Below are 56484 nucleotides of genomic sequence, written 5' to 3'. Positions count from 1 at the left end.
TCGCCTCGATCATGTTCACCTCGGCGTTCTGCGCCTTCCAGTCCTTGGTGTCGAAGGACTGGGCGATCGTCACTTTGCCGTTCAGCTGGGACAGCGCCCCCGCCTTGAACTGCTTGGCGTTCGGGTCAGTGGGCGAGCCGTTCATCATGACGATCTTGGCGGAGCTGTCCGCGTCGTTGCCGAGCGCCTCGATGAGCGAGCGCCCCTGGACCTCGCCGACCAGCTCGTTGTCGAAGGAGATGTAGGCGTCGATCGGGCCCTCCGCCAGCCGGTCGTAGGCGATGACCGGGATACCGGCGTCCTTGGCCTTCTGCACGCTGTCCCCGACGGACTTCGCGTCGACCGCGTCGAGGACGATCACGTCGACCTTGTCGTCGATCATCTGCTGCATCTGGGCGGCCTGCTTCGAGGGGCTCGCCTCGGCGTTGGCGTACTTGACGTTGCCCTCGTCACGCGTGAGCTCGGCGATCTTCGCCTTGAAGAAGGGGTAGTCGAACTGCTCGTAGCGCGTGTTCTCCGTCTCCGGAAGCAGCAGTCCCACAGTGATGTCGTTGCCCTTGGCCGGGCTCGCCTCGTCACTGCTCTCCGACGCGCCCAGCACACCGCAGGCGGCCAGCGAAATGGTCATCATGGACGCGGCCACGGATATGGCGACACGACGGGCACGGCTGTTCACTGCGCTTACCTTCCGACACACGGGTGTTGTGGTGACCCAGGTGAGGGAAGCCAACGCTGTCTTCACGAAATCGTCAAGAAGTACTAGACCAATGAGACAGCACCGTTGTGAACAGGCCCGGAGGTTCGGTCGAACCTCCGGGCCTGCTGTCGCCCTTCTGCCTTGTGCGGCCGGTCAGTCCGGGGACTGACCGCGCCGCTTCGGGCGCCACACCACCAGAGCGCTGGTCTGCTGTACCTCTTGGTACGGGACCAGGTCCCGGCGGTACGAGGCGTGCACCGCCGCTTCGCGCTGGCGCATCGCCGTCGCCGCGCCGTCGAGGGCGTCCTGCAGCTCCGCCATTCGGGCCTGGAGCGCGGCGACCTGGTTCTCCAGTTCGATGATGCGCTTGATTCCGGCCAGGTTGATTCCCTCGTCCTGCGACAACTGCTGCACCGTGCGGAGCAGTTCGATGTCGCGGGCCGAGTAGCGCCGGCCGCGGCCGGCCGTGCGGTCCGGGGAGACCAGGCCGAGGCGGTCGTACTGACGCAGGGTCTGCGGGTGCAGGCCGGAAAGCTGGGCCGCCACCGAGATGACGTAGACCGGGGTGTCCTCGGTCAGTTCATACGGATTGCGTCGACGACCGTCCATCTCCGTCAAGCTCCCTTCGCGGCCTGGAACAGCTCCGCCCGCGGATCCTCGTCCGCGGTCGCCTCGCGATACGCCTCCAGCGCATCACGAGCCTTCCCCGTCAGGTCCTTCGGAACACTCACCTCGACGGTGACCAGAAGGTCACCGCGGGTGCCGTCCTTGCGGACCGCGCCCTTGCCCCTCGCGCGCATGGTGCGTCCGCCCGGGGTGCCCGCCGGCAGCTTCAGCGTGACGGACGGGCCGCCCAGGGTCGGGACCCGGACCTCGCCGCCGAGCGCCGCCTCGGCGTAGGTGACCGGGACGGTGACGGTGAGGTTGTCGCCCTTGCGGCCGAAGACGGGGTGTTCCTTGACGTGCACGACCACGTACAGGTCGCCCGCCGGGCCGCCCCGCTCACCCGGTGTGCCCTTGCCGCGCAGCCGGATGCGCTGCCCGTCCGACACCCCGGCCGGGATGCGGACCTGCATCGTCCGGGAGGACTTGGCGCGTCCGGAGCCCTTGCATACGTCGCAGGGGTCCTCGGCGATCAGGCCGCGGCCCTTGCAGTCCGGGCACGGGTCGGTGAGCGAGAAGCCACCGCCCGAGCCCCGGGCGACCTGTCCGGTGCCGACACAGGTCGGGCACACGCGCGGCGTGCCGTTCTTGTCGCCGGTGCCCGAACAGGCCTTGCAGGGTGACTGCGAGGACATCCGCAGCGGGACCGTCGCGCCCTCGATGGCCTCCGTGAAGCTGAGGGTGACCTCGGACTCGATGTCCTGGCCGCGCCGCGGCTGGGTCCGCGTGCCGGTGCCGGGGCCGCCGGCACCGGTGCGGTTGAACAAGCCCCCGAAGACGTCGCCGAGCCCGCCGCCGAAGCCGCCGGCTCCGCCCTGGCCCCCCCCGCCCTGGGCGCCGCCTCCGAAGAGGTCGCCCAGGTCGAAGTTGAAGGTGCCGCCGCCGCCCGCGCCCGGCCCCGGACGGAAACCGCCGTTGCCGAAGAGGCTGCGGGCCTCGTCGTACTCCTTGCGCTTCTTGGGGTCACCGAGGATGTCGTTCGCCTCGGAGATCTCCTTGAAGCGCTCCTCCGCCCTGGCGTTTCCCTTGTTGGCGTCCGGGTGGTACTCGCGGGCGAGCTTCCGGTACGCCTTCTTGATCTCGGCCTCGGTGGCGTCCTTGGGGACGCCGAGGACCTTGTAGTAGTCCTTCTCGATGAAGTCCTTGGTGCTCATCCCCGACGTCCCTCCTCTCTCGTCACTTCAAGCTCAGCCCTCGTCCGGGCCACCGCTCTCCTTGTTCCCGGCGTCTGTGGCGTTCCCCGCGTTCTCCGCGGGGTCGGCCTGTGCCTCGGTGTTCTCCTCGGCCGGCTTGGCCGTCTGCGCGCCCGGCTGCGGCTCGGCCACGGCCACCCGCGCGGGGCGGATGGTGCGCTCGCCGATCCGGTACCCGGGCTGCAGAATCGCCACGCACGTCGTCTCGGTGACGTCCGGTGCGTAGGAGTGCATCAGGGCTTCGTGGATCGTCGGGTCGAAGGGCTCGCCCTCCTTGCCGAACTGCTGGAGGCCCATCTTGGCGATGACCGTCTCCAGCGACTCCGCCACGGACTTGAAGCCGCCGACGAGTTCGCCGTGCTCCCGGGCGCGGCCGATGTCGTCGAGTACGGGAAGCAGCTCGGACAGGAGGTTCGCGACGGCGACCTCCTTGACCGCAACACGGTCCCGCTCGACCCGGCGACGGTAGTTCTGGTATTCGGCCTGGAGTCGCTGGAGGTCCGCCGTGCGCTCGTTCAGCGCCGTGCGTACCTGGTCCAGCTGGGCCACCAGGCCCGCGTTCTCGCTCGCGTCCCCGGCCGGGGCCGCCCCCTCTTCGGAGGCGGCCTTCGGCTCGGCGTCGTCAGGGGTGGCGCCGGAGGGGACGTCGGGCTTCTCCTCGAAACCCGGGGTCTCCTCCGTCACGCGGCACCGTCCTTGCGCTCGTCGTCCACGATCTCGGCGTCGACGACGTCGTCGTCGCCGCCCTTGTCACCGGGGGCACCCGCGCCCGGGGCATCGCCGCCGGCGGCCTGCGCGCCCTGGGCGTCGGCGTACATGGCCTGGCCCAGCTTCTGCGAGACGGCGGCGACCTTCTCCGTGGCGGTGCGGATCTCGGCGCTGTCCTCGCCCTTGAGCTTCTCCTTCAGCTCGGCGACGGCGGACTCGACCTCGGTCTTCACGTCGCCCGGGACCTTGTCCTCGTTGTCCTTGAGGAACTTCTCCGTCTGGTAGACGAGCTGCTCGCCCTGGTTGCGGGACTCGGCGGCCTCGCGGCGGGCGTGGTCCTCCTCCGCGTACTTCTCGGCCTCCTGGCGCATCCGGTCGACCTCGTCCTTCGGCAGCGAGGAGCCGCCGGTGACGGTCATCTTCTGCTCCTTGCCGGTGCCGAGGTCCTTCGCCGTGACGTGCATGATGCCGTTGGCGTCGATGTCGAAGGCGACCTCGATCTGCGGGACGCCGCGGGGCGCCGGCGGCAGACCGGTCAGCTCGAACATGCCGAGCTTCTTGTTGTACGCAGCGATCTCGCGCTCGCCCTGGTAGACCTGGATCTGCACGGAGGGCTGGTTGTCCTCGGCGGTGGTGAAGATCTCCGAACGCTTCGTCGGGATCGTCGTGTTCCGCTCGATCAGCTTGGTCATGATGCCGCCCTTGGTCTCGATACCGAGGGACAGCGGGGTGACGTCGAGGAGCAGGACGTCCTTGACCTCGCCCTTGAGGACACCGGCCTGCAGGGCGGCGCCGATGGCGACGACCTCGTCCGGGTTGACGCCCTTGTTGGCGTCCTTGCCGCCGGTGAGCTCCTTGACGAGCTCGGCGACGGCGGGCATACGGGTGGAGCCACCGACGAGAACGACGTGGTCGATCTCGGACAGCTGGATGCCGGCGTCCTTGATGACGTTGTGGAACGGCGTCTTGCAGCGCTCCAGCAGGTCGGACGTCAGCTGCTGGAACTGGGCCCGGGTGAGCTTCTCGTCCAGGTGCAGCGGGCCCTCGGCGGACGCCGTGATGTAGGGCAGGTTGATCGAGGTCTCGGTGGACGAGGACAGCTCGATCTTGGCCTTCTCGGCGGCCTCGCGCAGGCGCTGGAGGGCCATCTTGTCCTTGCCCAGGTCCACGCCGTGGCCGGACTGGAACTGCTTGACCAGGTAGTCGACGACGCGCTGGTCCCAGTCGTCACCACCGAGGTTGTTGTCACCGTTGGTGGCCTTCACCTCGACGACGCCGTCGCCGATCTCCAGCAGCGAGACGTCGAACGTACCGCCACCGAGGTCGAAGACCAGGATGACCTGCTCGTCCTTGTCCAGGCCGTACGCCAGCGCGGCGGCGGTCGGCTCGTTGACGATGCGCAGGACGTTGAGGCCCGCGATCTCACCGGCCTCCTTGGTGGCCTGGCGCTCGGCGTCGTTGAAGTACGCCGGGACGGTGATGACCGCGTCGGTCACCTTCTCGCCCAGGTAGGACTCGGCGTCCCGCTTCAGCTTCTGCAGCACGAAGGCGCTGATCTGCTGCGGGTTGAAGTCCTTGCCGTCCAGGTTGACCTTCCAGTCGGTGCCCATGTGGCGCTTGACCGAGCGGATGGTCCTGTCGACGTTCGTGACCGCCTGGCGCTTGGCCACCTCGCCGACCAGCACCTCGCCGTTCTTGGCGAAGGCGACGACGGACGGCGTGGTCCTGGCGCCCTCGGCGTTGGTGATGACGGTGGGCTCGCCGCCCTCCAGAACGCTGACGACGGAGTTAGTCGTGCCCAGGTCGATGCCGACCGCACGTGCCATGGTGAATAACCTCCAGCTGACTTGAGTGGAACAGGCTCAAGTGTGCACGACACCCCTCGCCGGGTCAACAGAGGTGAGTCGAGGTCACTCAACTCTTATCCGTTCCTTACACGCAATGACGCTGTGACCTGCGCGTTCTCGGCGCGCCGTGCCTGACGAACCGGAAAAATCGCGCCCGGACCGCTGCCCGGGAGGACGCACGGGCCGGGGCGCCAGTTGCCTCGGGGAACTCCCGAGGCCGCGCCCGGCGCTCGGGCCGGACCTGCGCCCGGGCCCGCTCCTGCGGCTGCGGCTGCGGCTGCGGCTGCGACCGCGCCTGGTCCCGGGGCCGCTCCGGCGGCCGGGCTTGCACCTGCACCCGGGGCGGCTCCGGCGGCTGGGCCTGCACCTGCACCCGGGGCGGCTCCGGCGGCCGGGCTTGCACCTGCACCCGGGGCGGCTCCGGCGGCCGGGCTTGCACCTGCACCCGGGGCGGCTCCGGCGGCCGGGCTCGCTCCGGGGGGCTGCCCTTGCGTCTGGGCTTGTGCCCGGTTCTGGGGCTGCCCATGCGCCCGGTACTGCTCATGCGCCGAGCACTGCCCATGCGCCCGGTACGGCTCATGCGCCGAGCACTGCCCATGCGCCCGGTACGGCTCATGTGCCTGGTACTGCGCCCTGGCCGGCCCCCGCACCCGCGCCTCGTCTCGCGCCCGGGACCGCCCCCGCCCCCCGCGCCTCGTCTCCCGCCCGGGACTGGCCCCGCCCCCGCGCCTCGCCTCCCGCCCGGGACTGGCCCCGCCCCCGCGCCTCGCCTCCCGCCCGGGACTGCCCCCGCCCCCTCGCCTCGCCTCCCGCCGGGACCGGTCCCCGCCCCCGCGTCTCGTCCTGCGCCGGGGACTGCCCCCGCACCCGCGCCTGCTCCCGCATCTGCCCGTGAAGCTCCGCGCGAGGCCAGTGCGGCGACGTGCGGGCCCGGGTATCCGTCCCCGCCCGTCGCTTCGGCGGCTCGTACACCCGCACCCGCAGCAGCGCCGGCACCCCGGCGACCGCTCCACCCGCCACCCACAGAGCCGCCGCCTCCCCCGCCCAGCCGATGTGCACGAGCACGCCCACGAGCACCCCGCCGGACGCGACCGCTCCGAGGACCACCACCGCACCCTGCGGGGTGAGCCCGAGCCGCCGCAGCCGGTGCGCGAGATGGTCGGGCCCGCCACGCAGCAGGGGCCGCCCGGCCAGCCGGCGCGACAGGAGTACGAGGACGGCGTCGACGCTCGCCAGGGCGGTCAGCGCGAACAGCACCCCCGCGCCGGTCCCGGGCGCATGCCCCGCCCGGGTGAACACGGCCGCCCCGGCGAGCAGGAAGCCCGCGAACAGGGACCCGCACGCCCCGAGCGCGACCCGCGCGGGATGCCGGTTGTGCAGCAGGAACCCGGCCAGGGCGGCGGCCAGCGCGCTCAGCAGTACCGCCAGCCCGTCCATGAGCTCCACCGCGGCGCAGGCGCCGATACCGAAGGCGGTCACCACACCCACCGTGCCGGCCAGCCCGTCGGCGTGGTCGAGCCCCCGGAAAGCGGCGGCGACCAGGGTGATCCAGCCCACGGCGAGCACCCCCAGCGCCGGCCCGGTCTCGCCGTACGGCACCACGAACGCCGCCGCGACGGCCGTACCGGCGACCAGCCACCGCCCCCGCAGCCGCCAGACGTCGGCGGCCAGGCCGAGCGCGCCGACAGCGGTCCCGGCCACGAGCAGCCGGCCGACCCCGGTACCGAGCGGCACGACACCGGCCTGGTCCCCGGCCCACGCGACCAGCCCCGCGACGAGGACGACGGCCACCCCGCCCAGCAGGGGGACGGGCCGTTGCCGCCGCCGGTCGACGAGAGAGAGGCGCAGGGCCGGCCCCCTCAGCAGCGCGGTGAGCAGGGCGGCGAGGAGAAAGGAGGCGATGGCTGCAGCGATCCCGTAGAGCACGGGCACAACCTATGCCGGGAAGAGGCCGAATATCATGATTTGCTATGAATGGCGCGTCCGACTCAGCGAGACGCCGGGCCGGACGCCCGGGCCCCACGATCGGAGCTGCCGCCGGGTCCGCCGGCCGGAGCTGCCACCGGCCCACCGGTCGGAGCCGGCGTCGGCCCGCCGGTCCGCCGGTCTGCTGGTCTGCCGGTCCGCCGGTCCGCCGGTCCGCCGGTCAGGGTTGCCTCAGCGACGCAGATCACCGCACGTCCGGCTACAGTGCGGCGGAGGATGGGGGTAGTCTCAGACCAACTGAATAAGTTACCGCTTAGTAATACGACCCTCGCAACCTCGCAGGCCCGAGGAGCCCCCAAATGCAACTCGCCGCGATCATCGTGTCGCTGGTCCTGATCGTGGTCGGCGTCGCACTGTTCGGCCGCGCCGTCCTGCAGATCTACAACTCCATGCGGCTGGGCCAGCCGGTGCCGGCCGGCACGCGGACCGACGAACCCGTACAGCGCACCATCACCGTGGTCAGGGAGTTCCTCGGCCACACCCGGATGAACCGCTGGGGCGTCGTCGGGGTGGCGCACTGGTTCGTGGCGGTGGGCTTCTTCTCCCTGCTGCTGACGATCGTCAACGCGATCGGCCAGCTGTTCGAGGCCGACTGGATCCTGCCGGTCATCGGCGACTGGGCGCCGTACAACGTCTTCGTCGAGTTCATCGGCACCATGACGGTGCTCGGCATCCTGGTCCTGATCGGGATCCGCCAGCTGAGCAAGCCGAACAAGCCGGGCCGCAAGTCCCGCTTCGCCGGTTCCAACTTCGGCCAGGCGTACTTCGTCGAGGCCGTCATCCTCATCGTCGGCGTCTGCATCTTCATGCTGCACGCCCTGGAGGGCGCCCTCCACCACGTGGACGGCTACGAGGCCTCGTTCTTCATCTCGTACCCGGTCGTCTCCGCGCTCCAGGACCTGGACGTCTCCACGCTCCAGAACCTCGTCTACCTCTTCGCCGGCCTGAAGATCGCGACCTCCTTCATCTGGATGATCACGGTCGCGCTGAAGACCGACATGGGCGTGGCATGGCACCGCTTCCTGGCCTTCCCGAACATCTGGTTCAAGCGCGACGCGAAGGGCGGCACCGCGCTGGGCGAGCTGCTGCCGATGACGTCCGGCGGCAAGCAGATCGACTTCACCGACCCCGGCGACGACGACGTCTTCGGCGTCTCCCAGGTCGAGCACTTCTCCTGGAAGGGCCTGCTCGACTTCTCGACCTGCACCGAGTGCGGCCGCTGCCAGTCGCAGTGCCCCGCCTGGAACACGGGCAAGCCCCTCTCCCCCAAGCTCCTGATCATGTCCCTGCGCGACCACGCGCACGCCAAGGCCCCCTACCTGCTGGCCGGTGGCGGCAAGACGGCGGAGGGCGAGGAGAAGGCGTCCGAGGAGCAGCTGAAAGACGTGCCCGCGGCCGCCCTCGCCGAGGCCGAGCGCCCGCTGGTCGGCACCCTCGAGGAGAACGGCGTCATCGACCCGGACGTCCTGTGGTCCTGCACCACCTGCGGCGCCTGCGTCGAGCAGTGCCCGGTCGACATCGAGCACGTCGACCACATCGTCGACATGCGCCGCTACCAGGTGATGATCGAGTCGGCGTTCCCGTCCGAGGCGGGCACGATGCTCAAGAACCTGGAGAAGAAGGGCAACCCCTGGGGCCTGGCGAAGAAGCAGCGCCTGGAGTGGCTCAAGGAGCTGGACTTCGAGGTCCCGGTCGTCGGCAAGGACATCGAGGACCTCACCGAGGTCGAGTACCTGTACTGGGTCGGCTGCGCCGGTGCCCTGGAGGACCGCGCCAAGAAGACCACCAAGGCGTTCGCCGAGCTCCTCCACATCGCGGGCGTCAAGTTCGCCATCATGGGCGGCGACGAGAAGTGCACCGGCGACTCGGCACGGCGCCTGGGCAACGAGCCGTTGTTCCAGGAGCTGGGCATGGAGAACGTCATGTCCCTCAACGCCGCCTTCGGCGAGGAGATGGACGACGACGGCAAGGTCACCGAGGAGTCGCGCAAGCCCAAGTCGGCGAAGAAGATCGTCGCCACCTGCCCGCACTGCCTCAACACCCTCGGCAACGAGTACCCGCAGCTCGGCGGCGACTACGAGGTCATCCACCACACCCAGCTGCTCCAGCACCTCGTCGACGAGGGCAAGCTGCTCCCGGTGACCCCGGTCGAGGGCATCATCACGTACCACGACCCCTGCTACCTGGGCCGGCACAACAAGATCTACACGCCGCCGCGCGAGATCATCGCCGCCGTCCCGGGCGTCCGCAACGAGGAGATGCACCGCCACAAGGAACGCGGATTCTGCTGCGGCGCCGGCGGCGCGCGGATGTGGATGGAGGAGCGGATCGGCAAGCGCATCAACAACGAGCGCGTCGACGAGGCCCTGTCGGTCAACCCCGACATCGTCTCCACGGCCTGCCCGTTCTGCCTGGTGATGCTCACCGACTCGGTCAACGGCAAGAAGAACGACGGCAAGGCCAAGGAGTCCATCCAGGTCGTCGACGTCGCCCAGCTCCTGCTGGACTCCGTCAGGGCCCCGGCCGACCCGGCGGGCGAGCCGGAGCCGGAGAGCGAGCCGACACCGGAGCCGGTGAAGTAACCGGCCCGCGCCTCTCCCCCTCGCCGCCGCCCCCAGGTCCCGTCCGGACCTGGGGGCGGCGCCGTACGTCGGACACACGCGTCATCGCCCGCACGCGCCCGCCGCCGCCACGGCTCAGGGAGCACCCGGGCGGCTCTCGGGGAGTCCTCGGGAAGTCCTCGAGGACTCCCCGAGGAGTCCTGGGGGAATCCTCGGGGAACACCCGTAAGGGATGTCACAGCTCGGCCGCAAAGGCCGCCCGGAAAGGCCGGGCCCGGCACGTCACTCTCCGGGACCAGGTACGTTCGAAGGCGTGGCTGGATTCAGGATCGGACGCGGCCGGGACAACGGCGCTCCTCACGCGCGACCGCAGAACCCTCCGTACGGACAGCAGGCGCCCCAGGGACCGTCGTACGGCGGTCCCGCGACGCCTCGACAGCCGTACCCGCAGCAGCCGTACGGGGGTGGCGGCCCCGCCCCCGGCGGCTCACCGTGGCCACAGCCGCACGGCGGTGGCCACGGTGAGCCGGAGTACTTCGGCGACGGCGGCCCCCACCACCCGCAGGGCGGCCAGGCCCCGTACGACCCGTACGCGGCCAACAACCCGGGCCACACCCAGGCGTTCACGGTCGGCGACGACCCCTACAACCAGGGCGAGACCTACCGCGCCGGCTCCGCCCCGCCACCCGGCCCGGTCGGTCCCCGACTGCACTGGAAGGCCCTGCTGAGGGGTGTCGTCCTCGCCCCCGACCGGACCTTCCTCCAGATGCGGGACTACGCGATGTGGGTCCCGGCGCTCATCGTGACGTTCCTCTACGGCCTGCTGGCGGTCTTCGGCTTCGACGGCGCCCGCGAGGAGGCGATCAACGCCACCCTCTCGAACGCGATCCCGATCGTCCTGACCACGGCCGTGGCGATGGTGCTGAGCGCGTTCGTCCTGGGCGTGGTCACCCACACCCTGGCCCGCCAGCTGGGCGGCGACGGCGCGTGGCAGCCCACGGTCGGCCTCTCCATGCTGATCATGTCGCTCACGGACGCGCCGCGCCTGGTCGTCGCGATGTTCGCCGGCGGTGACGCGCCCTTCGTCCAGATCCTCGGCTGGGCCACCTGGGTCGCGGCCGGCGCCCTGCTGACCCTGATGGTGGGCCGCTCCCACGACCTGCCCTGGCCGAAGGCGCTCGGCGCGTCCGCGATCCAGCTGATCGCGCTGCTGTCGATCGTGAAGCTGGGCACGTTCTGACGCCTGGCACGTTCTGGCGTCTGACAGACACGTGAGGGGCCCCCGGCGCGCTGCCGGGGGCCCCTCCGCGCGCGTCCCTGACCTCGGGGGTCAGGCGTCGAGCACCTGCCCGGCCCGCCGCACGACGGGCTCCTGGACCGACCACGGGAAGTTGATCCAGTCGTCGGTCCGCTTCCACACGTACTCGCACTGGACGAGCGAGTGGGACTTCTCATAGATCACGGCGCTGCGGACCTCGGCGACGGTGTCCAGGCAGAAGTCCCGCACCAGCTTGAGCGTCTTGCCGGTGTCGGCGACGTCGTCGGTGATGAGGACCTTCTTCCGGGAGAAGTCGACGACGTTGGGCACGGGCGCGAGCATGACCGGCATCTCGAGCGTGGTGCCGACGCCGGTGTAGAACTCGACGTTCACGAGGTGGATGTTCTTGCAGTCGAGGGCGTAGGCCAGCCCACCCGCCACGAAGACCCCGCCACGCGCGATGGAGAGCACTATGTCGGGCTCGTACCCGTCGTCGGCGACGGCCTGCGCGAGCTCGCGCACGGCGACGCCGAACTGCTCGTAGGTCAGATTCTCCCGAACATCACTCATGCGCGCGTCCCGCCTGCGTTCTCGCTGCTCATACCTGGGTCCGATGGAAGTTGATGAAGGACCGCGAGGCCGTCGGCCCCCGCTGCCCCTGGTAACGGGACCCGTACCGCTCGCTCCCGTACGGGTGCTCGGCCGGCGACGTGAGCCGGAACATGCACAGCTGCCCGATCTTCATCCCCGGCCACAGCTTGATGGGCAGGGTCGCGAGATTGCTGAGCTCGAGCGTCACGTGTCCGGAGAACCCGGGGTCGATGAACCCGGCGGTGGAGTGCGTGACGAGCCCGAGCCGCCCGAGCGAGCTCTTTCCCTCCAGCCGGGAGGCGAGATCGTCGGGCAGTGAGACGACCTCGTACGTGCTGGCCAGCACGAACTCCCCGGGGTGCAGGATGAACGGCTCGTCCCCCTCCGGCTCCACGAGCCGGGTCAGATCCGCCTGCTCGACGGAGGGGTCGATGTGCGGGTACCGGTGATTCTCGAACACCCGGAAGTAGCGGTCTAGGCGCACGTCGATACTCGACGGCTGCACCATGGAGTCGTCGAAAGGATCGATGCGGACCCGCCCGGAATCGATCTCGGCCCGGATGTCCTTGTCTGAGAGAAGCACGCACCGAGGATACGCAAGGCGCGCGGAGCAGCGACAATCGCCGCCGCACCGCGCGCCCGGTCCTACTGGGTCCTGCTGGGGGTGGTCTCCCTGACGGGAGTCCGGCTACCGCTTCCCGGAACCCACCGGCACGGCACTCCGCAGCCGCGCACACCGCGGACATCGGACGAGCCGACCGGGGCCGAGTCGCTCGGCCTGCTGCATCGGGAACGAGGCGGCGGTGAACACGTGCCCATCGGCACAGCGGAGGACGGTGCGATCCATCAAGTCCTTCAAGTCCCTTCCCCAAGAGCCGCGTCTGGCTGACTACCCTGACGACAAAAGCCACAGTACGGGATCAAAGAGACGTCACTCCAGGCGGCACTCCGGCCCCTCCCGGCCCCACTCCCAGCCCCCCACCGTACGCCCCAACTCCGGTCCCCCGCAGCCGCATCACCCCGCCGAAACGCCCGCCGGCCCCACGGCGCGAACACCTGGGGCCGGCGATGAGGTAGAGTGAGCGAGCGTCCAGGCACCGACCACGGTCGGCGTCTTACGCGGGTGTAGTTTAGTGGTAGAACATCAGCTTCCCAAGCTGAGAGTGCGAGTTCGATTCTCGTCACCCGCTCCACGAAGAAGGCCCAGGTCATCGACCCGGGCCTTTCTGCTGTTCTCGGCGATCACCCGCCGCGTGCCAGATTCGTGCCAGAAGGCTTGTCCGACACCTTCCCGGCTGCGGCGGCGCGCGCCTTCCGCACGGTGGCGTCGAGGCCGGCCGCGACCTCCTGCTGTCGCTCGTCGTCGGAGTGCTGATGGATCAGCGCCGCCTTCTCCGAGGACTGGCCCGCGCGGACCATCGTGTCCTTGAGGGTGGCACCGGCGCCTGCACCCGGTGCTGCGCTGTGGGGGTCGTGGGCGGCGTATCGGGTCGTACCCGCGTGTCCACATCGAGGACGGCGGCCGGGCGGTGGTCTCGCAGGCCGGGGGCGTGCTGCTGGTCGAGACCGTCCGCAAGGCCGGTCTCGACACCGCGATATCCGCGGCGCTGACGCCGTGGCGGAAGCCGCGGGCTGTCCACGATCCGGGGAAGATCCTGCTGGACGTCGCACTGGCGGTGGCGCTGGGGGGAAGACTGCCTCGCCGATGTCGGCATGCCGCGGGCCGAGCCGGCCGTGTTCGGGGCGGTCGCCTCCGACCCGACGGTCTCCCGCCTGATCGACTCCCTCGCCTCTTCCGGCGACCGAGCTCTGCAGGTCATCCGTTCCGCGCGGGCCGAAGTCCGCGGAAACGCCAGGCGCTACTACCGGAGCCAGAAGACCGGACGGTAGCGCCGCAAGTCTCCGTTCGGCCGTCCGCGCCTGTAGAGGAGTCACAACTGCCGGCACGGGCAACAGAACGTTCGCATGGCTGATGAGAGGCAACCGCGAGCCGAGTTCTGCGCAGAACGCCGGACAAGCGAACGCAGTACGCTGAGTCGCGCGGGACCAGGCCCGCCGCACAGTGTCCGGGAGGCGTGTCATGACTGCCGAGATGGTGGCCCCGGCGTGGATGCACGAGCAGATCACGGCGGAGGAGTACGAGTCGTGGTCCGAGGAGCAGTGCGCCGGCATCGAGATCGTGGATGGAATGGTCGTCGTGAGTCCCAGCGCGTCCAAGCGGCACAATCGGCTGGCCCGGCTCCTGGCGAATGCCCTGGACGCCGCCGCAGGCCCGGACTGGAACGCCGACACTGATTTCGACGTCCGACTGCAGGACGTCCCGCTGACCAATCGCCGCCCCGACGTCATCGTCTACCGTGCGGACACTATCGACATCACACCCACCCGGCCCGAGCACGTACTGCTCGTGGCCGAGGTCGTGTCGCCGGGCTCGGAAACCACCGACCGGATCGTGAAGGTGGACCAGTACGCCAAGGCCGGGATCGGCTTCTACTGGCGTATCGAGCAAGCCGCGACGGGTGCACCGCTGGTGTATACGTACCTGCTCGACCCCGCGACGAGGACGTACCGCGAGGGGGACGTGTTCGCCGGCGTCTTGAAGGTCACCGCCCCCTTCGCGGCGGAGATCGACCTCGGCCAGATTTGAATGGGTCGCGGGCAGAGGGGATGCTCGGCCTGCGGCGTTGCGCCCCACAAATTCCTCCAGATCATGTGCGGAGGCAACCGAGGCCCCCTCGGCGGGCAGAACTCGGAGGCGTAGGTTCGACGCGTACGCATCTGCACCTCTGGTCGGGCCGCTTCACCGCGCCGTGCCCGCTGCGTGCCCTTCAGAGCGGACAACTACGGTCAACAGGAGCATGCGCCGAAGTAGCACACCCTCATCGTTGACCATGTACCCGCAGGTCAGAGCGGGGGCGATCGTCCACGCGCCGTCGCTTCCCAAGCTGAGAGTGCGAGTTCGATTCTCGTCACCCGCTCCACGAAGAAGGCCCAGGTCATCGACCCGGGCCTTTTTGCTGTTCTCGGCGATCACCCGCCGCGTGCCAGACTCGTGCCAGAAGGCCTACCGGGTTCCTTCCCCGTGGCAGCGGCCCGCGCCTTCCGCACGGTGGCGTCCAGCCCGGCGGCGACCTCTTCTTGCCTCTCGTCGTCGGAGTGCTGATAGATCAGCGCCGCCTTCTCCGAGGACTGTCCGGAACGGACCATGGTGTCCTTGAGCGTGGCCCCGGAGCGCGTGGACAGGGTGTGCCCCGTATGCCGGAGATCGTAGAAGCGGAAGCCCTCCGACATACCGACGGTCTCACGCGCCTTCCGCCACTTCCGCCCGAAGGTGCTGCGCCGGAAGGGAGCGCCCTCCTCCCCGACGAAGACCAACCCTTCCGGGCCGTGAGTTGTTCGACGAGCAGCGCTCGGGTTCGGGTGATGGCTGCTGCCAGTTCTCGGTGGGCGGTAGACCGCTCCCGCAGGAGCACCAGCGACTCGACGATCTCCTGCTGCACGTCGAAGGGCGGCAGCAGGACTTTCTGGCTCTCCAGTACGGCCTTGGTGATGAACGGGGCGGCGGTGGCGGCCGCGCGGTCCCTGCCCCAGTCGATGGCCTCCGGACGACTCAGAACATCGAGCGGATAGCCGGGGAGGACCTGGGCATCCTCTCGGCAGCGGAGCCTGATCACGTTCGAGCTCATGAGCCATCCCGTCTGGTCCCTCCGTACCAGGGCCGGCGGCCCCATGGCACCTGCGCGGACGCAAACGATGTCGCCCGCCTTGAGCCGGTAGCGCCCCAACCGGTCGGCGAGGTCGGACGAGACGCGCTCGTCGCCGCTGTCACTCACCTCCCCGACCCGCAGGTGCCTGGGAAAGACGACCGGCACCTCACCATGCGGAATCAGGTCCTTCGGCGCCAGCAGTGCATGAGACGGGCCGGTTTGGATGTCACACAGATCTGCGAGGACGGCTTCGCGGCGGGGCGCCTGACACACCCGGTCGGTCTCGAGTACGGCCCGCAGGTCGGCGGTGCGCTCGTCCAGGTGCCTGCATATTGAAGGGCGGGTTGGTGAGAACCAGGTCGACCGGCCCCTGAAGCCACGGCTGCTCCCACGGCCGCCCGCCGGTCTTCAACCGGAGGGCGGGTCTGACTCCGCGCAGCGCCAGATTCATGTTAGCCAGCGGCAAGGTGGTCCGCTTCGGCGTCTGCCCCAGCAGCCTGGGCAGCGGCGCATCCGTGAAACCCGGCCCCCCACATCGCGCCCGCATCGCCATGTCGGCTACCGCGCCGAGGAGTTCCCCACCGCGGAAGTACGGGTCGTACACACTGCCCGGGGCTGTCCCCCTGGCGGCAGGAGCGACATCCCTGTGTATGTACTTGATAGCACTCTATATATCTGCGGAGGTGCATCAATGACTCGCACCGTAATAGACCTCGATGATCAGCTGGTCGCCGACGTGGCCAAGGCCCTCGGCACCAGCACCAAGAAGGAGACGGTGAACACCGCCCTGCGCGAGGTGCTGGAGAACCGGCGGCGGGCTCTGGCCCTCACCCGCCTGCGGGCGGCGGCGGCGGGTGCCTTCGATCTCGATCTCCTTGAGGACAAGGGAAACTACCGTCGGTGAACGCCGCTCAGTTCCTGATCGACACCAGCGCACTCGCCCGGCTGTTGCGCGGCGACGCCGAGCAATACGGCTGGGACCAGGCGGCGGCAGCCGGGCTCATCGCCACGTGCCCCATCACCGAGCTGGAGTTCATCTACAGCGCGCGTTCCACCGCCGACCGTGCCCAAGGCATCGAGGACCTGCGTCTGCTCTTCGGCTGGGTGCCGGTCGACGACCGCGCCTACGACCGCGCCTGGCAGGTCCAGGACATCCTCACCCAGCGCGGACAGCACCGCAACGCCGGAGCCGTCGACCTCGTGGTGGCGGCCACGGCCGAGTTGCAGGGACTGACCCTCCTCCACCGCGACCGGGACTTCGAATGCATCGCCGCCGTCACAGGCCAGGCGCTCCAGTGGTACGGGCCAGAACCCGGCAAATGAACCCAGGGGGCCGGGCGTTCGGTTGTCCCGAGGAAGCCTCGGCCACCGGCCTGTGGTGGCGGAGGGACTGGCACCGGGAATCGGCGCATGCGCGAAGGTGCTCCGGCCCCTCTGCGCGGAGGCCGCGATCAGCCGACTGCGTGGCGAGGACGAGGAGTTCCACCAGAAGTGGGGGCCCTGATGAAGGACGTCGGACCGGCACCCGAGTCGCTCTTCTCCGACCTCCGAGCAACGGAGAAGGCTCTGCTGAATGCCCCATGGGACCTCGGTGCCGATGTCCTGGACTGGTTTGCCTGGAACCCGATTCCGGAGCCTCCCCGCGCTGCCTCCTGAGCGGAGGTGTTTTCGGCCCTACGCCTGTCACCGACCAGGCGGTGACAACTTCGTCACGGCAGGGCCGGAACAGCCAACCGTTGTGCGCATCCGTAGTGGCACAGCAGAGCCAGCCGAGGTGCCATGCTCAACCTGACAGAGGAAGACTCTCGCAGGCCCCGCGCGTCAGCTCGCCGCGTACCCGTGCCCACGGCGTGCCGAAGAGAGCGGACAACTACGGTGAACAGCGGTGCCATCAGACCGCCGCACCTCCAGCAGCACCACGAATCTGGGCAGGTCAGGGGGCGTCGCCGTGGTGGCCACCGCGCGGTCAGGTGGGCGAGCGCGGCCGGAAGGCCGGTTCCGGTCCCGAGCGGGGCCGTCCGGTGGTCAGCCGGAGGGCTCCCACGGGGTCAGTGCTTCCGGTTGCTCCTGCGAAGGGGGCACGACGGGGCACGCGTAGTCCGACTGCGTCATCGTCCATCCGTCCCCGAGCACATGGAGGCTGCCGGACAGGTCGGAACGGCGCGCGGTGCCGCCGTCGGCTTCCGCGTGGTTCACCGTGCACGTCAGCTGGAGCATGGCCCGACGGCTCAGCGGAGCCGTCTCACCGGGGAGCTGGACGAAGAGGATACCGTCGGCGACCACCACCCGTGGCGCGTCCGTCAGGCGGGGCAGCTCCGTGATGGCCGTCGCGGTCTCCTTCGCGGCCGGCCCCTCGAACAGCAGGTGTACGACGGCTTCGAGGTCCCCGACGTCGTCGATCCGGCGGGGATAGGGCGTCAGGTCCCCGTCGCGCAGGAAGAAGAGGGAGACGGTGGCGGGCGTCGAGGGTGGTGCCGCGCTGGGGGAGAACATGCCGCTCGCCGGCGCACCGGCCTCGATGACACCGGACGGGGGGACTCCGCACGCTGTGAGCGCGACCGCGGCCGCGGCCGTGAGCCCGGACAGCAGCGCTGCCGTCCGCGAGCCCTTCACCGGGTGCTCCCGCCGCCGGCACCGGTGTCGGTGTCGTCGTGGTGCAGCGGGAGTTCGACCGTGAACACCGCACCGCCCCGGGGCAGGTTCGCCGCCCGGATGCGCCCCCCGTGCAGGCGCACGTTCTCCGCCGTGATGGCCAGACCCAGCCCGCTGCTCTCGCTCCTGGCCCGTGAGGTGCTCGCCTTGTAGAACCGCTCGAAGATGTGCGGCATGGCCTCCTCGGCGATCCCCGGCCCGTTGTCGGTCACCTCGATGACGGCCCACGCCATGCCCGCCCCGTCCACCCGTACCCCCATGGTCAGCCGCACGGGCGGCTCTCCGTGCCGCAGCGCGTTGCCGATCAGGTTGGCCGTCACCACGTCCAGCCTGCGCGGATCGACGCGCGCGCGGAGCTCACCCGGTCCGGGCAGCCGGGTCTCCACCTGCTCCTGCCGCCACCGGGAGGCGACGGTGCGCCGTACGGACTCGGCCAGGTCGATCTCGTCCCGGTTGAGTTCGGCCGCCCCCGCGTCGAAACGGGAGATCTCCATCAGGTCGTTCACCAGTCCGCTCAGCCGGTTCGTTCCCTCGCTGATGAGCCGCAGCGCTTCACCGGTCTCCCCTTCCCCCTCCAGGTCCAGCACGTCGGTGACCGCCGACATCGCCGCCAGCGGCGTGCGCAGCTCGTGGGAGACGTCCGCCACGAAGCGGCGCCCCTGGGCCTCCAGGCGGCGCAGCTCCCGTACGGTCCGCTCCAGTTCGGCCGCCGTCTCGTTGAAGGACTGGGAGAGGTCGGCCAGTTCGTCGGAGCCGGTGACGTCCAGCCGGACGTCGAGATGCCCCGCGGCCATCCGGCGCGTCGCCCGGCGCAGCGCCCGTACGGGACGCAGTACGCCGCTCGCGGCGAGCAGCGCCAGGACGACGGCGAGGCACAGGGCCACCAGGGTGGCCCGCTCGATGCCGTGGACCATGGCCTCGACGTACCCCTCTTCGGTGGTCTGCGGGACCTCCAGGTACAGCACGAGCCCGGAGAGCATGGTTCCCAGGCCCTCGTCCGAGGTGTACGTGACGGGCATGCCGACGACGAGGCGGGGGCGCCCGTCGACGTTCATCCGCTGGAACACCGCGACACGCCGGTCCCGGACGGACCGGAGCATTTCGGGGCTCAGCTCGACGAAACCGGCGCTCGGCGCATAGGCGCGGCGGCCGCCGTACGCGGCCATGATCCGCCAGCCCGACGAACGGTTCGCGTACAGCACCTGGTCCACCGCGAACTGGAGGTCCGACTGGTCCGGGGCAAGGGGGATGGAGGGCGCGACGGCGTCGACGCTCGTACGGAACCGGTTGATGACGGAGTCCTGGCTCTGCTGGAGCACCCCCGTGCGCGCCTCGCGGAAGGCGAGGGCCCCGGTACCCAGGGAGCTGGCCATGGCCACCAGGACGAAGGACGTCAGCAGGCGGGGGCGCAGGCCGCGCAGGGGGAGCGGGATCCGCGCCAGTGCCGCCCGGAGGAACCACCGGGGGCCGGCACCCGGTACGGCGGCGGACGTCCGGTCGCTCATGAGGTGCCGAAGCGGTAACCGAATCCGCGTACGGTCTGCACGTAACGGGGATTCCTGCCCTCGCCGAGCTTGTTGCGCAGTCGCTTCACACAGGCGTCCACGAGTCGTATGTCGCCGTGGTAGCTGTGTTCCCAGACCGCTTCCAGCAGTTGCTGGCGGCTGAACACCTGGCCGGGCGAGGCCGACAGGGTCAGCAGCAGCCGCAGTTCGGAGGGGGCGAGGGTGACGGGTTCGCCGCGGTGCGTCACCACGAGCCCGGCGCGGTCGACGACCAGCTCGCCGTGCGTCTCCGCCCGGGGGCGGGTGCCGTCCGGCAACGACGCGTCCTGTCTGCGCAGTACGGCCCGTATCCGTGCGTCGAGCACCCGGGCCTGCACGGGCTTCACCACGTAGTCGTCCGCACCGGTCTCCAGGCCCACGACCACGTCGACGTCGTCCCCCCGGGCCGTCACCATGATGATCGGCACCTGGTCGCGGTCCCTGATCCGGCGGCACACGTCCAGGCCGGACATGCCGGGCAGCATGAGGTCGAGCACGACGACGTCCGGCCGGAAGGGGCGGAGCTGTTCCAGCCCCTCCTCCCCCGTTTCCACCGCGAAGACCTCATGCCCCTGGTGCCGCAGACCCAGTTGGACGGCCCTGCGGACATCTAGGTCGTCTTCGACGATCAGGACCCGTGGCATTTCGGCAGTGTAGGCAGACCGGACGAGGTGACCGTCCCGAGGAAGGTCCCCCTCCGACCGCCGTTACACAACGATCACACGGGCCGGGGAACGGGGGCGTCGTTATCCTTCCGTGACGGCACCGGCTCATGGGGATCATCTGGGATCACCAGATTGAGCTGCCATGCATTCGGCACGACAGCGGCAATCCGCACCCGCCACCGGCAGCACCACGGCCGGTCACCGCGCCGGTCACCGCGCCGGTCGCCGACGCCGGTCCGTCCATCGCCGGGAACGGCCGCGCCGCCGGGGCCGGAGCCTGCTGACCGGCCTGCTGGTGACCGCCGGCCTGCTGGGTTCGGCGGCGTACCTGCTGCAAGGCGGGCGGAGCGACGCGTCGGGCGGTGCGCCGCACCCGCGGAGCTCGCACGTCACCCCCGCTCCCACACCGCCCCCCTCCTCCCCCTCCCCCTCCCCCTCTCCCACCGCGAGCCGGACCGAGATCGACGTTCCCCCGACGGGCAGCGGGACGTTCGTCACCGCGCAGGCCAGCGGGGAGAGGGTGGGCAGCGGCTCCCGCCCGGTGCGCTACGTCGTCAAGGTCGAGACCGGCCTCGACATCTCGCCGTCCCAGGCGGCGAAGGAGATCGCCGGGATACTCGCCGCCCCGCGGGGCTGGACCCACGACCCGGACAACGCGTTCCAGCTGGTGGGCGCGGGATCGCCGCACGACATCACGATAAAGATCGCGACACCGGCGACGGCGGACGCCCTGTGCTGGGCCGGCATCCAGCAGGACACCGGAGGCGAGTACAACTGCGAGGTTCCCGGAGGGGTGGTGGTGAACCTCAAGCGCTGGGTCAAGGGCTCGCCCACCTTCGACGGACCGATCCACGACTACCGGGCGCTGATCATCAACCACGAGATGGGGCACTTCCTCGGTCACGGGCACGTGACCTGCGGGGGCGCCGGGCGACTGGCCCCCGTGATGATGCAGCAGATCAAGGGCCTGCACGGGTGCGTCGCCAACGCCTGGCCCTACGACGAGAACGGTGACCTCGTCACCGGGCCGCCCGTATGACCGGCGCCGGTCCCGAGGCCGGCCGTCACGGCGAACGACCGTCACGGCGCACGGCCGTTACAGCTCGGTCATGTACCCGACCCAGGGCCATGAACTGCCGGCACCACTGTGAACTCCGCGTTCTCCTGCGTCCGCAGGCGGAATCCCCCTCCCTTCCGATCGGATGGAAGCAGATGACTCGATCCCGCACTGTCCGAAGACTGGCCGCGGCGGCGGCGGTCAGTCTGCTGCCGCTGCTGGCGGCTTGTGGCACCGACAGCGACACCGGCACCGGCACCGGCTCGGAGTCCCACGCGTCGGACGGTGAGAAGACCACGGACGGCTCGTCGGGGCAGCTCGACATTCCCGCCGACGCGAACGCCGATCTCAAGAAGCAGTACCTCTTGGAGAACGCGATCGCGGCCTGCATGAAGAAGCAGGGATTCATCTACACCCCCGTGGCCCCCGAAGATCCCGCCGCCTTCTGGACCACTGACGGGGCGGACTACGAGCTGTCGAAGAAGCACCGGCAGAAGTACGGCTTCGGCATCTACGCGGGCATCGTCTACCCCGGCGACGCCGGCGCGCCGGGCAGTGCGGCCGCCCGGCAGGACTCGGACCGGACGCCGAACGCGGACTACGCGGACACGCTCACTCCCGAGCAGAGGGCCGCGTACAACGAGGCGTTGGGCGCCATCCCCGACCCGAAGACCGGTGAGAAGAACTGGACCGGCTGCCAGGGTGAGGCCGACAAGGAGGTCTACGGCTCCGCGTCGGACCGGGAACGGGGCACCGCGACCACGAACCGGAACGAGGCCAACGCGCAGGCGCTCAACGGTGATCCGAAGCTGGTCGCGCTGGCGCAGTCGTACGCCTCGTGTCTGAGGAAGGAAGGCATCTCCGTCACGACCACGCAGCCGACCGGCATCGGGGAGATGGTCAAGCTCCAGTCGTTCAACTCCACTCCGGCCGGTGCCATCCCCGCCGTCGACGAGAGCGGGAACGCCCGGGAGTCCCTGAGCAAGGAGGAGGCCCTGCCGCTGCTCACCAAGGACATCGAGCTGGCGATGCGGGACCTGGAGTGCGGCAAGGAGTTCCGGGCCGCCTACTTCCCGAAGTTCCTGAAGGCCCCGACCAGCGGTGGCGGTGCCGGGTGAGGCAGCGTCCCGAACCGGCCGGCACCCGTCCCGGGCGGTTCCGCAGGCTGGTCGGCACCCGTTCCGGACAGCTGACGGTCGTCGTCACCGCGGTGGCGCTGGTCGGAGCGGGCGGCTGGTTCGCCGGATCGCGGATGCAGTCGCCCGCGGACGCCGCCGCCGCGCACCGGCCGCCGGAAGCCGGCCCCGTCACCGTCACGGTCGAGCGGCGCTCGCTCACCGCGAGCGTGGTGGCCCAGGGCTCGGTGGAGTTCGCCTCGCCGCAGAGCGTGACCCTGGCCGGGCCCGTCGGCTCTCCGGACTCCGGGTCCGGCGATGCGGGGGCCGGCGACAGCGTCACCCAGCGGGTCACCAAGGCACCGGCGGCCGGGGCGGAGGTGAAGGAGGGCGATGTGCTGATGCAGGTGAGCGGGCGGCCGGTCCTGGTGCTGCGGGGCACCGTGCCGATGTACCGGACACTGGGGCCCGGCGCCTCCGGGGACGATGTCGAGCAGCTCCAGCGGGCGCTGACCCGGCTGGGCTTCAACCCCGGTTCGACGAGCGGGACATACGGGCGTTCGGACGCTGCGGCGGTGAGCCGCTGGTACGGGAGCAAGGGCTACCGCGCCATGGAGCCCACCGTCGCCGACAAGCAGCAACTGGGGACGCTCGAAGCGGCGGTGACCACCGCGCAGCAGGCCCTCCTCGCGGCACGGAACCCGGGCGGCGGGTCCGGGGGGACCGGAGGCTCCGAGGAGCCCGGCGGCGGCTCCGGGAAGTCCGGCGGCGGCTCCGGGAAGTCCGGCACCGGCTCCGGGGAATCCGGCAGCGGCTCCGAAGACGGCTCGGGCACCGGCGGGGACGCCGCTGAGCTGCAGCTCAAGTCGGCACAGCAACAGTTGGACGCGGCCAACGCCGCGCTCTCCGCCTTCCAGGCCGGTTACGGGACCAAGGTCCCCGCCGGTGAGGTGGTCTTCCTGCCGGAACTGCCGGCCCGGCTGGACAAGGTGTCCGTGAAGACGGGGGACACCCCCTCCGGACCGGTCGCCACGGTGACCAGCTCCAAGGTCGTGGTACGGGCCGTCGTCCCGGCCGACGACGCCGAGCTGCTCCACAAGGGCATGCGGGCCCGGGTGGAGACCACCGACGGCACGGAGGCGGACGGCGAAGTGGTGGCACTCGGCGACGACGTACCGAAGGACGCTCCGGCCGGCACCGACAAGCAGCAGGGGACCTCGGACGGCGGGAGCGGCGACAGCTCGGCTCCCGTACCGGTACAGATCTCCGTGCCGGCGGGGACGCTGGCCGAGAAGGCCGCCGAATCCGCGAAGGTCACCATCGAGGTGGGCTCGTCGGAGGGCAAGGTGCTGACCGTGCCCGTCGCCGCGCTGCACACGTCCGCCGACGGGAAGGCCCGGGTGCAGGTCGTGCGCGGCGGCAAGGTGGTGGACGCCCCCGTCGAGGCCGGGCTCTCCGCGGGCGGTCAGGTGGAGGTCACCCCGTCGTCCGGTGCCGCCTTGAAGACCGGCGACCAGGTGGTGGTCGGACGATGAGCGGTCCGCCGTTCTCCGTCGTGCCCGACGCGGACACGGTCATCCAGCTGGTCGCCGTGGACCGGACCTTCGACTCCGAACCGCCGGTGCACGCCCTGCGCGAGGTGAACCTGACCGTTCGGCGCGGCGAGCACCTGTCGATCGTCGGCCCGTCCGGTTCCGGCAAGTCGACGCTGCTCAACACCCTGGGGCTGCTGGACCGCCCCACCTCGGGCACCTACTGGCTCGACGGGGTGGAGACCAACGCGCTCGGCGACCTGGAGCGGACCTCGTTGCGTGGCAGCCGGATCGGGTTCGTCTTCCAGTCCTTCCACCTGCTGCCGTACCGGACCGTGGAGGAGAACGTCATGCTGGCCGAGACCTACCGCCGGCCGCGCCCCGGGCGCGGCCGGGCCGGCCGCCGTAACAGGGCCGAGCAGGCACTGCGACGGGTGGGTCTGACGCACCGGGCCGGCTTCCGGCCCGACCGGCTCTCCGGCGGTGAGAGACAGCGGGTGGCGATCGCCCGCGCGCTGATGAGCGAACCCGCCCTGCTGCTCTGCGACGAGCCCACCGGCAACCTCGACAGCGAGAACACCGAGTCGGTGCTGGACCTCTTCGGCCGGCTCGGCGAGCAGGGCATGACCCTGGTGGTGATCACGCACGAGGAGGCGGTCAGCGGGCGCGCCCACAGGCGGGTGAGGATCAGCGACGGACGGCTCACCGAGGAGCACCGATGAGGTACCGAAAACGCGTCCGGCAAGCCGCGGCTTCCACGGGCACGGCACGGGCCGGGGGAGGAGCACGAGCCGGGGGGACCGTCGAGCGCCCCTGGATGGACTTCAGGGACCTGTGGTCCGAAGCGCTGGCGGGGGTGCTCGCCCGCCCGGCGCGCTCCGCCCTGACCACACTGGGCACCGTCCTGGGCATCACCACCCTGGTCATCACCATCGGTGTCTCGTCCACGGCGGGCAACCAGATCGTGGGCCGGTTCGACGCCCTGACCGCCACCTCGGTCACGGTGGGGGTGCCCTCCGGGCCCTCGGCCGGCTCCGGTCCGCTCGTGGACTGGTCGGGGGTCGACGCGGTGCGCCGGCTGGCCGGGGTCGAGTCGGTGGCGGCGATCGCCGCCTCCCAGGAGAGCGCGGGCGTCGAGGTGCGTGCCAACGACGTGGTCGCTCCCGGCGAGGTCAGCGGTCAGACCATGGCGGTCGTCGCCGCGTCCCCCACGCTGCCGGCCGCGGTCCGGGGCAGGATGACCACCGGACGCTTCCTCGACGACGGGGACATCGCCCGGCACGACCGGGTGGCGGTCCTCGGCGACCAGGCGGCACGGCTCCTCGGCATCAGCTCGGTGGAGAACGCTCCCGCGGTCTTCCTGAAGGGCCAGGCGTACACGGTGATCGGGATACTCGGCGGTGCGGAGCGGGAACAGCAGCTCGCCACCGCGGTGATCCTGCCGCCCACGACGGCCGCGGACCGGATGGGGCTGGAGGCCGTGACCCGGGTGCTGATCAACACCGCGCTCGGCGCGGCCGGCCAGGTCGCCCGCCAGGCGCCGATCGCGCTGGCCCCCGGCGCCGAGGCTTCCCTGACCGTGACGGCACCGACCGATCCGGCCGAGGCCCGCAAGGGAGTGCAGGGCGACGTCAACGGCCTGTTCCTGGTCCTCGGGCTGGTCTCGCTGGTGGTCGGGGCCATCGGTATCGCCAATGTGACGCTGGTGACGGTCATCGAGCGGATCGGGGAGATCGGACTGCGCCGCGCCCTCGGGGCCTCGCGGCGTCAGGTCGCCGGCCAGTTCCTGGTGGAGTCGACGACGATCGGACTCCTCGGCGGTGTCGTGGGCGCCGCCCTGGGCATGGTCGTCGTGGTGAGCGTCTCCGCCGTCAAGGAGTGGACACCGGTCCTGGACGTCCGCCTCGCCCTCGGCGCCCCGGTCGCCGGAGCCCTGGTAGGACTCCTGGCCGGCCTCTACCCGTCACTGCGGGCCTCCCGCATGGAACCGGTCGACGCCCTGCGCTCGTAGCCGTGGCCGGCGCACCACCGTGGGCGTCCTGCTGGGTCACGCGGCCGGCGGATCCTCCGCCTGTCCCGGCACTGGCCCTTCAGCAGCCACTCCACCGCCGCCCTCGAACGGCTCGCACTCCTGACGAACCCGGGCTCGTACCGCGAGGGGGACGTGTTCGCCGGCGTCCTGACGATCACCGCTCCCTTCGCGGCGGAGATCGGCCTCGGCCGGATCTGAACGGGCGGTACGACGTCGTCAGGAACGGCCGCGGGGCGGTCGCCCCAGGGCGTCGCAACTCAGGCTCGTCGTCATGGGGGTCGCGCCGCGGATGTGGCCGTCGCCGGTCACAACACACTTGGTAGTGGTCAGCGCGGACAGGCCCATGGGGCCCCGGGCGTGCAGTTTCTGGGTGGAGATGCCGAGTTCCGTACCGAGGCCGAGCTCAGCGCCGTCGGCCAGCCGGGTCGAGGCGTTGACAGCGACCACCGCGGTGTCCAGCGCGGCGACGAAACGGCGTGCCGCGGTCTGGGAGTCGGTGACGATCGCCTCCGTGTGGCCGCTGCCGTGCAGCCTGATGTGACACACGGCGGCGTCCATCGAGTCGACGACGGCGGCCGCGATGTCCAGGGACAGGTATTCGCGGCCCCAGTCCTCGTCCGTCGCGGGTACGACCGACGCGTCGTACGCACGGACCCGGCGGTCCCCGTGCACGGTCACGTCGCGGTCGGCCAAGGCGGCCAGGGCGCGCGGCAGGAACGAGTCGGCGACGGCGGCGTGCACCAGCAGCGACTCGGCAGCGTTGCAGACCGTCGGCCGCTGGGTCTTGGCGTTCAGCAGGATGCTCAGCGCCATGTCCAGGTCGGCGTGCTCGTCCACGTAGACATGGCAGTTGCCCACCCCCGTCTCGATCACGGGCACGGCCGCCTCACGCACCGTGGTCCGGATCAGTTCGCGGCCCCCTCGAGGGACCAGGACGTCCACCAGGCCGGTGAGGGACATGAGTTCGTGGACGGAGGCGTGGGTATCGCCCGGGACCGCCTGGAGGGTGTCGGGCGGCAGGTCTGCGCTCGCGATCCCCTCGCGCATGATGTCGATGAGTGCGGCGTTGGTGTGCCGAGCGCTCGATGAGCCGCGCAGCAGCGCCGCGTTTCCGCTCTTGAGGCAGAGCACACCGGCGTCCACGGTCACGTTGGGGCGGCCTTCGTAGATCATGCCGACGACGCCGATCGGTGTGCGGATCTCCCGTACTTCCAGCCCGCTGGGCATCACCGCGCCGCGGGTCACCTCACCGAGCGGATCGGGGCGGTCGGCGAGGTCGCGCACCATGGACGCGAGGGAGTCGATCTGGTCCGTGTCCAGTGCCAGTCGGTCGAGCACCGCGTCCGGCAGTCCGTTCGCGCGTGCGGCGGCCAAGTCCCTCTCGTTCGCGGCGAGGACGTCCAGCACGCGGGCGGTCAGCCGGCCGGAGACAGCGGTGAGGGCGGCGTCGCGCTCGGCTCCCGTGGTGGTGGCGAGGCGGTCGGCGGCGGACCGGGCCGCGAGGGCGGCCTCGCGGACCGTGCCGGTGGCGAGGGACGTACAGGGATCCATCGGCGGGTACCTCCGTAGAGCAGGACTTCGGTAGGGGAACTGTCGTGGCCGGCGCCGGCCACGGACTTCGGGCCGGCGACGTGGACGGCGGCCGGGACGGGGATCGGGACCGGAACCGGGCAGACGCGGACGCGGCCTGAGGCGTGGAGACCGTCCGGGCGCCCAGGTGCGCGGACGTCGGTGGTCACGGTGGTGGTCCTCACCTGGCTGCGATCGCGCGCCGTTCCCGGGGGACAGCGGCCTGGCCATGATGTGGCCCGTGGTTCCTACCGCGGTGGAGGACTGGGTGCGTGCACCGCGTTCCGGTGTGCGCGCGTCGGCGGAGCCGATGCCCTCCGCCTCGGCGCGGGTCGCCCGCCGGGGCACGGACCGGGATCAACTCGTCGCCTTCTGCCGGGTGCCGAGAAGGCGGATGCTGCGGATGGTACCGCGCGTGCAGGGGAGTTCTCTGAGCCGGTTCATGACCTCGGTGACGGCCGCGTCCGTGGCCAGGTGCGTGACGAGCGCCAGCTGCGCCGCGCTGCCGAGGCCCTCCTGCCGTACGGTCTCCAGCGACACCCCCTCCTCCGCGAAGACCGCGCTGACCCGCGAGAGGACACCGGGCTCGTCGGTGACGAACATGGAGACGTGGTGGCGGGCGGCCACCAGCGCCAGCGGCCTGACGGGCAGCACCCTCGAGACGGAGTGCCGTTCGGGACCGGCCCCCGCCACCCGGTCGCGGCATACCGCCACGAGGTCGCCGAGGACCGCACTGGACGTGGCGAGACCACCCGCTCCCGCCCCGTGGAACATCAGCTCGCCCGCGGCCCGCGCCTCCACGAGGATGCCGTTGTCGGCACCGCGGACCCCGGCCAGCGGGTGCTCCAGCGGGATCAGCGTGGGATGGACACGGGCGTTGACGCCGTCCGGTGTGCGGTCGCAGATGCCGACCAGTTTGATCACGCAGCCGTTGGCCCTCGCGTGGGCGATGTCGCCCGGCCCGAGGTGGGCGATGCCCTCGGTGTGGACGTCGCCCAGGGGCAGTTCGGTGTCGAAGGCGAGCCGCGCCAGAATCGCCATCTTCGCCGCGGCGTCGGCGCCGGAGACGTCGGCCGTCGGGTCGGCCTCCGCGTAGCCGAGGCGCTGAGCCTCCTGCAGCGCGCCCTGCAACGTACCGCCCGAGCGCGTCATCCGGTCCAGCACGAAGTTCGTGGTGCCGTTGACGATGCCCGTCACGCGCTGCAGCCGGTCACCGGCCAGCGACTGGCGCAGCGGGCGCAGCACCGGTACCGCGCCCGCGACAGCGGCCTCGTAGGCCAGGGCGACGCCCTGCTTGTGGGCGATGCGGTGCAGGTCGGCTCCGTCGCGCGCGATGAGCGCCTTGTTCGCGGTGACCACGCAAGCCCCGGCTTCCATGGCTGTGACGACCAGGGAGCGGGCCGGCTCGATGCCGCCGATCAGCTCGATCACCACGTCGATGTCCCCGCGGGAGACGAGGGCCTGGGCGTCGGTGGTGATCAGGGAGTCGTCGATGCCGGGCAGTTGGCGTGCGCGGCGTACGGCGATCCCGGCGAGTTCGACGGGTGCTCCGATCCGGTCCGCCAGTTCGGCGGCGCGGCCGGTGACGGCGCGGGCCGTCTCGGCGCCCACGGTGCCGTGTCCGAGGAGTGCGACGCGCAGTGGTCCCGTGGTGCGTTTCATGTGAGTTCCCCCAGAGCTCCTGGATCAGCCGACGACGGATTTCGAGGACGCGCTGCCGCTCTCCTCCACGACCGGTGCGGCGCCCGCGGCGGAGGGTTCGGCGCGCCCGGCCGTGAAGCGCTGGAACAGCTTGGCGCCGACGGCGAGGGAGACGGGCAGCAACAGGTACCAGCCGAAGAAGCAGAGGACGACGACGACCGCGGCGAGCGAGACGACGGCGCCGAGACGGCCGAAGGTGCTGCCGCGCAACAGCTTGACCGCGGCCGAGAGGCCGGCGACGTACACCGCGACGAAGCAGGCCGAAGCCGCGGTCATGATCGGGTCGAGCCGGATGTCGAAGACGGCAGCGCAGACCAGCAGCACGGCGGTCAACGAGGCGAGGACGACGAGGCTGTGCTTGGGAACCTCGCCCGCGCGATGGCCCTTGCCGAGGAACCGGGGGAGATCGCCGTCCCGGCCGAGGGCGGCGCCGAGCCGGGAGCCGCCCGCGATGTAGGCGTTCACGGTGGCGAAGGTGAGCAGCGCGGCCGCGCCGGCGGTGACCGCACGGGCGGAGTCGCCGAGGCCCCGTTCGAGCAGGAGCGTCAGGGGCACCGCGCCACGGTCGGGGTCGGAGCCGAGTACGGCCATCGACGTGATCGCCACGCCCAGGTAGAGGACGGCTATGGTGACGATGGTCAGACCGGTGACGACGGGTAGTTGCCGGCGCGGATTCGAGAACTCGCCGGACAGGTGGGAAACCGCCTCCCACCCGGAGAAGGCGAAGAAGAGCAGGGTCGCGGCGTGGCCCACGGCCAGCCAGCCGTGCGGCGCGAACGGGGTGAAGTTGTCGGCGGTGGAGTCCGGTGCCGCGACGGCGATGGCCACGACCATCAGTGCGGCCAGCATGCCGACGAGCAGCAACTGCAGGCCGCCGGAGAGCTTCAGGCCCAGCCAGTTGCTGACGTAGGCGCCGAGCAGCAGGGCCGCCGCGACGGCCAGCGACATCCGGTAGCCACCGCCCAGCGCGTCGGCGACGTAGGAGCCTCCGACGATGGCGGCGCTCGCGGTGCCCACGGGCACGGCGAAGTAGAAGAGCCAGCCGACGGGAGCGGAGGTGCGGGCCCCGAACGCCTTGGCGGCGAAGGTGGCGACACCGCCGCCGCCGGGGTAGCGCATGCCGAGCGACGCGAAGGCGCTGGCGATCGGTACGCAGAAGGCGACCATCAGGGCCCAGGCCACCAGGGAGGCCGGGCCCGCCTCGCGTGCCGTCAGGGCGGGCAGGGCCAGCACGCCGCCACCGAGGACCGCGCCGACGTACAGGGCGGTTCCCTGTGCCACGCCGATGCGATGGCTGGAACTCATGTCTTCTTCTTTCCGTGGGGTCGGTCGGGTCAGCTGGAGACGAGATCGTCGCGCAAGGCGCCGGGCCGCAGGTCCAGGTCGTTGAGGAATCGGTCCGTGGCGGCCAGCAGACCGGGACTCTCCAGCAGGAACGCGTCGTGTCCGGCGTCGCTCGCCTCGTCCTGTCCGTGCTGGGCGGCAAGGCCGCGGGCCGCGAGTTCGGCCCTGATGTGCACGCTGTGCTCGGGGCCGAAGAGCCGGTCGGAGGCGAAGCTGTAGAGCAGGACGTCGGGCGGTGCGGTGACGGTGTGCAGTCGGTCGGGCACGGCGAAGGCGTCGAAGTGGTCCATGGCACCCATGAGGCGGAGGTAGCTGTGCGCGTCGAAGCGGCGCAGGAACTTGTGCGCCTGGTGTTCCAGATAGCTTTCGACGGCGTAGTCGCCCTGCGCGAAGGGCGACGGATCGGTGCGGGTGCCCCCTTTGCGCGGCGCGCGCCCGAACTTGCGGTGCAGTGACCGCTCCGAGAGATACGTGAGGTGGGCGATCATCCGGGCCGTGCCGAGGCCCGCGCGCAGGCCGGTCTCCCGCGCGAGTTCCGGGGCGACGGCGGCGCTGCTGCGGATGGCGTGCCGTGCGACCGCGTTCCAGGCGAGGTTGTCGGCGCTCTGCCGCGCGGTCGCCGAGATGACCGCGAATCCGTCGGCGTCCCGCGGGTGGCGCAGCAGCCACTCCAGGGCCTGCATCCCGCCGAGTGATCCTCCGACGACCGCGCGCAGCCTGCTGATCCCCAGGTTGGCGAGCAGGGCGCGGTGGGCGTGAACCATGTCGGCCACGGTGACCTCGGGAAAGGCCTCCCCCTGGACCGTGCCGTCGGGTCCGGTGGCCCAAGGCCCGGTGGTGCCCGCGCAGCCGCCGAGGACGTTCGCGCAGATCACGAAGTACCTGCGCGTGTCCACCGGCCGGCCGGGACCGACCATCGTCTCCCACCAGCCCGGGATGTCGCCGGCGTGGCGGCGTGCCGGGTGCGAGTCGCCGGTCAGAGCGTGGCAGACGAACACCGCGTTGTCGCGTGCCTCGCTCAGCCGGCCGAACGTCTCGTACGCGACCTGCACCGGGGCGAGATGAGTTCCCGAGGTCAGACGTAGCGGACGGTCGCCCGCGAAGAGCGTGACGAGCGACAGATGAGTGCTGGTCGGCGCGGGCCAGCCCGTGAACAGCACAGTTCCCCCCTGAAATCGTGTGCGGCTCGGCGTCTCTAGACAGCGGCCAGTGCCTGGCCGAGGTCGTGGATCAGGTCGTCCGCGTGCTCCAGACCGACCGCCAGGCGGACCGAGCCCTGGGTGATGCCGGCGCCGAGCAGGTCCTTCTCGGGCAGGTGGGCGTGGGTCGTGGAGGCGGGATGGGTGGCGAGGGAGCGGACGTCACCGACATTCGTGACGTGCGAGAACAGCTTGAGCCCTTCGATGAAGCGGGCCCCGGCCTGCCGTCCGCCCTTCAGCTCGACCATCACCATGGGCCCGAACTCGCCGCCCAGGTACCGCTTGACCTGGTCGGCCTCCGTTCCTTCGGCGAGGCTCGGGTGGCGCACCAGGTCGACCTTCGGGTGGCCGGCGAGGAACTCCGCGACCGCGAGCGCGTTGGCCGAGTGCGCCGGCATGCGCAGCGGCAGCGTTTCGATGCCCTGGAGGATGAGGAAGGCGTTGAAGGGGCTCAGGCACAGACCGAGATCGCGCAGCAGGGTCTCGCGGGCCTTGAAGAGGTAACTGCTACGGCCGCGTGTGTCGGGGAGTTTGCGGCACTCCTCGCCCCAGATGACGTTCCCGTACGCGGGGTCGGGCTGGGTCATCTGCGGATGGCGGGGGGAGTTGTCCCAGTCGAAGTTGCCGCTGTCGACGATGATCCCGCCGATCGCCGAGCCGTGGCCGCCCAGGTATTTGGTGCCCGAGTAGGCGGTGACGGCGGCGCCGTGCTCGAAGGGGCGGCAGGTGAACGGCTGGAGGGTGTTGTCCATGATCAACGGGATGCCGTGGCGCCGGCCGATCTCGGCGACCTCTGCCATGGGGAAGATCCGCAGGCGCGGGTTGGGCAGGGTCTCGCCGAAGTACAGCCGCGTGCGGTCGTCGGTGGCCTCCTCGAAGTTCTTGGGGTCGGCCGGGCTGACGAACCGGGTGTCCACGCCGAGGCGCCTGAGCGTCGCGCCGAGCAGGCTCCAGATTCCGCCGAAGAGTTCGTTGGAGGAGACGATGTTGTCGCCGGCCTCGACGAGGTTGAGGATCGCGAGTGTCACCGCCGCGTGCCCGGAGGCGGTGGCGAGGCCCGCGACGCCGCCGTCCATCTGGGCCATGCGCTCCTCGAGCACGTTCAGGGTGGGGTTCCCGAGGCGGGTGTAGGCGTGCCCGTTGCCTTCGAGTCCGAAGAGTCCCGCCGCCATGTCGGCGTTGGGGAACTCGTAGGCGGCCGTCATGTAGATCGGCGTGATGAGCGGCGGGTTGACGCCCATGCGGACGTCCCGGCCGCCCTGGATGGTCGCCGACTCGCGCCGGGCGTAACCGCGGCTGTCGAAGAGCGCTGCTTCGTCGGTGGACAGCATGTGGGAGGACCTTTCGAGAGGCATGGCAAGGGAGGGAGTGGGGCGAAGGGTTCGGAGAAGCGGGGGCTGAGAGCAGGCCGATGCGTGGGGGCGGAGGGCGGGTCCGGCACGTCAGAGAAAGGTCATGGACTGGTACAGCTCCTCAAGGCGCTGATTGACGCGACGCAGCCGGCGCACGATCCGGCCGAGGAGCCTGCGCGGCCCCACGGCCCAGGTCATGTGCGGACCGACCGCTGATGCAGCAGCGACACCGCTCGTCGGGCGGAATCGATGGCTCCGGCCTGCCAGCCGATGTAGTGCGTGAGCCAGTCACCCGCGAAGTAGACCCGCCCTGCGGGCTCGTTCAGCAGGTCGTAGGCGGCGGTGGAGTTCTCCGGCCACTCGATCCAGCCGCCCTCGATGTGCGGTATCCGGTGCCAGGCGACGACGAAGCCCGACGCGAGCTCCTCGCGGTAGGCCGGTCCGTGGATGCGCTCTCCCAGGGCGACGGCCCGTGCGATGCGTTCACGCGGCTCCAGCTCGGAGAACCTCAGCGCGTCCTCGCGGTAGTGGTAGTACCCGACCACCACACCGCGCTCGGAGTGGAACCCGTGCGAGGGGTACCAGACGTGGGTCAGCGGCAGATCGGTCTCGGTGATGCCGCCGTAGATGCGGTGATCCTCCTCCCACCAGCGGCGCCGGTACTCGAGGCCCAGCTTGCCGACCGCCAGGGGTGCGGGTGTCCGCAGCGCCGACTGCACTGGGGACCCCAGGTTGTGCGCCGTGCGCGCCAGGACGTGGGGCGGCAGCGCAGCCACGCAGTAGTCGGCCCGCTCCGTACGCTCCCGGCCACGCGCGTCTGAGTAGCGCACCTCAACACCGGTGTCGAGGGTGCGGATCTCGTGCACCACCGACCCGTAGGAGATGCGCTGCTCACCGACCCGGTCCACCAGGGCGTGGACGATCCGGTCCATGCCGCCGACCGGCTGGAACATCATCATCGCCTGGTCGTAGTCGGCCTCGAAGGAAAGGTACCGGCCGCTCCCCCGGGCGAAGTATTCCGACAACGACGGCAGCGGACCGTACGGCTCGCCCGTCGTGTCGGCCGCCCCGGGCGGCACGTGGTACCCACGGCGGGGGCCGCCCCTGTAGGCCCAGTCGTCCACGCGCTTGCCGATGGCCCCGAAGTCGCCGAGGAAGGCCAGCAGCCGCTCGCGGTCCTGGGCGGTCAGCTCTCTGTCGAGCGCGCGCCGGTCGACCGCCTTGGCCAGCAGTTCGGACACGTAGCCGTGGGCGTCGGCCTTCACCGTGCGGTGCCGCAGGGGGGTGCCCACCTGGTCCAGGTAGACGTACGCGTCACCGTTCTGGTTGGCGAACGGCTCGATGGGCACCCCGAGCTCGCGGCAGTAGTCCAGCGTCACCATGTGCTGCGCGATGCGCGCGGGCCCCGCGTTCAGGTACTGCCCCTCGGAGAACCGGGCCCGTTGGACACGGCCGCCCAGCTCCCGCTCCTCGGTGCCGGCGCGCACCGTCCAGTTACGGCCGCCCGGGCGCGCTTTGGCCTCCAGGATCCGGCAGTCGTAGCCGGCCTTCCCCAGCTCGTACGCTGTGGTCAGCCCCGTGATGCCCGCGCCCAGGACCACGACCTTCGGCGCCCTGCGCCCACCGGTGAAGTCGCCCTCGCGGGGCGGCTCATAGGCCGGCCCCGGCTGGGCCGCCCGCGCGTCGGGGGCCAGACCCAGTGCTCCCATGGTCGCCCAGAGCATCCCGGCCCCGCCCGCGACCCCCACGTTCCGCAGGAACTCCCGTCTGCTGCCGTACGCACTCGTCACCGCTGCCTCCGCCTCATGCGCTCTTCGTGATGCCAGAAGGATCGGCAGCAGGCCACCCGGCGGGAATGGCAGCTCGATCGGCCGGTCGGCGTGCCCGATCGGTTACTGCCCGATCGGGCACCCCGACCAGGCGGCCGAGCAGCCCTCCCCGGCACCCGTGCGACGCGGGGAGGCTGAGCCCGCCGAAGAGACGATGAGACCGACGAGGAGTTGGCGATGAGCGAGGTGTACTCCATGGACCCGCGCACCGGGTTGACGGTGGAGCTGGTCGCGCAGGATTCCGACGCACAGGAGGTTGCCCGGGTGTGCGAGGCGGCGGCGGACGCCGCCGTGGATCTCGACCGCATGGGAGCGTCCGGCCGGGCGGTGCTGCTGGAGGCGATCGCGGCCGAACTGGAGAGTGACGGCGCGGCCCTGGCGCGGACCGCCGACCGGGAGACCGCACTCGGCGAGGAGCGGCTGACCGGCGAACTCGCCCGCACGTGCGACCAGCTGCGCTTCTTCGCCCAAGTGCTCCGCGAGGGGTCCTACGCCGATGTGGTGATCGACCGGGCCAAGGAAGCGGACAACGCCGGACCGGGGCGGCCCGACATGCGGCGGATGCTGCTGCCGCTCGGCCCGGTCGCTGTCTTCGGGTCCAGCAACTTCCCGCTCGCGTTCTCGGTCGCGGGCGGTGACACCGCCTCGGCGCTCGCCGCGGGCTGCCCTGTCGTGGTCAAGGCCCACCCCTCGCACCCGTCCACCAGCCTCATGGCGTTCCGCGCGGTGACCCGGGCCGTGGCCGCGACCGGTGCGCCGGTCGGCACGGTGGGGATCGTCTGGGGCTTCGAAGCCGGCCGCGCGCTGGTCCTCGACCACCGGATCAGGGCCGTCGGCTTCACGGGCTCGCTCACGGGCGGCAGGCATCTGCACCAGCTGGCCGCGTCACGCCCCGAGCCGATTCCCTTCCACGGGGAACTGAGCAGCCTCAACCCGGTCTTCGTGCTGCCCGGCGCCGCCCGCGAGCGGGCCGAGTCGGTGGCCCTGGGGTTCGTGCAGTCCTTCGCCTTCGGGCACGGCCAGGTATGCACCAAGCCCGGGCTGCTGCTCGTCCCGGCCGGTGACGACGGTGCGCAGCTGCGCGCCGAAGTGGCCCGCGCCGTGGCCGCGATCGGCCCGTCGTGGCTGCTCAACGACGGGATTCGCACCATGTTCCGGCAGGGTGTGGAGCGACTCTCGGCGCTGCCCGGCGTGCGTACGGCCGCCGTCGGACGGCCCTCGGACGACGACGAGCGACTGGTCGCCGCGTCGCTGGTGAGCGTGGACGCCAAGGAACTGCTGCGGGGCGGGACACCGCTGCTGGAGGAGTGTTTCGGCCCGTTCGCCGTGCTGGCCGAGTACCAGGACTCCGCCGAGCTCGAAGAGCTCGCCGGGGTGCTGGGCGGGCAGCTGTCCTGCGCGGTGCACGCCGTCGAAGACGAGTGGGAGTCGGCGGGGCGGCTCGTCGACCGTCTCACCCGGACCTGCGGGCGGATCGTCTGGAACGGGTTCACCACCGGGGTGGCCGTCGGCTGGGCCACGCACCACGGTGGCCCGTACCCGGCGACGACCTCCCCGGAGCACACCTCGGTCGGCGCCGCGTCCATCGCCCGTTTCCTCCGTCCCGTCTGCTACCAGTCCGTGCCCGATGCCCTGCTGCCGCTCCAGCTGCGCGACGCCAACCCGCTGGGGCTGCCGCGTCGCGCCGACGGGACACTCAGCTGACACAGCCCAACTGGCTTACTGTAGAAAGGGCTTGCACACGTCACCTTCCGACGTCACACTGACTACCGCTTGTTACGTGCCCGCCGCTGCCCCCGTGGGGCGGTAGCCCGCCGCCACCGTGGAGCGGTCAGCGTCGACCATCCGCTCTGACCGGCGAGGACCGACGTACGAGGGGGAAGCTGCATGTCAGCGGCTGCAGTATGTGTGTCAGTCATGACCAGAAGCGAAGTGCTCCGCATGGGGGTGCGGGCCCTGTTGTCACGCACCCCGGGCGTCGCGTCCGTCCGCGACGACGCGTACGACCCGCAGGCCGCCGCGGCCATCGACTTCACCGAAGTGGACATCCTGCTGCTGTCCTGCCCCCGCCAGGAGTGGGTCCGCCAGGCGGCCGCCCGCGCAGGGGCGGCCGGGACGAAGGTGCTGCTCCTCCTGGACGAGCACATGATCAACGACCCCGACTCCATCCGCGGGGTCGTCGCTCACGGCGTACTGCTGAAACACGCACTGACGGCGGACGCACTGGCGCTCGCCTTCGACCAGGTCCGCAGCGGCGGCTTCCCCCTGCCCTCCGCGTTCTCCCACGCGCTGACCAGGCAGGCCCCCGACCCGGCCGCCGGCAGCCGCGAGCGCATCGCCACGCTCACACCGCGCGAGCGGGAAACGCTGCACCTGCTGGTGGAGGGCCTGAGCAACAAGCTGATCGCCCGCCGGCTGCGGATCTCGGAGCACGGCGTGAAGCGCCTCGTGGCCAACATCCTCGCCAAGATGAACTGCCCCAACCGCACGCAGGCGGCGGCCATCGCCGTACGTGAGGACGCCGACCAATTGAGCCGGGCCTGACCTTCCGGGACCTGGCGCCGTGAACCGCCCGACCGGGAAGCCACCACGGGTCGACGCCGGTCGGGTCAGAGCCACCGGCTCTTCTTCGGCGGCATCGGCTCGTTCTTCCTCGCTCGTTCTCCCTCGCTCGTGCTTCTGGCCGTCGTCACGCCACGGCCGATGCGTGAGGGCCGGCCCGCCCGCCCCGCGGCTGCCCGGCTCCGGGGCGGCGGGTCGAGGACCGCACCACGGCACCGGCGCACTGCCCCGGCATCGCGGTCGCGGCACCGTCCGCCCCCGCGGTACGGGCAGACGCCGGGACCGTTCCCGTCCCGGTCACGTGGCCGGGGTGATCTCGAGGACGGTTCCGGGCAGGGCCGACCGCAGCCGCCGGTCGTGGGTGACGACGACGAGCGTTCCCTCGTACGAGGTGAGGGCCGCCTGGAGCTCCTCCACCAAGGAGGGCGAGAGGTGGTTCGTCGGTTCGTCCAGCAGCAGCAGGTCGTACGAGCCCGTGACCAGGCGGGCGAGTTCGAGGCGGCGGCGCTGGCCGGTGGAGAGGTCCCGTACGGGCCGGGTCAGGTCGGCCTCGCGGAACAGGCCCAGGGCGAGCAGCTCGTCGGCGCGGTGCTCGCCGAAGGCCGCGAGCAGGGAACGGCTCTCCTCTTCGGGGGAGGCCGGCGCCGCCACCTGGCGCAGGATCCCGGCCCGTGCGGGCCGTCGCACCGTGGCACCCGGCTCCGGGGTCAGTTCGCCCGCCAGGACCCGTAGGAGCGTGGTCTTGCCCGCACCGTTGGGGCCGGTCACCAGGAGCCGGCCGCCTGCGGGAACACGGAGCGAGTCCAGTACCAGGCGCCCGGGTACGCGCAGGCCCTCCACCTCCACCGCGCGGTCCGCCGATCCCTCGATGTCCGCGGAGAACCGCAGCGGCTCGGGGGGCGCGGGCACCGGGTTCCCGGTGAGCCGCTGCAGCCGTTCGCGCGCGTTGCGGACGCGGCTCATGGCCCCGTGTGCGCGGGAGCGGGCCCTGAAGGCACCCGCGCCGCTGAACGCCCAGGGCCCTTTGCGCGGGATCGCATCGAGGCGGCCGATGTGGGAGTCGGCGAGCCGGGACTGACGGGCCACCTCGGTGCGCCACTGCTCGTACTCCCGTTCCTGCGCGGCGCGTTCGGCGGCCTTGGCGACGAGGTATCCCGGGTAGCCGTCGCCGTAGCGGCGGACCGCCCGTGTGTTCTGGTCGACCTCCAGGACGGTGTCGGTGACCCGGTCGAGGAACGTCCGGTCGTGGGTGACGGCGACCAGCGTGCCCCGGTGGGCACGCAGCCGCTCCTCCAGCCAGGCCACGGCCTCGTCGTCCAGGTCGTTGGTGGGCTCGTCCAGCAGCAGCAGTTCGGGCGCCGAGGCGAGCGTCGCGGCCAGGGCGAGGCGGGAGCGCTGGCCGCCGGAGAGGGTGCCGATCCGCCGCGACCGGTCCAGACCGGCCGGCTCGCCGAGGTGGCGCAGGGTGATGTCGACGCGGCGGTCGGCGTCGTACCCGCCGCGTGCCTCGAATTCCGCCTCGAGTGCGGCGTACCGGTCGTGGACGGCCGGGCCGGCGCCGTGGAGCGCGGCACCGGTCGCCCGCATCCGCCGTTCCAGGGTGCGCAGTTCGGACAGCGCCAGGTCGATGGCGTCGCCGACGCACGCCGTTTCCGGCAGGTCGAGTGTCTGCGCCAGATGACCCGTGCCGCCGGGTGCGACGACGCGGACCTCGCCGTTGTCGGGTCGCACGGTGCCGGCGAGCAGCCGTAGCAGGGTGGACTTGCCGGAACCGTTGTCGCCGATGACCCCCGCCTTCTCGCCGGGGCGGACCGTGAAGGACACCCGGTCCAGGACGAGGTGGTGGCCGTAGCGCTTGCTGACGTCAAAGACGGTGAGCTGGGAGAGGGCGGTTCGGGCGGCGGGCGACGCTTCCGGAGCACGGAGCAAGTGGTGTCTTCTTTCGTGAGGATACATAGACGAGACGTTCCGTATCGCTTCACCGAAGATAGCCCACCCGCCCCCATCACGCAAGACGCCACGTCTCGCCAACCGGTCGCGTCCACGGAACCGCTGGTCGTCGAGTTGTCGCCGAACTCCGGCGGGATTGTCCGTGATCGGTAACAGACGCATCCCATGGGCACCGTTCCTCGTCCTGTCAGGTGGTCTCAAGGCGACCGAGGATCGACGGGCGACGGCGGGGAAGCGGGGCGGACATGGCACGGCACGGTGGCGGGCGGGGCTGGTACGGCAAGGTGGCCGGGGCGGCGCTCGGGGTGACGGTGCTCGCCGTCGGCGCCTCGGTGTGGACCGCGCAGGCCGGCTCCGTGGACGGCCCGCCGCCGAAGGCGACCGCGCCGGCCACGCCGGGTGGCGACTCCGAGCCGGTCGACGCGACCATCGTGCACGCCTCGGACGCGGGGGCGCGCGGCGTCAACATCACCATCGACGACGGCCCCGACCCCGCGTGGACCCCTCAGGTACTCGATCTGCTGCGCGAGCACGGGGTGAAGGCCACCTTCTGCGTGACAGGGATTCAGGCACAGGCCCACCCTGACCTCGTGAAGGAGGTCGTCGCGGCCGGACACCGGCTGTGCAACCACACGGTGTCGCACGACACCGCCATGGACAAGAAGTCCGAGGCCTACCAGTCGAAGGAGATCCTCGACGCCGAACGCATGATCACCGAGGCCTCGGGGGGCGTACGGTCGATGTACTACCGGGCACCCGGCGGGGCCTTCACCCCCTACAGCCGCGGACTGGCCGCCTCCCGGGGCATGCGCCCGCTGGGCTGGAACGTGGACACCAAGGACTTCGAGCAGCCGGGCGCCGACGCCATCGTCGCCACCGTCGAACGAGAGCTCCCCAACGGGCCGACGATCCTCTTCCACGACGCGGGCGGCGACCGCACCCAGACCGTCGAGGCCCTGCGCCGCGTCCTGCCCTGGCTCAAGGAGCAGGGCTACTCCTTCGGCTTCCCCGTGCGCTGAGCCCCCGGCCGCCGGGGGGCCGGACGAGCCCGGCGGTGGGGGCGGACCCGGTGCCGGCCGCCGCCCCCACCTGAGCCGTCAGGGGTTCTCGATGGTGATGAAGGGGTCCCACTGGAAGTACCCCTTCAGCTGCCGGTGGCGGTCCAGGATCTGGAAGTAGAAGTGGTACACGACCTTGCCGGTCCTCTTGACCGTCGTCCGCCAGTAGTGGTCCTGGTAGTTCTGCGTCACGAAACCCGGGCTGCCTTCGCTCCCTTCCTGCGGCATCGGATAGACACCGTCGATCACCTCGATCTCCGGCGTCCTGATGAGCACGTGCTGGCTGTCGCTGCTCACGTACCGGTACAGGAGTGCCTTGTAGTCGGTGCCGAGCGACAGCGTCGTCTCCCGCCACCTGACGCTGTCCCCGGGTTCGGCCCGGAGGTTCAGCTCGGCGCCCGACGTGCCGATGACGTGGTCCTGGCGCGTCGTCATGTAGATCAGGCCGTGGTCCACGTGGGTCGGCACGTCGGGGTTCCTGGACGCGTTGGGGTTGCGCTCGACGATGGTGGCCGCGTCGAACGCGATCAGTACGTTGAGATCAGCCATTTCCTGCCTCCTTCGGATACGACGGACAGGGCGGACAGGGCGGATACGGCGGTTACGGCGGTTACGACGGGCGGGGCGTGGCGGGCTTCGGCACCTTGTACGCCATCGCCCGCGGGTAGTCGTGCCGGCGCAGGCGGACGCGGACCAGCAGCGGTCCGGCGTTGACCGGGTCGGCGGGGTCGGTGAGGCGGGCCAGCAGGGCGTCCAGCTCGGCGGTGTCCGCGACGCAGACCCCGTTCGCCGGGGTGTCCTTGCCGGCGAACACGGCGGCGAGACGGTCGTAGTGCCACGGGTGGAGGACGTTGTAGAAGTCCGGGCCGGCCTGGTCGTCGTCGGCGTAGTAGGACGGGTGGACCAGCATCTGCTCGATGCCGTAGAAGTGTCCGTTGTCCATGACGAACACCACCGACCGCAGCCCGAGCCGGGTGTGGGTGGAGATCTCCTGACAGGTCTCCTGGAAGGCACCGTCGCCGACGAACACCATCGGGCGGGCGGGTGTGCGCTCGGGGGCGAGCGCGGCACCGGTGGCCGCGCCGACCGACCAGCCGATGGACAGCCAGCTGACCTGGGACAGGAACCCGCCCGCGGGCAGCGACAGGTTCATCGAGCCGATGAGGGAGAAGGCGGCGTCGGAGACGACCGTCCAGTCCTCCCTGCTCTCGTGGCCCAGGAAGTGGTTGATCCGGTCGAACACGCCGTCGTAGGTGAGGTGCCCGGGATGTCCTCGGTGCCGGGAGTGCGAGCCGCTGATGTGGAGGGAGGCCCGGTGGTCCTCCAGGGCGGCGGGGCGGCCCTCGGGCGCGCCGTGGTGGGCGTGGGCCTCGGCGTAGTAGTCGGCGGCCAGGCCGCCCGAGCCGTACGCCTTCACCAGGGCGTCCTGGAGGGCGGGCAGCAGCTGTTCGAGCTGGACGTCGGGGAAGTAGGAGGCGCCGACGCTGACGCCGCCGTTCGCGGCCATCACCCAGTCGCCGCCGACGCACTGCTCGCCGCCGAGGTTCTTCGAGGTGGACCAGGCGCCGAGCCCGATCCGGCAGGTGGCCCAGTCCTTGAAGACCCACCGCACGTCCGGGTGGCTGGCGTGGCCGTTGTACACGCCGTGGAACTGCGGCAGGTCCTCGTCGACGACGGCCTTGGCGCCGACGGTGGTGCAGAACGGCACTCCGGTGGCCTCGACCAGGTCGGTGAGCCGCCCGCCGAGGCGGAACCGGTCGATCTCCTCGCCGGCCCACACCACCGGGCGGGGCCTGCCGTCCGGGCCGGGATGGTCGTCGATCAGGGTGAGGACCGCGGCGACGGCGCTGTCCAGCATGGTCTGGCCGCGTGCGCCGAACGGCCGCTCGCGGCGGCTGATCGGCTCCCGGGGCTCGGCGCAGGGCTCGTCCCACAGGTCCTCCATGACCTCCAGGTAGACGGGCCGGCGCTCGGAGAGGCACGCGGTGAGCGCGGCGTCGATCTGGGCGGGGGCGAGACCCGGGTTGGAGATGACCTGCGCGTCCACGGTGACCTGCCGGTAGACGTCCAGGTTGCTCTCCGTGCGGGGGCTCATGTGGGAGGTGAGCAGGCCGAGGGCGCGCTGGTTCTGCCACTGCTCGTAGGGCGGGGAGGCGTTGACGGCGATGAGCGGGACCCGTTCGACGTAGGCGCCGCCGCAGGCGTTGAGGAGGTTGAACGCGCCCACGCCGTAGGTGACGGCGGCCGCGCCCACGCCGTGGATGCGGGCGTAGGCGTCGGCGGCCTGGCCCGCTCCGCCCTCGGTGGGGGTGCCGACCCACTCGATGTCGCCCTCGGCGCGCAGCGTGGTCAGGAACGGACCCAGGTGGTTGCCGGGAACGCCGAACAGGTGGGTGATGCCCAGTTCGGCCAGGCGCAGGGCGAGGTAGCGGGCGACCGTGCACCCGGGGTTGATCGCGATCACGACGAGTGTTCCTCCGTGTCCGGCCCCGGGACGGTGACCGGTGGGGCGTGGTGGACGGCTACGGCGGTGCGGACGGCGCTCTCCAGGGCGCCCTCGATCCAGGCGTGTTTGAGGGAGGTGTGTTCCCCGGCGAAGTGCACGGGGCCCTCGGGCCGGGAGACGTCCAGGTGGAAGCTGGTCATCTGGTTGGCGGTGTAGATGGCGGCCTCGCCGAAGGCGTACGGGTCGCGGGCCCAGCTCTTGGTGGCGCCACGGCCGCTGAAGAACACCTCGATGCGGCGGCCGTGCAGGGCCTGGAGGTTGCGCAGGGCGTAGACGTAGCGCTCGGCGGGGCGCATGGAATCCCAGCGCGCGGCGTCGTCGGACCAGCAGTACGAGGCGAGCACGACGCCGCCGGCGGAGCCCTCGACCCGGTGCGAGGGGTAGTACGTGAACCGGTTGGGGTTGTCGGTGGCGGAGCCCCCGCCGAAGCAGTGGGTGGCGGGGCGGACGGCGGGGCCGCGCAACGGCATGGTGCTGTCGATCCGCCGCATCTCCTCGGTGACGCCGCTGTCCTTGACCGCGGCACCGAGCAGGCCGGTGAACGCCGGGGCGGGCCCGGTGCCCGTGCTGACGAGTGTGAGACCGCTGTCCGCGTCGGCGCCCCGCCGGTAGTGCTCGTACAGTCCCGGCGAGACGCGGTCCAGCTCGCCGCGCCAGTCGTCCTCGGTGAACTCCCACCACCGGTGACTGAACTCCAGCAGCACCTTGGTGGCCTGGTCGTAGTGGGTCTCGATGACGGCGCGGCGCTTCTTGTACGACATCGAGGGGACGATCTCCACGAAGCGCAGCGCGGAGAACGGGACGGTGACGATCGCCAGGTCCGCGGTCCACAGGCGCGGCGGGGCCTCGGGGTCGTTCTCGGCGACGGTCTGCACGGCGACGCCCCAGCCGTCGGGGCCGACGGCTCCGGTGCCCTCGGGGTCGGTGTCGCGGCTGGGGTCGTGGTATTCGAGGCGGATCATGCGGTGGCCGAGCCGCACCTCGTCGCGCAGGCCCTGGTGGAGGGCGTGCGGCAGGCGCCAGCTGCCACCGGGTATCTCCCAGTAGCGGACGGCGGGGTTGATGTCGCTGCGGCTCAGGAAACTGTGGAAGAAGGAGAGGTGGAGCCGCGAGGACATGTTCTCCAGCGTTCCGACGGCCTCGACCGCCTCGTCGCTGAGTCCGGCGTGGTCGCGCAGGAAGCCGCCCATCGAGTAACCGTCGAAGTCGCGGATCACCCGGGCCCAGCCCTCGACCCACGCGTCGAACGGTTTGTTGACGCGTTTTCCGTCGACGATGTCGGAGTAGTAGTCGCGCACGCTCTCCAGCGCGTCGTCGACCATCTTCACGACGGGGGCGCGGACCTCGTCGTCGGTGAGGTGGAAGCCCTCGTTGAGCCTTTCGGGACCGGTGGTGTAGTCGGCCCGCCGCACCTGGACCCGGTTGGCGCGGATCCAGGAGTTGCCGCGCTTGTCGGGTTCCCGGTAGTCGGGGCTGTCGTCGCCGTAGGTCCAGGTCCGGCCGGTGAAGGAGGTGTACGTGACCGGCGGGACGGGGACGTCGGGGCCGCTGCCGGTGGAGGGGTCCACGTCCACGTTGTAGAACTGGCGGCGGCCGAGTCCGAGCTTGTCGACGAGGGCGAGGACGAGCGGGTGGAAGTCGGGCAGCCGCATGGCGCCGGCCTCGGCGTACTGGGCCGGGTCGGCGAAGGGCTGGTGGTGCTTGGTGGCGCGGAAGGTCTTGATGCGTCCGCCGACGCGGTCCGCGTTGGCCTCGAGGATCGTGACGTCGTGGCCGGCGTCCTTGAGCAGGCGGCCCGCGACGAGGCCGGTGATGCCGGCGCCGACGACGAGGATCTTCTTGCGCGGGTGGCGGGTGGTGCCGAGGCGGCCGGTGTCGATCAGGGTGTGGAGGTAGTCGAGCTTCAGGTCCTTGCCGTCCGGGCCGACGAGAAGGAGTTCGCGGGCAAGTCGGAGACAGGTCTGCCAGCGCGCACGCGTGGCGGAGTTTTCCCGTGGATTGTCGGTCATAGCTTGCGATCGTAGAGATGGAGAAACGGTTTCCCGGTTTCCTCCGTGGACAAAGTCCAAAAAGCGCCGATCACGCCGCTTGACGTGAATTCGGCTTGCCCGATTTCCCCACGACGGGCAGATGGTCCGCCAGGGGCGGATGAGGAAAGAGAAGCAATGCCGAATCGATAATCCGATTACGGAATGCGGGCTTCCTGGTGCCTCATTTGGTAAGTGGTGCCGCAGACCGACCGGGGCGGGAAGGGTGCCGGGACAGTGGTTTTCCGCCCCGTCGCCGCCCCGTCGCCGCCCCGTCGCCGCCGCGGCGCTGCCCCGTCGCCGCCGCGGCGCTGCCCCGTCGCCGCCGCGGCGGCCCTGCATGCACCGGGCCCTGCGGGCGCCGCCAGGTGCGGGCGCCGCGGTCAGCCGGTGACCGCGACCGGGGCGGTGGGTTCCCAGACGAAGCCGTCCGGGTCGCTGAACGGGCGGTCGGCGCCGGAGAGCACGAGCCGGTGCGAACCGGTGCCCTCGGCGGGAACGCCCGCGACCTTGGCCAGGCCACGGCGCTTGTACAGGGACAGCTTGACGGTGCCCGGCCCGGTGGCGAACTCGACGTACTTGCCGCCGAAGCTCTTGCCCACGGTGAGGCCCTGCTCGACGTAGAACCGCTTGCTGGCCCTCACGTCCTCGACGCCCAGCAGAAGCACGAGTTCGTCGACGTCCCGCGTGACCGGGCCGGTGTCCTTCTTCGCTGACGTCGCGATCTGCCAGATCGTGCCGTCCGGGGCCTGGACGACGCCGCCGTAGCCCCACAGCGACTTCGCGGCGGGCTTGAGGGCGGTGGCGCCGGCGTCGAGGGCGGCGCCGACGAGTGCGTCGACGTTGCCCGGCTGGGACACCACGAGCGACAGGGTGAAGCCGCGGAAGCCGGTCGTCGGGGCCTCGGAGGCGCGCAGGCGGACCCGCGACGGGTCCAGCCCGAGGGCGGCGGAGCAGAAGTGGGCGGCCGCCTCGGGGTCGGCCACCTCCAGGGTGACGGAGTCGATGGAGTTCATGTCTTCGACGGTACGGACGGCCGGGCCGCCGGCGCTTCTCGAAAACTGACCATGCCGCGCGGGCCGGCGCACGCGATCTTCGCCGGTTGTTCATTCGGCGGTCCGGCCTCCCTCGTCAGCGGCTGAAACGATTCGGCGTCGCAGCGGTCCGTAACGGAGGAACGATGTCCCCGAAGAGCAGGAGAACCGGCGCCGCGTTCGCGGCCCTCGCCGTGGCCGCCGGTACCCTCGCGGGCGCCGGCGTGGCCGGCGCGGACCAGCGCGAGCGGGGCCACCACCGGCCGCAACGGCCCGCGGCCCCGGTGGCTTTCGAGCGCACCGCCACCTACCCCGTCTTCCGGAACCGGCCGGCCGGCGAGGACCCGGCCGCCGCGACCGTCGCGGAGATTTCGGCGGTCAGCGAGGACGGGCGCACCCTCGTCCACACCGACGCGGCGGCCCGGCGGATCGGCTTCCTCGACATCGGCGACCCCGACCGCCCGCGCGGCCTCGGCACCCTGTCACTGGCCCGGCTCGGCGACGCCGAGGACGAGCCGACCTCGGTGTCCGTGGTCGGCCAGTACGTCCTCGTCGTGGTGAACACCAGCGCGAGCCACACCGAACCCTCCGGCCGGCTCGACGTCATCTCGCTGCACGACCGCGAACGGGTGGCGAGCTTCGACCTCGGCGGGCAGCCCGACTCGGTCACGGTCAGCGAGGACAAGCGGTACGCGGCGATCGCGATCGAGAATGAACGGGACGAGGAGGCGGCCCCGCCCGGCGGCGAGGAGGGCGACCTCCCCCAGCCGCCGGCCGGCTTCGTGCAGATCGTCGACCTGAGGAAGGGTGTCTCTCCCGCGCGCTGGCGGACCCGGGCCGTTCCCCTGACGCGGGCCGACGGCACGGCGCTGCCCGTGCTGGCCGCCGCCGGGATCGCCGCGCCGACCGACCCGGAGCCGGAGTACGTCTCCGTCAACGGCCGCGGCCAACTCGCCGTGACGCTGCAGGAGAACAACGGCGTCGTCCTCATCGACCTGCCGACCGGCCGGATCACCAAGGCGTTCAGCGCCGGTACGGCGACGGTGGACGGCATCGACACGGTCGAGGACGGCACGATCGACCTGACCGGGTCGGTCACCGACGTGCCGCGTGAGCCCGACGCGCTGGGCTGGATCGACGACCGCTACCTGGCGACCGCCAACGAGGGCGACTGGCGCGGCGGCACCCGGGGCTGGTCCGTCTTCGACAGCCGGACCGGGAAGGTGGTCTGGGACGCGGGCAACGGCTTCGAACGGCTCGCCGTGCGGTACGGGCTGTACGACGAGGGCCGGTCCGAGAACAAGGGCACCGAGCCGGAGGGCCTGGCGATCGCCGAGTACGACGGCGTGCCGTACGCCTTCGTCGGCTCGGAGCGCGGCAACTTCGTCGCCGTCTACGACGTCAGCCGGCCGGCCCGCCCGGTCTTCCGCCAGGTGCTGCCCACCACCAACGGCCCCGAGGGCCTGCTGCCGATCCCGTCGCGCGGTCTCCTCGCGGTCTCCAGCGAGGAGGACGACGCCGAGGCGGGCGTACGGGCCACCGTGAGCATCTTCCGGCTGGGCCGAAGCACGCCCGGCAACCCGGTCTTCCCGGGCATCGTCTCGGCCACCGAAGCCACCCGAACCACCGGAACCACGGAAGCCACCGGATCCACCGGCACCATCGGCTCCATCGGTTCCACCGGCGCGCCGATCGGCTGGGGCGCGCTCGGCGCGCTGTCCGCCGTACCCGGCAGGCCGCACCAGCTGTACTCCGTCACCGACGCGGCGTACTCCACCACCAGGATCCTGACCGTCGACACGGCGCGCGCGGGCCGGCCGGCGGTCGTCACCCGGGCGCTGACCGTCAGGGACGCCGCGGGGCAGCCGGTCGGCTACGACGCCGAGGGCATTTCCACCCGGCCGCGGGGCGGGTACTGGCTCGCCGTCGAGGGCGGGACGGGCGCGGGCAACCGGCTGGTCCGGCTCGACCGCGACGGGGTGACCCGGCAGGTCGTCCCGCTGCCGGCGGACGTCGCCGCGGGTCTCGGCAAGCAGGGGCTGGAAGGGGTCGCCGCCACCACGGACCGGCGCGGCCGCGAGGTGGTCTGGGCCGCACTGCAGCGCGAGGCCGAGGGCGACCCGGCGGGGGTCGTGCGGCTCGGCCGGTACGACGTCGAGGCCGGCACATGGAGCTGGTACGGCTACCGGATCGGGGCCACGACCACGCCGGGCGACTGGATCGGCCTCTCCGAGATCACCGTGGTCGGGGACAGGCTGGCGGTCGTCGAACGCGACAAGCTGAACGGGCCGGCCGCCGCGGTCAAGCGGATCTACACCGTCGACATGCCGGGGTCGGCGGCGCCTACGGGGTCGCTGCCCGTGCTGACCAAGAGGCTCGCGTACGACGTCCTGCCCGCGCTGCGGGCCACGAACGGCTGGACCCAGGAGAAGCTCGAAGGACTGGCCGTGGCCGGCGACGGCCGGGTGTACGCCGTGACCGACAACGACGGCCTGGACGACGCCACCGGGGAGACGGTCTTCCTCGACCTCGGCTCCGTCAGGAACGTCTTCGGCCGGCGCGGCTGACGGCGAGGATCCGGGCGGTCGCCGGTGAACGGCCGGTGACCGCCCGTTCCGAGCCGGGTGCGGAAGAAGAGGCGCCGAAGAACCCGCGCCGGGAATGTCAGGCCAGTTCGAGTCGGGGTTCCGGCTGCCGCGCCGGTGCCGCGCTTTCCGGTTCCCACAGTCTGGTGGTCCGCACATATCCGTACACCACCGAGGCCATGGCCAGAACGAGAAGCGGCCCGAACACCCACGGACGTGCGGCCATTTCCACCGGCAGATACCGGGCCGACGCCAAGAGCGCGGCGAAGACCACTGCACCGTAGGCGACCAGCTTGATTCCCGACCGGTCCCAGCCGCGGTCGAACGTGCGCAGCGCCGCCTCGATCGTGACCGCGAACACCACGCCCGCGAGGATGTCCATGCCGTAGTGGTAGCCGAATCCCAGCGTCGCGCCGAGGGTGGCGATAAGCCAAAACGTTCCTGCGAAGCGCAGGACGCGTGGGGCCCTGCGGGAGTGGATGAAGATGACGGTGGCCCACGCCGTGTGCAGGCTGGGCATGCAGTTGCGGGGCGTGACGTCGTCGTACGTCCACGGGTGCGGGGCGCTGACCGGCGGTGGCGTGTGCGGCCACAGGTCGGCCATCGCCCACTGCTCGCCGCCGGTGCCGAACGCGCCGGTGCCGTAGGTGAAGACCGGTCCGACCACCGGGTAGATCATGTAGACGGCCGGCCCGAGGAGGCCTATCACCAGGAACGTACGCACCAGGTGGTGGCCCGGGAAACGGCGCTCGGCCGCCACGTTGCGCAGCTGGTACAGCGCGACGACGACCGCGGCCACCGCGAGCTGGGCGTAGATCCAGTCGAGCACGTGCTCGCCGACGGGGCCCGTGGCGGCGACCATCCGGCCCGCCAGCCACGACGGGCTGCCCAGCGCGTGATCGGCGATCGCCACGTACGGGTCGAGCACCTCCGGGCGGGTCTTCGACGTGACCAGCAGCCAGGTGTCGCCCGTCTTGCGGCCGGCCACCAGCAGCAGGCCCAGCCCGACCCCCTTCAGCAGCAGGACCCGTTCCCGGCCGGTGCGGCGCGTGACGGCGATGACCGCGCAGCCCAGAATCACCCACAACGCGCCGTTGCCGAAGGAGTGGCCTTCGCTCACCCCGGCGTCGAAGACCCACCGCACCAGCAGGAAGGCGGTGTCGATACCGATCGCGGCACCGGCCGCGACGAGCCGTTGCCGCCAGGTGAGCACCACCATCATCAACGCCATGCTCGCGTACAGCAGCGGCCCCGAAGCGGGGGCGAACACCACCTCCTTCGCCTGGTTGGTCAGCGGCCCCGGCAGGCCGTAGCGACGCGCGGCGACCTCCAGCGCGATGGTGAAACCGAGGGCCGCCACACCCGCCACGGCCCAGAGTCTGGTACGTGGTTGCCCCCAAGCGGAGAAGGCATTTCTCCGCTTTATTCGTGAAAATACCTGTGATGGCATTTGTCTCAATCTTCATGGTTCCGGAAAGCAGCAAAGCAGCCGTCGGCAGAAAAGACGGGAGGATTACATTGCGGGTTCCGGTCCTGAATTGTCGAGGCCGGCGTCCCGCCTCCGGGGCGCGGAAGGGGCGACGCCCGGAAGGCGCCGCGACGCGGACGTCGGAGTGCGGGTGCGGTGACGCTGGGGCACCTCGGGCACGTCGACCCCGCCGTCACGATCCCGCCGACGGTGAGCCGGTGGCCGAGCAACGTCTGGACGACGGAGCACCTGCGCCGACGGCCGGTCGTGGAGCCGACGGCAGGTCGTGGATCAGTGCCGAGGATCCGGCCGACGCGATGGCCGACGTGTCCTTTGTCTCGATAGACGGGCCTCGCCGCTTTTGCCGCTTTCGCCGCACCCGACGGGCGAAGGGGTCGGCGCAGGCATCATCGCGCGAGGTCATGGCACTGCCGGCAGGGGCCCGGACGGCAAGGCTGCGGCCCGCGGAGTCCAATATCTCCTGCCATGACAGGAGAATTCGAGCGGACGCCCGGGGAATATTCCTCCACCGGCCGGTCAGAGCAAGATTATCGCCAGCTCCCGGGCGATCACGGCGTGCTACTGTCGATGGAAGTTGCAGTTGTGGTTGCCTGAAGGTTTTGTCCGACGGGGTGATCATCACGGCGACCGGAGTTCACACAGGGTGAACTCCGAGCACCGTACCGAAGGAGAAAATCATGGCTTCCGGCACCGTGAAGTGGTTCAACGCGGAAAAGGGCTTCGGCTTCATCGAGCAGGACGGCGGCGGCCCCGACGTCTTCGCCCACTACTCGAACATCAACGCCCAGGGCTTCCGTGAGCTCCTCGAGGGCCAGAAGGTGACGTTCGACATCGCGCAGGGCCAGAAGGGCCCGACCGCCGAGAACATCACCCCTGCCTGACGTTCACGCATACTTCGCAGCTGGGGCCCGCACCTCGCGGTGCGGGCCCCAGCTCGCCGCGTTTCCGGGCACAGACCGCCCCGCGGGGTCCGTTCACCTCCCCGCGCATTCAGTTTCCTCTCTTTCATCAATTCTCCCGGTCCATTCGGCTCCCTACGCCGAGACCGATCGGGGCCGGCTCGTTCTTGCGATTCCCTGCGCTGCTCTTTCGCTGCGGGTCTCCCTTGATACGTGCCGTATCAAGGAAGGTTCCCCATGAACCGCGTACGCACCAACGACCGCCGACGCTCCGGCGGCGGCCCCCGCCGCCCCCAGACCTCCGGGCGCCGACCGGCCGCCCCGCAGGGCGAGTTCGCGCTGCCGAAGACGGTCACACCGGCGCTGCCCGCCGTCGAGTCGTTCGCCGAGCTCGACATGCCGGCCCGCATGCTGACCGCGCTCGGCAACGAGGGCGTGACCGTGCCGTTCCCCATCCAGGCGGCCACCCTGCCGAACTCACTGGCCGGCCGCGACGTACTCGGCCGCGGCCGCACCGGCTCGGGCAAGACGCTCGCCTTCGGCCTCGCCCTGCTGGCCCGTACGGCCGGGCAGCGTGCCGAACCGCGGCGTCCGCTCGCCCTCGTCCTCGTACCCACCCGTGAGCTGGCCCAGCAGGTCACCGACGCCCTCGCCCCGTACGCCCGCGCCGTGGGCCTGCGGTCGGCCACCGTGGTCGGCGGCATGTCGATCGGCCGGCAGGCCGGCGCGCTGCGGGGCGGCGCGGAGGTGGTCGTGGCGACGCCCGGACGGCTCAAGGACCTCATCGACCGGGGCGACTGCCACCTGGACGACGTCTCGATCACCGTGCTGGACGAGGCCGACCAGATGACCGACATGGGCTTCATGCCCCAGGTCACCGCCCTGCTCGACCAGGTGCGTCCCGAGGGGCAGCGGATGCTGTTCTCGGCCACCCTGGACCGCAACGTCGACCGGCTGGTCCGCCGCTACCTGACGGACCCGGTGGTCCACTCCGTCGACCCGTCGGCCGGTGCCGTCACCACGATGGAGCACCACGTGCTGCACGTGCACGACACCGACAAGCACCGCACGACCACCGAGATCGCGGCGCGGGACGGCCGGGTGATCATGTTCCTGGACACCAAGCACGCCGTGGACCGGCTGGTGAAGCACCTGCTGAGCAGCGGCGTCCGCGCCGCGGGCCTGCACGGTGGCAAGTCCCAGCCGCAGCGCACGCGGACCCTCGCCCAGTTCAAGGACGGGCACGTGACCGCTCTGGTGGCGACCAACGTCGCGGCCCGCGGCATCCACGTCGACAACCTCGACCTGGTCGTCAACGTCGACCCGCCCAGCGACCACAAGGACTACCTGCACCGGGGCGGCCGTACGGCCCGCGCCGGCGAGTCCGGCAGCGTCGTCACCCTGGTGACGCCGGGTCAGCGGCGCGACATGACGCGGCTGATGGCCTCGGCCGGTATCACCCCGCAGGTCACGCCGATCCGTTCGGGCGAGGCGGAGCTGTCCCGCATCACCGGGGCGCAGGCCCCGTCCGGTGTGCCGGTCGTCATCACCGCACCGGTCGTGGAGCGCCCGCGCCGCGCCGCGTCCGGCGGGGGCTCCTCGTCCCGTGGCCGTCGCGGCCGCGGCGGGCAGGGCCGCACCGGCCAGGGATCCACCGCGCAGGGCCGCACCGGCCAGGGATCCGCCGCGCAGAACCGCACGGGCCAGGGGTCCGCCGCGCAGGGTCGCACCGGCCAGAGCCGCGGCACCCAGGGCAGGCCCGCCGGCGAGGCGCCGCGCCGCAGGCCCAGGCGCCAGTCCGCCGGTGGCTCGGCCGCCTAGGGGCCTGCTTCAGACCATCGCGAACGGCAACCCACCCGTCCCCTCTCCCCCTTGTGGAGGCATCATGCGCTGTGTCATCGCCCGGTACCCGTTCGACCTCACCAAGGCCGGGGTGCTGGATTCGATGAAGGGTGTCACGCCCGAAGCCGTCACGGGTGAGTCCGTGACCATCGGCCGCCGCCGCTACCCCGTCAAGCAGGTGGGCGAGGTCGTCACCCGGCAGGACCGCCGCGACTTCTCCAGCGGCGAGGTCACCCGGGCCATGGCCCGCCTCGGCTTCACCTGCCACGCCGCCCCCGGGGCCGAGCCCGCGCCGGCGCCCGCCGCCACGCCGGTCGAGACCGCGTCGGCGCTGCTCGGCGGCACGACGCCCCTGGACGTGTAAACAGCGGGACGTGTGAGGAGAGGGCGGGTACGCAGGCGGAGCCTCCGTACCCGCCCTCTCCTGCGTTCTCCCTTCCGCGCCTCTCCCGCGTTCCTCCCGCGTCAGGAGGGTCCCGGGGCAGCCGCGCCGTGGTACTCCGACGGGGCGGGCGCGGTGCTCGGGCGGGCCGACGGCTCGGCGCCGGGCTCCCTCGACGGTGCCTCCCCGACGGCGGGCGGGGTGCTCGGCACAGCCGACGGGGCGGCGCCGGGCGTGGAGTCCCGCGCGGAGGGCGTGGACGCCTCGGGCGAGGGCCCCCGCGCGGGGTCGCGGGACGGGGCGGGACTCGGCGTGGCCGTCGGCGTGGGGCCGGCGGGGGCCGGTGCCAGCGGGGCCGTCGGGCGTGTGGGTGACGCGGGGGCCACCCAGTGCAGCGGCAGCGCGATCAGGGCGGCGGCGGCAGCGGTCGCGGCGGCTCCGGCCGCGGCGCGGAGCAGGCGCCGTCGGGACGCCGCCCGGCGGACCGCCTCGTAACGGCCGGGGGGCGGTCCCAGGTAGTCGCCCCCCGGGCGCAGCACGACCAGCAGCGGATCGTCGTCGTCGCGCTCGAACCCCGGGTCGTCCTGGTCGTCCTCAAGGCGTGTGGTCAAGGCTTCTCCTCAGATGGACGCGGAGCAGTTCGCGGGCCGCGTGGAGGTCGGCCTTGACGGTTCCTTCCTTGCGCCCGGTCAGCACGGACACCTCCCGGATCGGCATGTCAGCGTAGTAGTGCAGAAGGATCGGCACGCGCAGTCGTTCCGGCAGGGACTGCACGAGCAGCCGTACCGAGGGGTCGGCCTGCTCGGGGTGCGGACGCACGGCGACCTCCGCGGTGACCCGGCGCACCGCCCGGCGCTCGCGCTCCAGTTTGCGCCAGTGGTCGCGGACGAGGTTGGCGGCCGTGACGTAGAGGAAGCCGCGGGGCTCCTCCACGGACGTCCAGCGGGCCCAGAGCCGGGTGAACGCCTCCGAGGCGATCTCGTGGGCCGTCTCGTCGTCGTCGACGAGCCGGCGGCACCAGCCGGCGAGGCGCGGATACAGGGCGGCGAACAGCTCGGACGCCGCCCTGTCACGGGACCGTTTCAACGCTCTCCAGGGTCGTGAGGGGGGCACGGGGTGTACGGGGTGCGGGGTGAGCGTGGCGCGGGTGCGGGCGTTCGGTCAGGAGTCCTCGGGGCTCGTCGCGCTCGTGGTCGTGGTCTCAGTCGTGGCCGCGGTCAGCTCGGCGAAGACGATGACGTTGTCCCGGTACTCGTCGCCGACCCGGGGGCCGCCGCAGGTGATGAGCCGCAGCTCCGGTCGGTCCACGTCCCCGTAGACGTCGTCCGTCGGGAAGTCGGCGCGCGCCACCGTCCGTACGGAGGTGACCGTGAACTCCGCCGCCGTGCCGTTCTCCAGGCGTGCCTCGATCCGGTCGCCCCGGTGCAGCCGCGCGAGGTGCCGGAAGACGCCGTCCCCGTGGGTGCCGACCGTGACATGGCCGAGGATGACCGACGGGCCCGTCTGGCCCGGGGTCGGCGAGTGCCGGTACCAGCCGGCGCGGTCGTCGTCCGTGAGAGGCGGGACCTCCACCGTGCCGTCCGAAGCCAGCCCCAGCCGCATCACCGGGGTGTCGACCCCGATGGCCGGGACCCGCAGGCCGACCGGGACCGAACGCTCCAGCGGGCGGGGCGTCTTCGCGGCGGCGTGCGCGGGCGGTGCGGTGGTCGCGGGGCCCGCGGGCGTGTCCCGGCCGCTTTCCCGACCGGTGCCGCTGCCGCAGCCCACGAGGAGTACGGCCAGCGCGGTGGCGGCGAGGGCACGCCCGGAGAGCGGGGTCATGCCCCGGTCGCCGCCCGCCGGCGACGTACGACGAAGAGGACCGCGCCGCCCGCGACGAGCGCCGCGCCGGCGCCCGCGCCGACGAGCCCTTCGTCGGTCCCGGAGGTCTCCGGCGCCGCCACTCCGGTATCGGGCGCGCCCTCGGGCACGGTGGAGACCTGGCCCTCGGCCGGTGCCGGGGCGGGTGCCCGGGACGGTTCGGCCGCGGGAGCCGGGGAGCTGACGGACGGCACCGGCGTCGGCACCTCGCTCGGTTCGGTGCCGGGGCTCGGGGCACCGGCGGCCGGAGGGGCGGAGGGGACCGGGCTGGGGTCGTCGGCGAACGCGGGCGCGGTGCCCGCCAGTACGACGGTGCAGGCCAGTGCCACGGCACTGAGGATGGTTCGGCGCATCGGGTCGCTCTCTCTCGTCGGTGATCGTCGGTGGGACGCGGGTGCGTGCCGCATGGGGTGCGGACGCGGATCGGACGGAGAGACGAGGCGACGGCGGACCGGGTTGCAAAGAGATGGCAAAGTCTCGGGTCATGCAGAAGGCCCGCACCTTGCGGTGCGGGCCTTCATGCGCTGTTCGCGCGCGTCTTAGGCGGGAACGATGTTCTCCGCCTGCGGGCCCTTCTGGCCCTGCGTGACGTCGAAGTTCACCCGCTGGCCCTCCTGGAGCTCACGGAAGCCCTGGGTGGCGATGTTCGAGTAGTGGGCGAAGACGTCGGCGCCGCCGCCGTCCTGCGCGATGAAACCGAAGCCCTTTTCGGCGTTGAACCACTTCACGGTACCGGAAGCCATGTCTTTTACTCCTAGGCAGTGCTGGAGGCCCGCACCGTGCGGGCCTTCACATCGCTGCGATGATCACCTGCCCGGAAAACCGGTAACACAAATGGCAACCACAACTGCAACTGTTGCCCAGCGTAGCACGAAATGATTCGGCGGCGCGGAAATGAATCGCGCGGAAAGACGCTCCCGCATTTAGCGTCGGATAGTTTTTCCGGCGTCCGCCGAATATCTGTTTCGCAGAGGTCAGGTTTTCACTCGCCGCGCCGTTCTCCGTTCCCGCCGGGCGCCTCGGCCTCGCGGCGGAGCTCCTCGTTCATGCGCAGCGCAGCCTCCAGATCGTCCTCCAGGCGGACGATGCGGCAGGCGGCCTCGATGGGCGTTCCCTGGTCGACCAGCTCGCGGGCGCGGGCGGCGCGACGCAGTTGCTGGCGCGAGTAGCGGCGGTGGCCGCCTTCCGAACGTGTCGGGCTGACCAGCCCCGCCTCACCGAGGGCGCGGAGGAAACCGGGCGTGGCACCGATCAGCTCGGCCGCCCTGCCCATGGTGTAGGCCGGGTACTGGTCGTCGTCGAGCCGGTCGGCGGCCTGCGGCCGACCTTCGGCGCTCAGCCTGCTCTCCGGGGGCATGCATACCTTCCCGCGGACCGCTGGGGACACGGCCCGCCGCAGGGAATCCGGTTCCCCCGCACCTGAACTCTAGTCGCGCCCGTCGGATACCTGCCGCGGCGAACACATATCCGCTGGGCTCGGCGGCCGTG

48 protein-coding genes, 1 tRNA gene and 3 pseudogenes (1 of these 52 running past the window's edge) are annotated in these 56484 nt (G+C 71.3%); 20 read left to right on the top strand and 32 right to left on the bottom strand.

What is annotated here, in order from left to right:
- The 6 genes from ACH4F2_RS13990 to ACH4F2_RS13965 all read right to left on the bottom strand — a co-directional run.
- A protein-coding gene (locus ACH4F2_RS13990) for a substrate-binding domain-containing protein (RefSeq protein WP_398132954.1) crosses the window boundary here: on the bottom strand, positions 1 to 676 show its 5' portion. Its footprint begins 443 nt before the window's first position; 676 of the gene's 1119 nt are visible here — the first part of the coding sequence; the start codon lies at positions 674 to 676; its stop codon lies off the left edge, out of view.
- A 174-nt stretch (positions 677 to 850) separates the two neighbouring features.
- Positions 851 to 1306, bottom strand: coding sequence for a heat shock protein transcriptional repressor HspR (locus ACH4F2_RS13985; RefSeq protein WP_398132953.1), 456 nt, complete (start codon positions 1304 to 1306; stop codon positions 851 to 853).
- 5 nt (positions 1307 to 1311) lie between these two features.
- Complete coding sequence (gene dnaJ, locus ACH4F2_RS13980; protein ID WP_398132952.1) at positions 1312 to 2514, bottom strand: molecular chaperone DnaJ; 1203 nt, start codon at positions 2512 to 2514, stop codon at positions 1312 to 1314.
- Positions 2515 to 2547: 33 nt separating this feature from the next.
- The gene (gene grpE / locus ACH4F2_RS13975; protein ID WP_398132951.1) at positions 2548 to 3237 is read right to left on the bottom strand and encodes a nucleotide exchange factor GrpE; all 690 of its coding nucleotides are present in this window, start codon (positions 3235 to 3237) and stop codon (positions 2548 to 2550) included.
- Positions 3234 to 5087 (bottom strand): molecular chaperone DnaK, encoded by a 1854-nt coding sequence (gene dnaK / locus ACH4F2_RS13970; protein ID WP_398132950.1) that lies wholly within the window; start codon positions 5085 to 5087, stop codon positions 3234 to 3236. Before dnaK ends, grpE begins: the two co-directional genes overlap by 4 nt.
- 633 nt (positions 5088 to 5720) lie before the next feature.
- Positions 5721 to 7034, bottom strand: a complete 1314-nt coding sequence (locus tag ACH4F2_RS13965; protein WP_398132949.1) for an undecaprenyl/decaprenyl-phosphate alpha-N-acetylglucosaminyl 1-phosphate transferase — start codon at positions 7032 to 7034, stop codon at positions 5721 to 5723.
- 359 nt (positions 7035 to 7393) lie between these two features.
- On the opposite strand from ACH4F2_RS13965, the gene ACH4F2_RS13960 reads away from it, so the two are divergent.
- Both ACH4F2_RS13960 and ACH4F2_RS13955 read left to right on the top strand, forming a co-directional pair.
- Positions 7394 to 9676, top strand: coding sequence for a (Fe-S)-binding protein (locus tag ACH4F2_RS13960; protein WP_398132948.1), 2283 nt, complete (start codon positions 7394 to 7396; stop codon positions 9674 to 9676).
- Positions 9677 to 9887: 211 nt separating this feature from the next.
- The gene (locus ACH4F2_RS13955; RefSeq protein WP_398132947.1) at positions 9888 to 10895 is read left to right on the top strand and encodes a YIP1 family protein; all 1008 of its coding nucleotides are present in this window, start codon (positions 9888 to 9890) and stop codon (positions 10893 to 10895) included.
- A gap of 90 nt (positions 10896 to 10985) precedes the next feature.
- Here ACH4F2_RS13955 and ACH4F2_RS13950 read toward each other — a convergent pair whose 3' ends face one another.
- A complete protein-coding gene (locus ACH4F2_RS13950; protein ID WP_398132946.1) occupies positions 10986 to 11483 on the bottom strand; it encodes a phosphoribosyltransferase in 498 nt (165 codons plus the stop codon).
- Between the two features lie 28 nt (positions 11484 to 11511).
- Positions 11512 to 12087 (bottom strand): dCTP deaminase, encoded by a 576-nt coding sequence (gene dcd / locus ACH4F2_RS13945; RefSeq protein WP_239765110.1) that lies wholly within the window; start codon positions 12085 to 12087, stop codon positions 11512 to 11514.
- 536 nt (positions 12088 to 12623) lie between these two features.
- On the opposite strand from dcd, the gene ACH4F2_RS13940 reads away from it, so the two are divergent.
- A tRNA-Gly gene (locus ACH4F2_RS13940) sits at positions 12624 to 12697 on the top strand.
- Positions 12698 to 12746: 49 nt separating this feature from the next.
- Here ACH4F2_RS13940 and ACH4F2_RS13935 read toward each other — a convergent pair.
- A pseudogene (locus tag ACH4F2_RS13935) lies at positions 12747 to 12947 on the bottom strand (site-specific integrase); the annotation flags it as partial.
- Positions 12948 to 12988: 41 nt separating this feature from the next.
- On the opposite strand from ACH4F2_RS13935, the pseudogene ACH4F2_RS13930 reads away from it, so the two are divergent.
- Both ACH4F2_RS13930 and ACH4F2_RS13925 read left to right on the top strand, forming a co-directional pair.
- Positions 12989 to 13349 (top strand): annotated as a pseudogene (locus ACH4F2_RS13930) (transposase); the annotation flags it as partial.
- Between the two features lie 235 nt (positions 13350 to 13584).
- The gene (locus tag ACH4F2_RS13925; RefSeq protein WP_103543175.1) at positions 13585 to 14151 is read left to right on the top strand and encodes a Uma2 family endonuclease; all 567 of its coding nucleotides are present in this window, start codon (positions 13585 to 13587) and stop codon (positions 14149 to 14151) included.
- A 383-nt stretch (positions 14152 to 14534) separates the two neighbouring features.
- On the opposite strand, the pseudogene ACH4F2_RS13920 reads toward ACH4F2_RS13925, so the two are convergent.
- Positions 14535 to 14891: pseudogene (locus tag ACH4F2_RS13920) on the bottom strand (tyrosine-type recombinase/integrase); the annotation flags it as partial.
- A gap of 5 nt (positions 14892 to 14896) precedes the next feature.
- On the opposite strand from ACH4F2_RS13920, the gene ACH4F2_RS13915 reads away from it, so the two are divergent.
- Entirely contained in the window at positions 14897 to 15547 is a 651-nt protein-coding gene (locus ACH4F2_RS13915; protein ID WP_398133100.1) for a hypothetical protein, read from the top strand.
- On the opposite strand, the gene ACH4F2_RS13910 is transcribed toward ACH4F2_RS13915, so the two are convergent.
- Complete coding sequence (locus ACH4F2_RS13910; protein ID WP_398133089.1) at positions 15438 to 15764, bottom strand: N-6 DNA methylase; 327 nt, start codon at positions 15762 to 15764, stop codon at positions 15438 to 15440. The genes ACH4F2_RS13915 and ACH4F2_RS13910 overlap by 110 nt on opposite strands.
- A gap of 138 nt (positions 15765 to 15902) precedes the next feature.
- Here ACH4F2_RS13910 and ACH4F2_RS13905 point away from each other — a divergent pair, with 138 nt between their 5' ends.
- Both ACH4F2_RS13905 and ACH4F2_RS13900 read left to right on the top strand, forming a co-directional pair.
- Positions 15903 to 16115, top strand: coding sequence for a type II toxin-antitoxin system VapB family antitoxin (locus ACH4F2_RS13905; RefSeq protein ID WP_398132945.1), 213 nt, complete (start codon positions 15903 to 15905; stop codon positions 16113 to 16115).
- On the top strand, positions 16112 to 16534 hold the full coding sequence (locus tag ACH4F2_RS13900) for a PIN domain nuclease (RefSeq protein WP_398132944.1): 423 nt from the start codon (positions 16112 to 16114) through the stop codon (positions 16532 to 16534). Before ACH4F2_RS13905 ends, ACH4F2_RS13900 begins: the two co-directional genes overlap by 4 nt.
- Positions 16535 to 17236: 702 nt before the next feature.
- Here the strand turns inward: ACH4F2_RS13900 and ACH4F2_RS13895 are convergent.
- From ACH4F2_RS13895 to ACH4F2_RS13885, 3 genes are read right to left on the bottom strand one after another with little or no spacing between them, the layout of a single operon-like run.
- The gene (locus ACH4F2_RS13895) at positions 17237 to 17824 is read right to left on the bottom strand and encodes a hypothetical protein (protein ID WP_398132943.1); all 588 of its coding nucleotides are present in this window, start codon (positions 17822 to 17824) and stop codon (positions 17237 to 17239) included.
- Positions 17821 to 19368 carry an ATP-binding protein gene (locus ACH4F2_RS13890; protein ID WP_398132942.1) on the bottom strand — a complete coding sequence of 516 codons (1548 nt, stop codon included), beginning with the start codon at positions 19366 to 19368 and terminating at the stop codon, positions 17821 to 17823. Before ACH4F2_RS13890 ends, ACH4F2_RS13895 begins: the two co-directional genes overlap by 4 nt.
- Positions 19365 to 20051, bottom strand: a complete 687-nt coding sequence (locus ACH4F2_RS13885) for a response regulator transcription factor (protein WP_326756270.1) — start codon at positions 20049 to 20051, stop codon at positions 19365 to 19367. Before ACH4F2_RS13885 ends, ACH4F2_RS13890 begins: the two co-directional genes overlap by 4 nt.
- Before the next feature lie 163 nt (positions 20052 to 20214).
- On the opposite strand from ACH4F2_RS13885, the gene ACH4F2_RS13880 reads away from it, so the two are divergent.
- The 5 genes from ACH4F2_RS13880 to ACH4F2_RS13860 all read left to right on the top strand — a co-directional run bounded on the left by ACH4F2_RS13880 (position 20215) and on the right by ACH4F2_RS13860 (position 25787).
- A complete protein-coding gene (locus ACH4F2_RS13880; protein ID WP_398132941.1) occupies positions 20215 to 21111 on the top strand; it encodes a DUF3152 domain-containing protein in 897 nt (298 codons plus the stop codon).
- A 173-nt stretch (positions 21112 to 21284) separates the two neighbouring features.
- Complete coding sequence (locus tag ACH4F2_RS13875) at positions 21285 to 22247, top strand: hypothetical protein (protein ID WP_398132940.1); 963 nt, start codon at positions 21285 to 21287, stop codon at positions 22245 to 22247.
- Positions 22244 to 23779: a peptidoglycan-binding protein gene (locus ACH4F2_RS13870; protein WP_398132939.1), complete on the top strand. Its 1536-nt coding sequence runs from the start codon at positions 22244 to 22246 to the stop codon at positions 23777 to 23779. Before ACH4F2_RS13875 ends, ACH4F2_RS13870 begins: the two co-directional genes overlap by 4 nt.
- Entirely contained in the window at positions 23776 to 24498 is a 723-nt protein-coding gene (locus tag ACH4F2_RS13865; RefSeq protein WP_398132938.1) for an ABC transporter ATP-binding protein, read from the top strand. The genes ACH4F2_RS13870 and ACH4F2_RS13865 overlap by 4 nt, the downstream gene beginning before the upstream one ends.
- 95 nt (positions 24499 to 24593) lie before the next feature.
- Positions 24594 to 25787, top strand: coding sequence for an ABC transporter permease (locus tag ACH4F2_RS13860; RefSeq protein ID WP_398132937.1), 1194 nt, complete (start codon positions 24594 to 24596; stop codon positions 25785 to 25787).
- 237 nt (positions 25788 to 26024) lie between these two features.
- Here the strand turns inward: ACH4F2_RS13860 and ACH4F2_RS13855 are convergent, their stop codons facing one another.
- The 6 genes from ACH4F2_RS13855 to ACH4F2_RS13830 form a co-directional block, all read right to left on the bottom strand.
- Positions 26025 to 27359, bottom strand: a complete 1335-nt coding sequence (locus ACH4F2_RS13855; protein WP_398132936.1) for a glutamate-5-semialdehyde dehydrogenase — start codon at positions 27357 to 27359, stop codon at positions 26025 to 26027.
- A gap of 375 nt (positions 27360 to 27734) precedes the next feature.
- Positions 27735 to 29039 (bottom strand): homoserine dehydrogenase, encoded by a 1305-nt coding sequence (locus tag ACH4F2_RS13850; protein WP_398132935.1) that lies wholly within the window; start codon positions 29037 to 29039, stop codon positions 27735 to 27737.
- 24 nt (positions 29040 to 29063) lie between these two features.
- Positions 29064 to 30383, bottom strand: coding sequence for an APC family permease (locus ACH4F2_RS13845; RefSeq protein WP_398132934.1), 1320 nt, complete (start codon positions 30381 to 30383; stop codon positions 29064 to 29066).
- Between the two features lie 29 nt (positions 30384 to 30412).
- Entirely contained in the window at positions 30413 to 31582 is a 1170-nt protein-coding gene (locus ACH4F2_RS13840; protein WP_398132933.1) for a homoserine O-acetyltransferase, read from the bottom strand.
- A gap of 35 nt (positions 31583 to 31617) precedes the next feature.
- Positions 31618 to 32952, bottom strand: a complete 1335-nt coding sequence (locus ACH4F2_RS13835; RefSeq protein WP_398132932.1) for an O-acetylhomoserine aminocarboxypropyltransferase/cysteine synthase family protein — start codon at positions 32950 to 32952, stop codon at positions 31618 to 31620.
- Positions 32953 to 33167: 215 nt separating this feature from the next.
- On the bottom strand, positions 33168 to 34697 hold the full coding sequence (locus ACH4F2_RS13830) for a flavin monoamine oxidase family protein (protein WP_398133088.1): 1530 nt from the start codon (positions 34695 to 34697) through the stop codon (positions 33168 to 33170).
- A gap of 276 nt (positions 34698 to 34973) precedes the next feature.
- Between ACH4F2_RS13830 and ACH4F2_RS13825 the strand changes: the two genes are divergently transcribed.
- Positions 34974 to 36506, top strand: coding sequence for an aldehyde dehydrogenase (NADP(+)) (locus ACH4F2_RS13825; protein ID WP_398132931.1), 1533 nt, complete (start codon positions 34974 to 34976; stop codon positions 36504 to 36506).
- A 213-nt stretch (positions 36507 to 36719) separates the two neighbouring features.
- Complete coding sequence (locus ACH4F2_RS13820) at positions 36720 to 37346, top strand: LuxR C-terminal-related transcriptional regulator (protein ID WP_398132930.1); 627 nt, start codon at positions 36720 to 36722, stop codon at positions 37344 to 37346.
- Between the two features lie 315 nt (positions 37347 to 37661).
- Here ACH4F2_RS13820 and abc-f read toward each other — a convergent pair whose 3' ends face one another.
- A complete protein-coding gene (gene abc-f, locus ACH4F2_RS13815) occupies positions 37662 to 39320 on the bottom strand; it encodes a ribosomal protection-like ABC-F family protein (protein WP_398132929.1) in 1659 nt (552 codons plus the stop codon).
- 239 nt (positions 39321 to 39559) lie between these two features.
- Between abc-f and ACH4F2_RS13810 the strand changes: the two genes are divergently transcribed.
- Positions 39560 to 40333: a polysaccharide deacetylase family protein gene (locus ACH4F2_RS13810; protein WP_398132928.1), complete on the top strand. Its 774-nt coding sequence runs from the start codon at positions 39560 to 39562 to the stop codon at positions 40331 to 40333.
- 78 nt (positions 40334 to 40411) lie between these two features.
- Here the strand turns inward: ACH4F2_RS13810 and ACH4F2_RS13805 are convergent, their stop codons facing one another.
- The 4 genes from ACH4F2_RS13805 to ACH4F2_RS13790 all read right to left on the bottom strand — a co-directional run bounded on the left by ACH4F2_RS13805 (position 40412) and on the right by ACH4F2_RS13790 (position 45921).
- Positions 40412 to 40921: an inclusion body family protein gene (locus ACH4F2_RS13805; protein WP_398132927.1), complete on the bottom strand. Its 510-nt coding sequence runs from the start codon at positions 40919 to 40921 to the stop codon at positions 40412 to 40414.
- A 61-nt stretch (positions 40922 to 40982) separates the two neighbouring features.
- On the bottom strand, positions 40983 to 42836 hold the full coding sequence (locus ACH4F2_RS13800) for an alpha-keto acid decarboxylase family protein (RefSeq protein WP_398132926.1): 1854 nt from the start codon (positions 42834 to 42836) through the stop codon (positions 40983 to 40985).
- Positions 42833 to 44887, bottom strand: a complete 2055-nt coding sequence (locus tag ACH4F2_RS13795) for a flavin monoamine oxidase family protein (RefSeq protein WP_398132925.1) — start codon at positions 44885 to 44887, stop codon at positions 42833 to 42835. The genes ACH4F2_RS13800 and ACH4F2_RS13795 overlap by 4 nt, the downstream gene beginning before the upstream one ends.
- 401 nt (positions 44888 to 45288) lie before the next feature.
- Positions 45289 to 45921 carry a glyoxalase gene (locus tag ACH4F2_RS13790; protein WP_398132924.1) on the bottom strand — a complete coding sequence of 211 codons (633 nt, stop codon included), beginning with the start codon at positions 45919 to 45921 and terminating at the stop codon, positions 45289 to 45291.
- 164 nt (positions 45922 to 46085) lie between these two features.
- Here ACH4F2_RS13790 and ACH4F2_RS13785 point away from each other — a divergent pair, with 164 nt between their 5' ends.
- Complete coding sequence (locus ACH4F2_RS13785; RefSeq protein ID WP_398132923.1) at positions 46086 to 48506, top strand: esterase-like activity of phytase family protein; 2421 nt, start codon at positions 46086 to 46088, stop codon at positions 48504 to 48506.
- Between the two features lie 97 nt (positions 48507 to 48603).
- On the opposite strand, the gene ACH4F2_RS13780 is transcribed toward ACH4F2_RS13785, so the two are convergent.
- Positions 48604 to 49893 carry a phosphatase PAP2 family protein gene (locus ACH4F2_RS13780; protein ID WP_398132922.1) on the bottom strand — a complete coding sequence of 430 codons (1290 nt, stop codon included), beginning with the start codon at positions 49891 to 49893 and terminating at the stop codon, positions 48604 to 48606.
- Between the two features lie 797 nt (positions 49894 to 50690).
- On the opposite strand from ACH4F2_RS13780, the gene ACH4F2_RS13775 reads away from it, so the two are divergent.
- The 3 genes from ACH4F2_RS13775 to ACH4F2_RS13765 all read left to right on the top strand — a co-directional run bounded on the left by ACH4F2_RS13775 (position 50691) and on the right by ACH4F2_RS13765 (position 53118).
- Entirely contained in the window at positions 50691 to 50894 is a 204-nt protein-coding gene (locus tag ACH4F2_RS13775) for a cold-shock protein (protein ID WP_003975209.1), read from the top strand.
- 255 nt (positions 50895 to 51149) lie between these two features.
- Positions 51150 to 52733 carry a DEAD/DEAH box helicase gene (locus ACH4F2_RS13770; protein ID WP_398132921.1) on the top strand — a complete coding sequence of 528 codons (1584 nt, stop codon included), beginning with the start codon at positions 51150 to 51152 and terminating at the stop codon, positions 52731 to 52733.
- Between the two features lie 64 nt (positions 52734 to 52797).
- A complete protein-coding gene (locus ACH4F2_RS13765; RefSeq protein WP_398132920.1) occupies positions 52798 to 53118 on the top strand; it encodes an SCO5918 family protein in 321 nt (106 codons plus the stop codon).
- Positions 53119 to 53219: 101 nt separating this feature from the next.
- Here the strand turns inward: ACH4F2_RS13765 and ACH4F2_RS13760 are convergent, their stop codons facing one another.
- The 6 genes from ACH4F2_RS13760 to ACH4F2_RS13735 form a co-directional block, all read right to left on the bottom strand.
- On the bottom strand, positions 53220 to 53747 hold the full coding sequence (locus ACH4F2_RS13760; protein ID WP_398132919.1) for a hypothetical protein: 528 nt from the start codon (positions 53745 to 53747) through the stop codon (positions 53220 to 53222).
- The gene (locus tag ACH4F2_RS13755; RefSeq protein ID WP_003975205.1) at positions 53731 to 54222 is read right to left on the bottom strand and encodes an RNA polymerase sigma factor; all 492 of its coding nucleotides are present in this window, start codon (positions 54220 to 54222) and stop codon (positions 53731 to 53733) included. Before ACH4F2_RS13755 ends, ACH4F2_RS13760 begins: the two co-directional genes overlap by 17 nt.
- Positions 54223 to 54297: 75 nt before the next feature.
- Positions 54298 to 54957 carry a class F sortase gene (locus ACH4F2_RS13750; protein WP_398132918.1) on the bottom strand — a complete coding sequence of 220 codons (660 nt, stop codon included), beginning with the start codon at positions 54955 to 54957 and terminating at the stop codon, positions 54298 to 54300.
- Positions 54954 to 55349, bottom strand: coding sequence for a sortase-dependent protein (locus ACH4F2_RS13745; protein ID WP_398132917.1), 396 nt, complete (start codon positions 55347 to 55349; stop codon positions 54954 to 54956). The genes ACH4F2_RS13750 and ACH4F2_RS13745 overlap by 4 nt, the downstream gene beginning before the upstream one ends.
- 186 nt (positions 55350 to 55535) lie before the next feature.
- A complete protein-coding gene (locus tag ACH4F2_RS13740; RefSeq protein WP_003975194.1) occupies positions 55536 to 55739 on the bottom strand; it encodes a cold-shock protein in 204 nt (67 codons plus the stop codon).
- A gap of 239 nt (positions 55740 to 55978) precedes the next feature.
- Positions 55979 to 56353, bottom strand: a complete 375-nt coding sequence (locus ACH4F2_RS13735; RefSeq protein WP_398132916.1) for a MerR family transcriptional regulator — start codon at positions 56351 to 56353, stop codon at positions 55979 to 55981.
- Between the last annotated feature and the right edge of the window lie 131 nt (positions 56354 to 56484).

Source organism: Streptomyces sp. NPDC017890 (genome assembly GCF_044328675.1).
Classification (GTDB): Bacteria; Actinomycetota; Actinomycetes; order Streptomycetales; family Streptomycetaceae; genus Streptomyces.
This window is presented reverse-complemented; position numbering and strand designations above follow the sequence as displayed.

What these genes read in the sequence shown, in the direction of transcription:
- ACH4F2_RS13885 (WP_326756270.1), bottom strand. Translation starts at nt 20,051, where the DNA reads ATGCCACGGGTCCTGATCGTCGAAGACGACCTAGATGTCCGCAGGGCC.
- ACH4F2_RS13750 (WP_398132918.1), bottom strand. Translation starts at nt 54,957, where the DNA reads ATGACCCCGCTCTCCGGGCGTGCCCTCGCCGCCACCGCGCTGGCCGTA.
- ACH4F2_RS13845 (WP_398132934.1), bottom strand. Translation starts at nt 30,383, where the DNA reads ATGAGTTCCAGCCATCGCATCGGCGTGGCACAGGGAACCGCCCTGTAC.
- ACH4F2_RS13735 (WP_398132916.1), bottom strand. Translation starts at nt 56,353, where the DNA reads ATGCCCCCGGAGAGCAGGCTGAGCGCCGAAGGTCGGCCGCAGGCCGCC.
- ACH4F2_RS13875 (WP_398132940.1), top strand. Translation starts at nt 21,285, where the DNA reads ATGACTCGATCCCGCACTGTCCGAAGACTGGCCGCGGCGGCGGCGGTC.
- ACH4F2_RS13925 (WP_103543175.1), top strand. Translation starts at nt 13,585, where the DNA reads ATGACTGCCGAGATGGTGGCCCCGGCGTGGATGCACGAGCAGATCACG.
- abc-f (WP_398132929.1), bottom strand. Translation starts at nt 39,320, where the DNA reads ATGTATCCTCACGAAAGAAGACACCACTTGCTCCGTGCTCCGGAAGCG.
- ACH4F2_RS13835 (WP_398132932.1), bottom strand. Translation starts at nt 32,952, where the DNA reads ATGCTGTCCACCGACGAAGCAGCGCTCTTCGACAGCCGCGGTTACGCC.
- ACH4F2_RS13865 (WP_398132938.1), top strand. Translation starts at nt 23,776, where the DNA reads ATGAGCGGTCCGCCGTTCTCCGTCGTGCCCGACGCGGACACGGTCATC.
- ACH4F2_RS13765 (WP_398132920.1), top strand. Translation starts at nt 52,798, where the DNA reads ATGCGCTGTGTCATCGCCCGGTACCCGTTCGACCTCACCAAGGCCGGG.
- ACH4F2_RS13880 (WP_398132941.1), top strand. Translation starts at nt 20,215, where the DNA reads ATGCATTCGGCACGACAGCGGCAATCCGCACCCGCCACCGGCAGCACC.
- ACH4F2_RS13910 (WP_398133089.1), bottom strand. Translation starts at nt 15,764, where the DNA reads ATGGCGATGCGGGCGCGATGTGGGGGGCCGGGTTTCACGGATGCGCCG.
- ACH4F2_RS13785 (WP_398132923.1), top strand. Translation starts at nt 46,086, where the DNA reads ATGTCCCCGAAGAGCAGGAGAACCGGCGCCGCGTTCGCGGCCCTCGCC.
- ACH4F2_RS13985 (WP_398132953.1), bottom strand. Translation starts at nt 1,306, where the DNA reads ATGGACGGTCGTCGACGCAATCCGTATGAACTGACCGAGGACACCCCG.
- ACH4F2_RS13740 (WP_003975194.1), bottom strand. Translation starts at nt 55,739, where the DNA reads ATGGCTTCCGGTACCGTGAAGTGGTTCAACGCCGAAAAGGGCTTCGGT.
- ACH4F2_RS13775 (WP_003975209.1), top strand. Translation starts at nt 50,691, where the DNA reads ATGGCTTCCGGCACCGTGAAGTGGTTCAACGCGGAAAAGGGCTTCGGC.
- ACH4F2_RS13790 (WP_398132924.1), bottom strand. Translation starts at nt 45,921, where the DNA reads ATGAACTCCATCGACTCCGTCACCCTGGAGGTGGCCGACCCCGAGGCG.
- ACH4F2_RS13850 (WP_398132935.1), bottom strand. Translation starts at nt 29,039, where the DNA reads ATGAAACGCACCACGGGACCACTGCGCGTCGCACTCCTCGGACACGGC.
- ACH4F2_RS13860 (WP_398132937.1), top strand. Translation starts at nt 24,594, where the DNA reads ATGGACTTCAGGGACCTGTGGTCCGAAGCGCTGGCGGGGGTGCTCGCC.
- ACH4F2_RS13830 (WP_398133088.1), bottom strand. Translation starts at nt 34,697, where the DNA reads ATGCTCTGGGCGACCATGGGAGCACTGGGTCTGGCCCCCGACGCGCGG.
- ACH4F2_RS13770 (WP_398132921.1), top strand. Translation starts at nt 51,150, where the DNA reads ATGAACCGCGTACGCACCAACGACCGCCGACGCTCCGGCGGCGGCCCC.
- ACH4F2_RS13820 (WP_398132930.1), top strand. Translation starts at nt 36,720, where the DNA reads ATGACCAGAAGCGAAGTGCTCCGCATGGGGGTGCGGGCCCTGTTGTCA.
- ACH4F2_RS13745 (WP_398132917.1), bottom strand. Translation starts at nt 55,349, where the DNA reads ATGCGCCGAACCATCCTCAGTGCCGTGGCACTGGCCTGCACCGTCGTA.
- ACH4F2_RS13805 (WP_398132927.1), bottom strand. Translation starts at nt 40,921, where the DNA reads ATGGCTGATCTCAACGTACTGATCGCGTTCGACGCGGCCACCATCGTC.
- ACH4F2_RS13955 (WP_398132947.1), top strand. Translation starts at nt 9,888, where the DNA reads ATGTCACAGCTCGGCCGCAAAGGCCGCCCGGAAAGGCCGGGCCCGGCA.
- ACH4F2_RS13855 (WP_398132936.1), bottom strand. Translation starts at nt 27,359, where the DNA reads ATGGATCCCTGTACGTCCCTCGCCACCGGCACGGTCCGCGAGGCCGCC.
- ACH4F2_RS13890 (WP_398132942.1), bottom strand. Translation starts at nt 19,368, where the DNA reads ATGAGCGACCGGACGTCCGCCGCCGTACCGGGTGCCGGCCCCCGGTGG.
- dnaJ (WP_398132952.1), bottom strand. Translation starts at nt 2,514, where the DNA reads ATGAGCACCAAGGACTTCATCGAGAAGGACTACTACAAGGTCCTCGGC.
- ACH4F2_RS13950 (WP_398132946.1), bottom strand. Translation starts at nt 11,483, where the DNA reads ATGAGTGATGTTCGGGAGAATCTGACCTACGAGCAGTTCGGCGTCGCC.
- ACH4F2_RS13960 (WP_398132948.1), top strand. Translation starts at nt 7,394, where the DNA reads ATGCAACTCGCCGCGATCATCGTGTCGCTGGTCCTGATCGTGGTCGGC.
- dnaK (WP_398132950.1), bottom strand. Translation starts at nt 5,087, where the DNA reads ATGGCACGTGCGGTCGGCATCGACCTGGGCACGACTAACTCCGTCGTC.
- ACH4F2_RS13810 (WP_398132928.1), top strand. Translation starts at nt 39,560, where the DNA reads ATGGCACGGCACGGTGGCGGGCGGGGCTGGTACGGCAAGGTGGCCGGG.
- ACH4F2_RS13795 (WP_398132925.1), bottom strand. Translation starts at nt 44,887, where the DNA reads ATGACCGACAATCCACGGGAAAACTCCGCCACGCGTGCGCGCTGGCAG.
- ACH4F2_RS13905 (WP_398132945.1), top strand. Translation starts at nt 15,903, where the DNA reads ATGACTCGCACCGTAATAGACCTCGATGATCAGCTGGTCGCCGACGTG.